At 64.2% G+C, this 55,301-nt stretch carries 55 protein-coding genes and 1 pseudogene (2 of these 56 only partly in view); 23 read left to right on the plus strand and 33 right to left on the minus strand.

Features of this window, described 5'->3' with window-relative positions; all coding sequences use genetic code 11:
* Positions 1 to 944 carry the 3' portion of a GntP family permease gene (locus tag DNK34_RS00500; protein ID WP_131176521.1) on the plus strand. It extends 433 nt beyond the left edge of the window, so 944 of the gene's 1,377 nt are visible here — the last part of the coding sequence; the start codon falls outside the window, past its left edge; it ends in the stop codon at positions 942 to 944.
* A gap of 70 nt (positions 945 to 1,014) precedes the next feature.
* On the opposite strand, the gene DNK34_RS00505 is transcribed toward DNK34_RS00500, so the two are convergent.
* The 3 genes from DNK34_RS00505 to DNK34_RS00515 are packed head-to-tail and all read right to left on the minus strand — an operon-like array spanning position 1,015 to position 5,169.
* Positions 1,015 to 2,346 (minus strand): OprD family porin, encoded by a 1,332-nt coding sequence (locus DNK34_RS00505; RefSeq protein ID WP_131176522.1) that lies wholly within the window; start codon positions 2,344 to 2,346, stop codon positions 1,015 to 1,017.
* Positions 2,347 to 2,402: 56 nt separating this feature from the next.
* Complete coding sequence (locus DNK34_RS00510; protein ID WP_131176523.1) at positions 2,403 to 3,950, minus strand: MFS transporter; 1,548 nt, start codon at positions 3,948 to 3,950, stop codon at positions 2,403 to 2,405.
* 10 nt (positions 3,951 to 3,960) lie between these two features.
* On the minus strand, positions 3,961 to 5,169 hold the full coding sequence (locus DNK34_RS00515; protein WP_131176524.1) for an aspartate transaminase: 1,209 nt from the start codon (positions 5,167 to 5,169) through the stop codon (positions 3,961 to 3,963).
* 288 nt (positions 5,170 to 5,457) lie between these two features.
* Between DNK34_RS00515 and nac the strand changes: the two genes are divergently transcribed.
* From nac to DNK34_RS00580, 14 genes are all read left to right on the plus strand, one after another.
* Entirely contained in the window at positions 5,458 to 6,384 is a 927-nt protein-coding gene (nac, locus tag DNK34_RS00520) for a nitrogen assimilation transcriptional regulator NAC (RefSeq protein ID WP_131176525.1), read from the plus strand.
* 96 nt (positions 6,385 to 6,480) lie between these two features.
* Positions 6,481 to 6,903, plus strand: a complete 423-nt coding sequence (locus DNK34_RS00525) for an acetyl-CoA carboxylase biotin carboxyl carrier protein (protein WP_131176526.1) — start codon at positions 6,481 to 6,483, stop codon at positions 6,901 to 6,903.
* Between the two features lie 19 nt (positions 6,904 to 6,922).
* Positions 6,923 to 7,048 carry a hypothetical protein gene (locus DNK34_RS25830; RefSeq protein ID WP_278248884.1) on the plus strand — a complete coding sequence of 42 codons (126 nt, stop codon included), beginning with the start codon at positions 6,923 to 6,925 and terminating at the stop codon, positions 7,046 to 7,048.
* Complete coding sequence (gene accC, locus DNK34_RS00530; protein WP_131176527.1) at positions 7,041 to 8,393, plus strand: acetyl-CoA carboxylase biotin carboxylase subunit; 1,353 nt, start codon at positions 7,041 to 7,043, stop codon at positions 8,391 to 8,393. The genes DNK34_RS25830 and accC overlap by 8 nt, the downstream gene beginning before the upstream one ends.
* Complete coding sequence (gene pxpB / locus DNK34_RS00535) at positions 8,390 to 9,040, plus strand: 5-oxoprolinase subunit PxpB (RefSeq protein WP_131176528.1); 651 nt, start codon at positions 8,390 to 8,392, stop codon at positions 9,038 to 9,040. Before accC ends, pxpB begins: the two co-directional genes overlap by 4 nt.
* Positions 9,037 to 9,993 (plus strand): 5-oxoprolinase subunit C family protein, encoded by a 957-nt coding sequence (locus DNK34_RS00540; protein WP_131176529.1) that lies wholly within the window; start codon positions 9,037 to 9,039, stop codon positions 9,991 to 9,993. Before pxpB ends, DNK34_RS00540 begins: the two co-directional genes overlap by 4 nt.
* Before the next feature lie 11 nt (positions 9,994 to 10,004).
* On the plus strand, positions 10,005 to 10,421 hold the full coding sequence (locus tag DNK34_RS00545) for an acetyl-CoA carboxylase biotin carboxyl carrier protein (protein WP_131176530.1): 417 nt from the start codon (positions 10,005 to 10,007) through the stop codon (positions 10,419 to 10,421).
* Positions 10,418 to 11,188, plus strand: coding sequence for a LamB/YcsF family protein (locus DNK34_RS00550; protein WP_131176531.1), 771 nt, complete (start codon positions 10,418 to 10,420; stop codon positions 11,186 to 11,188). Before DNK34_RS00545 ends, DNK34_RS00550 begins: the two co-directional genes overlap by 4 nt.
* Before the next feature lie 124 nt (positions 11,189 to 11,312).
* Complete coding sequence (locus tag DNK34_RS00555) at positions 11,313 to 12,059, plus strand: SDR family oxidoreductase (RefSeq protein ID WP_131176532.1); 747 nt, start codon at positions 11,313 to 11,315, stop codon at positions 12,057 to 12,059.
* Between the two features lie 114 nt (positions 12,060 to 12,173).
* The gene (locus DNK34_RS00560) at positions 12,174 to 12,875 is read left to right on the plus strand and encodes an amino acid ABC transporter permease (protein ID WP_131176533.1); all 702 of its coding nucleotides are present in this window, start codon (positions 12,174 to 12,176) and stop codon (positions 12,873 to 12,875) included.
* A 6-nt stretch (positions 12,876 to 12,881) separates the two neighbouring features.
* Entirely contained in the window at positions 12,882 to 13,613 is a 732-nt protein-coding gene (locus DNK34_RS00565; protein WP_131176534.1) for an amino acid ABC transporter permease, read from the plus strand.
* 19 nt (positions 13,614 to 13,632) lie between these two features.
* Positions 13,633 to 14,361, plus strand: a complete 729-nt coding sequence (locus DNK34_RS00570) for an amino acid ABC transporter ATP-binding protein (RefSeq protein ID WP_207401611.1) — start codon at positions 13,633 to 13,635, stop codon at positions 14,359 to 14,361.
* 47 nt (positions 14,362 to 14,408) lie between these two features.
* Positions 14,409 to 15,242 (plus strand): ABC transporter substrate-binding protein, encoded by an 834-nt coding sequence (locus DNK34_RS00575; protein WP_131176536.1) that lies wholly within the window; start codon positions 14,409 to 14,411, stop codon positions 15,240 to 15,242.
* A gap of 476 nt (positions 15,243 to 15,718) precedes the next feature.
* The gene (locus DNK34_RS00580) at positions 15,719 to 15,907 is read left to right on the plus strand and encodes a hypothetical protein (protein ID WP_131176537.1); all 189 of its coding nucleotides are present in this window, start codon (positions 15,719 to 15,721) and stop codon (positions 15,905 to 15,907) included.
* A gap of 51 nt (positions 15,908 to 15,958) precedes the next feature.
* On the opposite strand, the gene DNK34_RS00585 is transcribed toward DNK34_RS00580, so the two are convergent.
* The 5 genes from DNK34_RS00585 to DNK34_RS00605 form a co-directional block, all read right to left on the minus strand.
* Positions 15,959 to 16,519, minus strand: a complete 561-nt coding sequence (locus DNK34_RS00585) for a nucleotidyltransferase family protein (protein ID WP_242675352.1) — start codon at positions 16,517 to 16,519, stop codon at positions 15,959 to 15,961.
* A 22-nt stretch (positions 16,520 to 16,541) separates the two neighbouring features.
* The gene (locus tag DNK34_RS00590; RefSeq protein WP_131176539.1) at positions 16,542 to 17,519 is read right to left on the minus strand and encodes an XdhC family protein; all 978 of its coding nucleotides are present in this window, start codon (positions 17,517 to 17,519) and stop codon (positions 16,542 to 16,544) included.
* A gap of 76 nt (positions 17,520 to 17,595) precedes the next feature.
* On the minus strand, positions 17,596 to 19,812 hold the full coding sequence (locus tag DNK34_RS00595) for a xanthine dehydrogenase family protein molybdopterin-binding subunit (RefSeq protein WP_131176540.1): 2,217 nt from the start codon (positions 19,810 to 19,812) through the stop codon (positions 17,596 to 17,598).
* Between the two features lie 9 nt (positions 19,813 to 19,821).
* Complete coding sequence (locus DNK34_RS00600) at positions 19,822 to 20,805, minus strand: FAD binding domain-containing protein (RefSeq protein WP_131176541.1); 984 nt, start codon at positions 20,803 to 20,805, stop codon at positions 19,822 to 19,824.
* Positions 20,805 to 21,476, minus strand: a complete 672-nt coding sequence (locus DNK34_RS00605; protein WP_131176548.1) for a (2Fe-2S)-binding protein — start codon at positions 21,474 to 21,476, stop codon at positions 20,805 to 20,807. The genes DNK34_RS00600 and DNK34_RS00605 overlap by 1 nt, the downstream gene beginning before the upstream one ends.
* Before the next feature lie 965 nt (positions 21,477 to 22,441).
* Between DNK34_RS00605 and DNK34_RS00610 the strand changes: the two genes are divergently transcribed.
* A complete protein-coding gene (locus DNK34_RS00610) occupies positions 22,442 to 23,698 on the plus strand; it encodes an OprD family porin (protein ID WP_131176542.1) in 1,257 nt (418 codons plus the stop codon).
* A 60-nt stretch (positions 23,699 to 23,758) separates the two neighbouring features.
* On the opposite strand, the gene DNK34_RS00615 is transcribed toward DNK34_RS00610, so the two are convergent.
* From DNK34_RS00615 to DNK34_RS00630, 4 genes are read right to left on the minus strand one after another with little or no spacing between them, the layout of a single operon-like run.
* A complete protein-coding gene (locus DNK34_RS00615) occupies positions 23,759 to 24,076 on the minus strand; it encodes a DUF2149 domain-containing protein (protein ID WP_131176543.1) in 318 nt (105 codons plus the stop codon).
* Positions 24,076 to 24,552, minus strand: coding sequence for a MotA/TolQ/ExbB proton channel family protein (locus tag DNK34_RS00620; RefSeq protein ID WP_131176544.1), 477 nt, complete (start codon positions 24,550 to 24,552; stop codon positions 24,076 to 24,078). The genes DNK34_RS00615 and DNK34_RS00620 overlap by 1 nt, the downstream gene beginning before the upstream one ends.
* Complete coding sequence (gene cobN / locus DNK34_RS00625; RefSeq protein ID WP_131176545.1) at positions 24,549 to 28,430, minus strand: cobaltochelatase subunit CobN; 3,882 nt, start codon at positions 28,428 to 28,430, stop codon at positions 24,549 to 24,551. The genes DNK34_RS00620 and cobN overlap by 4 nt, the downstream gene beginning before the upstream one ends.
* 1 nt (position 28,431) lies before the next feature.
* The gene (locus DNK34_RS00630; protein WP_131199521.1) at positions 28,432 to 30,375 is read right to left on the minus strand and encodes a TonB-dependent receptor domain-containing protein; all 1,944 of its coding nucleotides are present in this window, start codon (positions 30,373 to 30,375) and stop codon (positions 28,432 to 28,434) included.
* A gap of 292 nt (positions 30,376 to 30,667) precedes the next feature.
* Between DNK34_RS00630 and DNK34_RS00635 the strand changes: the two are divergent.
* Positions 30,668 to 31,204, plus strand: a pseudogene (locus tag DNK34_RS00635) (helix-turn-helix domain-containing protein); the annotation flags it as partial.
* 74 nt (positions 31,205 to 31,278) lie between these two features.
* Here DNK34_RS00635 and galU read toward each other — a convergent pair.
* A complete protein-coding gene (gene galU / locus DNK34_RS00640) occupies positions 31,279 to 32,115 on the minus strand; it encodes a UTP--glucose-1-phosphate uridylyltransferase GalU (protein WP_131174262.1) in 837 nt (278 codons plus the stop codon).
* Between the two features lie 60 nt (positions 32,116 to 32,175).
* The gene (locus DNK34_RS00645) at positions 32,176 to 32,673 is read right to left on the minus strand and encodes a CinA family protein (protein WP_131174261.1); all 498 of its coding nucleotides are present in this window, start codon (positions 32,671 to 32,673) and stop codon (positions 32,176 to 32,178) included.
* 238 nt (positions 32,674 to 32,911) lie between these two features.
* Between DNK34_RS00645 and DNK34_RS00650 the strand changes: the two genes are divergently transcribed.
* Together DNK34_RS00650 and ubiM are read left to right on the plus strand one after the other, a co-directional pair.
* Complete coding sequence (locus DNK34_RS00650) at positions 32,912 to 33,340, plus strand: hypothetical protein (RefSeq protein ID WP_131174260.1); 429 nt, start codon at positions 32,912 to 32,914, stop codon at positions 33,338 to 33,340.
* A 303-nt stretch (positions 33,341 to 33,643) separates the two neighbouring features.
* Positions 33,644 to 34,822 (plus strand): 5-demethoxyubiquinol-8 5-hydroxylase UbiM, encoded by a 1,179-nt coding sequence (gene ubiM, locus DNK34_RS00655; RefSeq protein ID WP_131174259.1) that lies wholly within the window; start codon positions 33,644 to 33,646, stop codon positions 34,820 to 34,822.
* Here ubiM and cysW read toward each other — a convergent pair whose 3' ends face one another.
* From cysW to cysP, 3 genes are all read right to left on the minus strand, one after another.
* Positions 34,823 to 35,653 carry a sulfate ABC transporter permease subunit CysW gene (cysW, locus tag DNK34_RS00660; RefSeq protein WP_131174258.1) on the minus strand — a complete coding sequence of 277 codons (831 nt, stop codon included), beginning with the start codon at positions 35,651 to 35,653 and terminating at the stop codon, positions 34,823 to 34,825.
* The gene (gene cysT / locus DNK34_RS00665) at positions 35,650 to 36,498 is read right to left on the minus strand and encodes a sulfate ABC transporter permease subunit CysT (RefSeq protein WP_131174257.1); all 849 of its coding nucleotides are present in this window, start codon (positions 36,496 to 36,498) and stop codon (positions 35,650 to 35,652) included. The genes cysW and cysT overlap by 4 nt, the downstream gene beginning before the upstream one ends.
* Before the next feature lie 122 nt (positions 36,499 to 36,620).
* A complete protein-coding gene (gene cysP, locus DNK34_RS00670) occupies positions 36,621 to 37,634 on the minus strand; it encodes a thiosulfate ABC transporter substrate-binding protein CysP (RefSeq protein WP_131174256.1) in 1,014 nt (337 codons plus the stop codon).
* A gap of 266 nt (positions 37,635 to 37,900) precedes the next feature.
* On the opposite strand from cysP, the gene DNK34_RS25350 reads away from it, so the two are divergent.
* Positions 37,901 to 38,059: a hypothetical protein gene (locus tag DNK34_RS25350; RefSeq protein WP_165496861.1), complete on the plus strand. Its 159-nt coding sequence runs from the start codon at positions 37,901 to 37,903 to the stop codon at positions 38,057 to 38,059.
* Between the two features lie 6 nt (positions 38,060 to 38,065).
* A complete protein-coding gene (locus DNK34_RS00675) occupies positions 38,066 to 38,698 on the plus strand; it encodes a helix-turn-helix domain-containing protein (protein ID WP_131174255.1) in 633 nt (210 codons plus the stop codon).
* 217 nt (positions 38,699 to 38,915) lie between these two features.
* Here the strand turns inward: DNK34_RS00675 and DNK34_RS00680 are convergent, their stop codons facing one another.
* From DNK34_RS00680 to DNK34_RS00755, 15 genes are all read right to left on the minus strand, one after another.
* The gene (locus tag DNK34_RS00680) at positions 38,916 to 39,416 is read right to left on the minus strand and encodes a hypothetical protein (protein ID WP_131174254.1); all 501 of its coding nucleotides are present in this window, start codon (positions 39,414 to 39,416) and stop codon (positions 38,916 to 38,918) included.
* Between the two features lie 308 nt (positions 39,417 to 39,724).
* On the minus strand, positions 39,725 to 40,624 hold the full coding sequence (locus DNK34_RS00685) for a transporter substrate-binding domain-containing protein (protein WP_131174253.1): 900 nt from the start codon (positions 40,622 to 40,624) through the stop codon (positions 39,725 to 39,727).
* Positions 40,621 to 41,382, minus strand: a complete 762-nt coding sequence (locus DNK34_RS00690; protein WP_131174252.1) for an amino acid ABC transporter ATP-binding protein — start codon at positions 41,380 to 41,382, stop codon at positions 40,621 to 40,623. The genes DNK34_RS00685 and DNK34_RS00690 overlap by 4 nt, the downstream gene beginning before the upstream one ends.
* Entirely contained in the window at positions 41,379 to 42,038 is a 660-nt protein-coding gene (locus tag DNK34_RS00695) for an amino acid ABC transporter permease (RefSeq protein WP_131174251.1), read from the minus strand. The genes DNK34_RS00690 and DNK34_RS00695 overlap by 4 nt, the downstream gene beginning before the upstream one ends.
* Positions 42,019 to 42,684 (minus strand): amino acid ABC transporter permease, encoded by a 666-nt coding sequence (locus DNK34_RS00700; RefSeq protein WP_131174250.1) that lies wholly within the window; start codon positions 42,682 to 42,684, stop codon positions 42,019 to 42,021. The genes DNK34_RS00695 and DNK34_RS00700 overlap by 20 nt, the downstream gene beginning before the upstream one ends.
* 175 nt (positions 42,685 to 42,859) lie before the next feature.
* On the minus strand, positions 42,860 to 43,876 hold the full coding sequence (locus DNK34_RS00705) for an ABC transporter substrate-binding protein (protein WP_131174268.1): 1,017 nt from the start codon (positions 43,874 to 43,876) through the stop codon (positions 42,860 to 42,862).
* Positions 43,877 to 43,981: 105 nt separating this feature from the next.
* On the minus strand, positions 43,982 to 44,848 hold the full coding sequence (locus DNK34_RS00710; RefSeq protein WP_131174249.1) for an ABC transporter permease: 867 nt from the start codon (positions 44,846 to 44,848) through the stop codon (positions 43,982 to 43,984).
* Between the two features lie 36 nt (positions 44,849 to 44,884).
* On the minus strand, positions 44,885 to 45,748 hold the full coding sequence (locus DNK34_RS00715) for an ABC transporter ATP-binding protein (protein WP_131174248.1): 864 nt from the start codon (positions 45,746 to 45,748) through the stop codon (positions 44,885 to 44,887).
* 4 nt (positions 45,749 to 45,752) lie between these two features.
* A complete protein-coding gene (locus DNK34_RS00720) occupies positions 45,753 to 46,790 on the minus strand; it encodes an ABC transporter substrate-binding protein (protein ID WP_131174247.1) in 1,038 nt (345 codons plus the stop codon).
* Between the two features lie 45 nt (positions 46,791 to 46,835).
* Positions 46,836 to 47,729 carry a TauD/TfdA dioxygenase family protein gene (locus DNK34_RS00725; RefSeq protein WP_131174246.1) on the minus strand — a complete coding sequence of 298 codons (894 nt, stop codon included), beginning with the start codon at positions 47,727 to 47,729 and terminating at the stop codon, positions 46,836 to 46,838.
* Between the two features lie 187 nt (positions 47,730 to 47,916).
* Positions 47,917 to 48,672, minus strand: a complete 756-nt coding sequence (locus DNK34_RS00730; RefSeq protein ID WP_131174245.1) for an ABC transporter permease — start codon at positions 48,670 to 48,672, stop codon at positions 47,917 to 47,919.
* Positions 48,669 to 49,868 (minus strand): ABC transporter substrate-binding protein, encoded by a 1,200-nt coding sequence (locus DNK34_RS00735; RefSeq protein ID WP_131174244.1) that lies wholly within the window; start codon positions 49,866 to 49,868, stop codon positions 48,669 to 48,671. The genes DNK34_RS00730 and DNK34_RS00735 overlap by 4 nt, the downstream gene beginning before the upstream one ends.
* Positions 49,834 to 50,664, minus strand: coding sequence for an ABC transporter ATP-binding protein (locus DNK34_RS00740; RefSeq protein WP_131174243.1), 831 nt, complete (start codon positions 50,662 to 50,664; stop codon positions 49,834 to 49,836). The genes DNK34_RS00735 and DNK34_RS00740 overlap by 35 nt, the downstream gene beginning before the upstream one ends.
* Positions 50,661 to 51,725, minus strand: a complete 1,065-nt coding sequence (locus DNK34_RS00745) for an acyl-CoA dehydrogenase family protein (protein ID WP_131174242.1) — start codon at positions 51,723 to 51,725, stop codon at positions 50,661 to 50,663. The genes DNK34_RS00740 and DNK34_RS00745 overlap by 4 nt, the downstream gene beginning before the upstream one ends.
* 162 nt (positions 51,726 to 51,887) lie before the next feature.
* Positions 51,888 to 52,448, minus strand: a complete 561-nt coding sequence (locus DNK34_RS00755; protein ID WP_131174241.1) for a carboxymuconolactone decarboxylase family protein — start codon at positions 52,446 to 52,448, stop codon at positions 51,888 to 51,890.
* A gap of 105 nt (positions 52,449 to 52,553) precedes the next feature.
* On the opposite strand from DNK34_RS00755, the gene DNK34_RS00760 reads away from it, so the two are divergent.
* The gene (locus tag DNK34_RS00760; protein ID WP_131174240.1) at positions 52,554 to 53,453 is read left to right on the plus strand and encodes an AraC family transcriptional regulator; all 900 of its coding nucleotides are present in this window, start codon (positions 52,554 to 52,556) and stop codon (positions 53,451 to 53,453) included.
* A gap of 105 nt (positions 53,454 to 53,558) precedes the next feature.
* Here DNK34_RS00760 and DNK34_RS00765 read toward each other — a convergent pair whose 3' ends face one another.
* Positions 53,559 to 54,341 carry a MetQ/NlpA family ABC transporter substrate-binding protein gene (locus tag DNK34_RS00765; protein ID WP_131174239.1) on the minus strand — a complete coding sequence of 261 codons (783 nt, stop codon included), beginning with the start codon at positions 54,339 to 54,341 and terminating at the stop codon, positions 53,559 to 53,561.
* A gap of 228 nt (positions 54,342 to 54,569) precedes the next feature.
* Here DNK34_RS00765 and DNK34_RS00770 point away from each other — a divergent pair, with 228 nt between their 5' ends.
* A protein-coding gene (locus DNK34_RS00770; protein ID WP_131174238.1) for a D-cysteine desulfhydrase crosses the window boundary here: on the plus strand, positions 54,570 to 55,301 show its 5' portion. It continues 270 nt past the right edge of the window; only the first 732 of its 1,002 coding nucleotides appear in the window; the start codon lies at positions 54,570 to 54,572; its stop codon lies off the right edge, out of view.

Consider the following 55,301-nt stretch of genomic DNA (forward strand, 5'->3'; position numbering starts at 1 on the left):
GCTCGACGCTGACCTACGCGCTGCCGGCTGCCGGTGCATTCGCCGCCATGCACGCGCTGGTACCGCCGCATCCCGGCCCCGTGGCCGCCGCCGAGCTGCTGGGGGCGAACATCGGCCTGCTGGTGATCGTGGGTACCGTCATCGCGCTGCCGACCTGGTACTTCGGCAGCTATCTGTTCGGGCTCTGGGCCGGCAAGAAATTCCATATCAACCTGCCGCCCAGCTTCCTGACCGACGTGGCGCGCGACACCAGCGTGGCGCCGCCGCGTTTCTCCCTGGTGCTGACCATTCTGCTGATGCCCCTGGCCCTGATCTTTCTCGATACCGGGCTCAATACCCTGAGCGTCATGGGCGTGGTCAATGGCGGGAGCGATTGGGTGCAGTTCCTGCGCATGATCGGCAAAACGCCCGTGGCCTTGCTGATCACCGTACTGTTCGCTCTGGTCGCATTCAGCGGTCGCTACAGCGGCAGGCACCTGGAAAAGGTCTGCGAAGGCGCGCTGGGGCCGATCTGTTCGATCATTCTGGTCACCGGCGCGGGCGGCATGTTCGGCGGTGTACTGCGCAGCAGCGGTATCGGTGACGCGCTCTCCGCCACCCTGTCGGACACCGGGATGCCGGTCATCGTCGCGGCATTCGTCATCTCTGCGGCCTTGCGCGTGGCCCAGGGCTCGGCGACGGTGGCGCTGACCACGGCGGCCGCATTGATCGCCCCGACCGTGGCGGCAACCGAGGGGCTCAGCCAGTTCGACCTGTGCTTCGTGGTGGTGGCGATCGCCGGTGGCGCTACCGTTCTGTCCCATGTCAACGACTCCGGGTTCTGGCTGGTCGGGCGTTTCCTGGACATGGACGAGAAAACCACGCTCAAGACCTGGACCGTGATGGAAACCCTGCTGGGCAGCATCGCGTTTCTGCTCGCGCTGATCGGCAGCCTGCTGCTGTAAGGCTCCCGAAGCATTTACGGCTCATGCACGAAACCCGGTAGACGTCTTGTGGCGTCTACCGGGGGCCGGCTCAGAGCAGGTCGATCGGATAGTTGACCAGGATGCGGTGCTCGTCCGCATCGCGCTGATTGCCCACGGTCGAGCGCAATTGCGCATGGCGAAGCTGGATGTTCAGGTTCTTCGCCGGGCCCGATTGCACGGTGTAGGCGAGGGTGACGTTGCGCTCCCACTCCTTCTTGTCGCCATCGGCGGCCTTGATGTGCGAACCGCTTTCGTACATGCCGACGAAGGTCAGGCCGGGTATGCCGATAGTGCCGAAGTCGTAGCCATAGCGTACCTGCCAGGTGCGCTCACCGGCGCGCTGGAACTTGCCGATCATCGACTCCGTCATGAAGTAGGCCGAAGAACCGTCACCCTGGTTCAGCCACACGGCATCGCTATCGCCGCTGACCACCTGGTAACCGGCGGCGAAGGTGTGGCCATCGATCAGGTAGGAGAACAGCGCGCTGGACAGGCGGCTGTCGACCTTGCCTCTGGTGACGCCGTTGCCGTAGTAGCCCAGGGTGTAATAGTCGGGATCCTTGCCGTTGGCGCCATCGGAGCGGTTGTCGAAGTGGCGCAGGTCGGTACGCAGGGTGCCGGCACCCAGCTTCATGTCGTGGAGCAGGCCGAGGAAGTGCTGCTTGTAGAAGTCCTCGAGGTTGCCGTAGTAGTACTGCAGGGTGAGGTCGTCGCTCGGTTTGTAGTCAACGCCGGCATAGTAGAAGGTGTTGACGAACTTGCCGGTCAGCGGGTTGTTCGCGCCGGGGATCGACATGCCCATCTGGTTGCTCGAGCCACGGCCCATGACGTGCTCGAGTTGGCCGGCGGTGAAGGTGAAACCGTCCAGATCCCGGGATTGAACCTGGCCGCCGCGGAAGGTCTGCTGCAGCATGCGGTCGGTGGAGATCAGCACCGGCAGTTTCGGGATCAGGGTGCCGTAGCGCAGCTCGGTTTCGGCGAAGCGTGCCTTGAGCGTGCCGCCCAGACTGGAGAACTCGTCGACCGCACGGCCGTCGCTATCGGTGGGGAAGACGTTGCCGTTGAAACTGACGCTCTGCGGGTTGTAGTGGCGGCCCTTGCCCGAGTCCAGACGGATGCCCCACTGGCCGAAGAGATCCACGCCGAAGCCGAGCGTGCCTTCGGTGAACCCCGAGCGCACATCGAGCATGAAACCCTGGCCCCATTCTTGGGTGTAGCTGGGGTCGGCGCTGCCACTGCGGTTGTCCGCATTACTGAAGAAGTTGCGGGCCAGTACGCTGGCCTTGGTGTCTTCCACGAATCCCGCAGCATGGCCCTGTTGCGCGATCATCAGGCCGCAAAGGCCCGTTGCTAGCATGGGGGCGCGATTGAAACGCTCCATCGTGTTCATCCTCTGGCTGTAGTTGAGTGTTGTGAGAGGCAGTGCAAGGGCGGCAGTCAAGGTTGTTGTTTTTCAGGAGCAACGGCAGGCCGAACGCGCGGCAGAACAACCGGCGGCAAGCGGTACAGGACGAACAGCGCCAGCACGCCGAGGCCGGCGCAGATCAGCAGGCCGACGCCGATCGACTGCGCCAGCGCGGCGCGGGCCAGCAGAAACAGCGGGCTCTGCGCATCGCCAGGGGTGTGTTGCAACAACACCTGGGGATCGGCAAAGCGCGCCAGCGCGTCGCCTTCGCCCGCGGCGATCAGGCTGCGCTGCAGGGTGCTGGCATAGAGCAGCTTGACCAGGACCGCCATCATGGCGGTGCCCAGCAGGCCGCCGACCAGGCGCAGGGACTGGGTGAGGGCGGTGGCGATGCCGAGGAAACGGTGCTCTGCCAGGGTCTGGGTGAACACCGTGAGGTTGAGCAGGATGAAACCCAGCCCCAGCCCGGCCAGCAGGATCAACCCGAGCAGCGCATTGAAGCTGGCCGACAGGCCGACCCAGGCCAGGCCCAGGCAAGCCACCAGCAATGCGCAGAAACCGGCCACCGGCAACAGGTTGGGATTGGCCAGGCGGGTGACGATGCGACCGTTGATGATCGCCCCCAGGGTGATGCTCAACGCCAGCGGCGTGATCAGCAGGCCGGCGTCCTGCGGCGAGTAGCCATAGCTGCCCTGCAGCAGCAGCGGCAGGTAGTACAGCAGGGTGAACAGGATCGCGCCGGCCAGCAGCGACAGGACGAACAGCAACCTGATGCTCCGCTCGGCGAACAACGGCAGGGGCAGCAGGGCGAAGCGACAGCGCCGTTCCCAGCGCCACAGGGCGAACGCGGCGCTGCAGAACAGCGCGCCGAGCAGCGAGCACAGCAGCAGGTCGGCCTGTTCCAGACGCTCGACGAACAGCTGCAGGCTGCCCAGCACCAGCACGATCAGCAGCGCACCGACCCAGTCGAGGTTCATCGCCCCGGCAGACTGCGGGCGATACCAGGGCAGGAAGCGCCAGGCGAAGAACAGCGCCAGTGCGCCCAGGGGAATGTTCAGCCAGAACACCGAGCGCCAGCCGAACTCGCCGGTAAGGTAGCCGCCCAGACCCGGCCCGATGGCGTTGACCACACTGAACATGGCGCTGAGCAGGATCTGCCAGCGCAGGCGCTGGCGGGTGTCGGGGAACAGTTCGGGCACGCAGGCGAAGGCCGTGCCGATCAGCATGCCGCCGCCGATGCCCTGCAGGATGCGACCGATGACCAGTACCCGCATGCTGTCGGTCAGGGCGCAGAGCAGCGAGGCCAGGGTGAAGATCAGGGTGGCGGCGAGGATGAAGGGCTTGCGCCCGTAGTAATCGCCCAGGCGGCCGAAGATCGGGATGGTGACGATGGAGGCGAGCAGGTAGCCGGTGGCGACCCAGGCATAGAGGTCGAAGCCCTGCAGCTCGTTGACGATGCTTGGCAGCGCGTTACCGATCACGGTCTGATCGAGCGCCGACAGCATCAGCACCAGCGAGACACCGAGCATCGCCAGCAGCGCCTGCTTGAAGGTCATCGAAGGCTGGCTCGACATCGTCATGGCGCTGCGCTCAGCGCAACTCGGCCACGGCCGCCGCGATCCGCGCGCAGCCGGTTTCCAGGGTTTCGATGGCGGTGGCGGTGGACATGCGGAAGAACGGCGCCAGGCCGTAGGCGGTACCGGCGACCACGGCGACGCCCTGGCTTTCCAGCAGGTACAGCACCACGTCGGTGTCGGCCTCCAGCACCTTGCCATCGGGCGTGCGCTTGCCGAGCAGGGCGCCGCAGTTGACGTAGAGGTAGAAGGCGCCCTCCGGCTCGATGCAGCTCAGGCCGTCGATGGCGTTGATCAATTCCAGGCAGCGATCGCGGCGTTGCCGGTAGACCTTCACGCTTTCAGCGACGAAGCCCTGGTCGCCTTGCAGCGCGGCCACGGCGGCGGCCTGGCTGACCGAACAGGCATTGCTGGTGGACTGCGACTGCAGGGTCGCCATGGCACTGATGATGTCGGCCGGGCCGGCGGCGTAGCCGATGCGCCAGCCGGTCATGGCGTAGGTCTTGGAGACGCCGTTGATGATCAGCACGCGCTCGCGCAAGGCCGGTTCGACCGTCAGCAGATGGCTGATGGGGCGCTCGTCGTAGCGGATGTGCTCGTAGATGTCGTCGGTCATCACCAGCACGTCGGGGTAGTCCAGCAGTACGTCGGCCAGCGCACGGTATTGCTCGGCACTGTAGGTGGCGCCGGTCGGGTTGCTCGGCGAGTTGAGCAGCAACCAGCGGGTGCGTGGGGTGATCGCGCCGCGCAATTGCGCGGCGCTGAGCTTGAACTGGTTTTCTTCCGGGCAGGGCAGGGTCACCGGACGGCCGTCGCAGGCCAGCACCATGTCGGGATAGGAGACCCAGTACGGTGCCGGGATCAGCACCTCGTCATCGACGCCCAGGGTCGCGGCCAGGGCGTTGAAGATCGCCGCCTTGGCGCCGCTGGTCACCAGCACCTGGCTGGCCGGGTAGCTCAGGCCGTTCTCGCGCTGCAGCTTGGCGACGATGGCCTCGCGCAGGGCCGTGGTGCCGGCATTGAGGGTGTAGCGCGTCTCGCCGTTGTCGATGGCCTGGCAGGCGGCCTGGCGAATGTGTGCCGGTGTGTCGAAATCCGGCTCGCCGACCACCAGGTTGATGATGGATTTGCCCGCACGGCGCAGCTCGTTGGCGCGGTCGGCGGCAGCGCTGCTGGGGGACGGTTTGATACGGAGCACGCGGGCAGCGATGCGGGATGCGGTCACGGGAAGAAGTCCTCGGGTATGCCTTGACGAGGGCTACGTTACGGCGCGACCGCAGGGGCGCCATAAGATGAGTTCGTTCTGGTTTGATAGGAAGTGCTTATGGCTGAGCTGGGTCGTGTTTCGCACTATATCGGTGCGCCATTGCCAGCCTGGGCTTCAGGTGGGGGGCAGGTATGGAACTGGCAATGGCCATACGTGTTGCTTATGGATGGCGCCGGACGGGCTCTGCTGTCTTGGCCCGCGTATTGCTGAGCAGGGGGCGGACCCATCTGCACAGAGCGCCACGCCGTGAACCTTCGCCGCCTCAAATATTTCGTCAAGATCGTCGATATCGGCAGCCTGACCCAAGCCGCCGATGTATTGCATATCGCCCAGCCTGCGTTGAGCCAGCAACTCAGCACTTTGGAGTCCGAACTGCAGCAGCAACTGCTGATTCGCACCAAGCGCGGGGTGACGCCGACCGAGGCCGGCAAGGTGCTGTATGGCCACGCTCAGGTGATCCTGCGCCAGTGCGAGCAGGCGCAGAGCGACGTCAACGCCAGTGGCCTCGCGCTGTCCGGGCCGGTGTCGGTGGGGCTGGCGCCGGGCACCGCGGCGTCGACCCTGTCGTTGCCGTTGCTCAAGCGGGTGCGCGAGAAGCATCCGGGCATCCTGCTGTACCTCAACGAGAATTTCGGCACCACCCTCAGCGAGTTGATCATGAACGGCCGCATGGACATGGCGGTGCTCTACGGTGGGCGCGAAGTGCATGGCCTGAGCTTTATCCAACTGATGCGCGAGCCGCTCTACCTGGTCAGCGCCGAACCGGCATTGCAGGGGCGCGAACGGATTGCCCTGAGCGAAGTGGCGGCGTACGGGCTGTTGTTGCCGCGCACCTACAACGTCATGCGTCGCCTGGTCGACGAGGCCTTTCTGCGTATCGAGATGAGCGCTCAGGTGGTCGCAGAAATCGAGTCGTCCACGACCCTGGCCGCCGCCGTTGTCGATCACTTCGGCTCGACGATTCTCCCGGAGTCGGCTGCCCGGGTGTTGGCGGATGCCCATGGCCTGCACCTGAGTCGCATCGTCGAGCCGGATATCGAAGCGCCGCTGGCGCTGTGCCTGTCCGGCCACCTGCCGCTGTCGGTGCCAGCGCAAGCGGTCAAGGCGATTCTGCTGGAGCTGGTCGCCGAGATGCGCGCGGGCCGTTCCGCGCCACAGGGGCAGGGGTCATAAGGACGCCTTATTACCCCACAGCCAAACCGTCTTGGCCGCTCCAGGATGGCCTCGATACATTGCCCTCAGCCAATTTTTCATCGGCAGGGGCCGTAGATGAAACCCGAACGCATAAAAGCATTGATCGAGCTGATGGTCGACTCCGACCTGAGCGAGCTGAGCCTGAGCGAGGAGGGCACGCAGTTGCGTCTGCTGCGCGAGCATGGATCGGTGGCCGGCTCGCCGGTTACCGCATCCGCAGCGGCCGCGCCAGCGATTCCCTGCAATCCACCTGAAACGGCGGGCGGTTACCAGGCCAAGGCCCCGCTGCACGGCATCGTGCACTTCACCCCGGCGCCGGATCAGCCGCCGTTCATCGAAGTCGGCTCTCAGGTTAGCGTCGGGCAGACCCTGGCGGTGCTCGAGGCGATGAAGATGTTCCACCCGCTCAAGGCCCAGGCCGATGGTGTGGTCGAGGCGATTCTGGTGGCGGGCGGTAGCGAAGTCGAAGCGGGCCAGGTGCTGGTGCGCATCGCGTAAGCAAGGGCGGAAAATTCTGATGTTCGACAAAGTTCTGATCGTCAACCGTGGTGACCAGCCGCAACGCGGCGCAGCGGCGCAGCCAAAGTGCCCGGCGGGCGTAGCCCGTGTGGGCGATCTCGCCACGGAGAAGCACGATGTTTGACAAGGTATTGATCGCCAACCGTGGTGAGATCGCCCTGCGTATCCAGCGCGCCTGCAAGGGCCTGGGGCTGAAGACCGTCGCGGTCTATTCCGAGGCCGATCGCGATACCCGTTATGTGCAGCTGGCCGATGACGCGCTGTGCATCGGCCCGGCGGCGCCCGGGCAGAGCTACCTGAATCAGCTGGCCCTGCTGGATGCCGCGCGGGTGAGCGGAGCCCAGGCCATTCATCCCGGCTATGGCTTTCTCTCCGAGAACGCGACCTTCGCCGAGCGTATCGAGAATGCCGGGATGACCTTTATCGGCCCCAGCGCCGAATGCATTCGCAGCATGGGCGACAAGGTCGCGGCCAAGCGCGCCATGCGCCTGGCCGGGGTGCCCTGTGTGCCGGGGCCGGACTCCAGCCTGCCGGCCGAGCCATCGGCGATTCTGGCGATTGCCGAGGAAATCGGCTACCCGGTGATCGTCAAGGCCGCCGGCGGCGGTGGCGGTCGCGGCATGCGTGTGGTGCAGGAGGCCTCGCAGTTGCTCGATGCCGTCGCGGTAACGGGCGAGGAAGCACGGCGGGCGTTCGGCAACCCCGAGCTGTACATCGAGAAGTTCCTCGGCAAGCCGCGCCATGTGGAAATCCAGGTGCTCTGCGATGCCTACGGCAACGCCCTGTGGCTGGGTTCGCGGGACTGCTCGATGCAGCGCCGCCACCAGAAGGTACTCGAGGAGGCGCCAGCCCCCGGCATCGACCCGGCGTTGATCGCCCAGGTCGGCGAACGCTGCGCCGAGGCCTGCCGGCAGATCGGCTATCGTGGGGTCGGCACCTTCGAGTTTCTGTTCGAGAACGACGCCTTCTACTTCATCGAGATGAACACGCGGCTGCAGGTCGAGCACCCGGTGACGGAAGTGACCACCGGTATCGACATCGTCCAGCAACAGATTCGCATGGCCCTGGGCGAGCGCCTGAGTCTGACCCAGGCGGACATTCGCACGCTCGGCCATTCGCTGGAATGCCGCATCAACGCGGAAGATCCGCAGACCTTCATGCCCACGCCGGGCCTGGTCAGCGAGTGGCTATTGCCCGGTGGCATTGGCGTGCGCGTCGACTCCCACGTCAGCCAGGGCTATCGGGTGCCGCCGTACTACGACTCGATGATCGCCAAGGTCATCACCCAGGGCGCGACCCGCGACGAAGCGCTGGCGCGCATGCGCCTGGCCCTCAGCGAGATGGCCATCGGCGGCATCTCCAGCAACCTCGCGCTGCACCGCGAGATTCTCCAGGATCCGGCGTTCTGCGCCGGCGCGGTGGACATTCACCATCTCGAACGCTGGTTGCAGCAGAGGGCTTCGTCATGACCGCGCATATCAGTCTGCTGGGCACCACGGCCCTGCTGTTCGAAGCGCCCGGCGATCTGCAACTGGTCACCCAGCAGCGCATCTGGGCCCTGGCCCGGCTGGCGCAGCAGTGGCCGGCGGTAGACGAAGCGGTACCGGGCATGAATAACCTGATGCTGACCTTCAAAACGCCGCCGCGCGATATCGCCGGGTTGCGCAGGCAATTGCTCGAAGGCTGGGAGCAGTGCCAGCCGTTGCCGATCGAGGGGCGCATCGTCGAGCTGCCGGTGGTCTACGGCGGCGAAGACGGCCCGCACATGGCCGATGTCATCGCCCATACCGGCCTGGATATCGAGACCATCGCCAACCTGCATTGCGAACCGCTGTACCCGGTCTACGCCCTGGGCAGCCATCCGGGCTACTGCTACCTCGGCGGCATGGATCCGCGCCTGGCCACGCCACGGCGCCAGGTGCCGGTGCTCAGCATCGGCGCCGGCGCGGTGTCCATCGGTGGCGTGCAGACCGGCATTTCCGCATCGGCCGGCCCCAGTGGCTGGAACACCATCGGCCGTACCTCGATGGTGTTCTTCGATGCCCAACGAAACCCGCCGGCGATCCTGCAGCCGGGCGATCGACTGCGTCTGCGTATCGAGAGGATCATCCGATGATCGAGATCATCAGCGCCACGGCGCTGGCCACCGTGCAGGATCTCGGCCGCCATGGCAGCCTGGGTTACGGCGTCGGCACCGCCGGGGCGATGGACGCGCTGTCCCTGCAGCTCGGTAACCTGCTGCTGGGCAACGACCTCGATGCGGCGGCCATCGAGATCCCGTTGTTCCCCTTAGAGGCGCGCTTCGTCGAGGACTGCACCTTCGCCATCGCCGGCGCCGCCTGCGCCGCGCGCCTCGATGGCCAGCGCCTGCCGCCCAACTGGGTGGCCCACGGGCGCAAGGGCCAGGTGCTGACGCTGACGTATCCGAGCTCGGGCAGCCGTGCCTACCTGTGCCTGGCCGGCGGCGTCGACGTACCCGAGGTGCTGGGCTCGCGCAGCACCCAGTTGCGCGGCGAGTTCGGCGGCTGGCAGGGCCGCGCCCTGCAACGCGGCGACCGCATTCCCGCAGCGCGTCCCGGTCTCGGCCAGCCCGCCGACTTCGGCGTCGAGTCGCCCCTGGCCGCCCTGCCGCTGACGCTGGAGGGCCGCCCGGCGATACGGGTGCTGCCGGCGGCGGAGTTCGAGTGTTTCAGCGCCGAGGCGCGGGACGCGTTCTTCGCCGGCGAGTGGAAGATCACCCCGCAGAGCAACCGCTACGGTTATCGCCTGGAGGGTACGCCGCTGTTGCCGGAACGGCCACTGGAAGTCCGCTCCCACGGCATCGTGCCGGGCGTGATCCAGGTGCCCCACGGCGGCCAGCCGATCGTGCAGATGCGCGATGCGCAACCCAGTGGCGGCTATCCGAAGTTCGCCACGGTGATCGAGGCGGATATCTGGCGGCTGGGCCAGGCTGCCATCGGCAGCAAGGTGCGCTTCGTCGCCTGCAGCTATGACCAGGCCCTGGATGCGCTCGAGGCCAACCAGGCATTTATCGAACGCACCCGCCAGCAACTGGCGCTGCGCAGTTGAGGAACCCCCTGATGAAGATTGACGAGATTCGCCAGTTGGCGGTCTGGCTTGGCGAGGCCGGGTTGACCGCCATCGAGTTGAAACGGGGCGACGAGAGCGTACTGCTGCGGCGTACGGCGCGAATCAGTCCGAGCGCTTCGCTATCGGCCAGCGTAACGCCTGCGCGCGGCAGAGAACGTCTCGCATGTGCGGTGAAGGCCAGCGGCCCTGGTGTGTTCTTCGCCACCCACCCGGACGAAACGGCGGCCTACGTGCAAGGCGGTGACGTGATCAGCCTGGGTCAACTGGTTGGCGTACTGCGGGTCGGCGCACTGTTTCTGCCGGTGCGCGCCGCGGTGGCAGGGCGCGTGCGCCAGGTTTCGGTGGCAGATGGACAAATCGTCGGCTATGGCCAGACATTGATCGAACTCGAGGAGCTGGCATCGTGAAGATCGACCTGAACGCCGACCTGGGAGAGGGCTTCGGCCCCTGGAAAATGGGCGAGGACGAAGCGCTGATGGCGCTGATTTCCTCGGCCAACGTGGCCTGTGGTTTCCATGCCGGCGACCCGCTGATCATGGATGCCACGGTGCGCCGGGCCAAGGCCCTGGGCATCGACCTCGGCGCCCATGTCGGCTTCCCCGACCTGCAGGGCTTCGGCCGGCGGCGGATGAATATCGAGATCAAGGAGCTGTGCTGCATGGTGATCTACCAGCTTGGCGCCCTCAGTGGCATCGCCAGGGCAGCCGGTCACCGGGTCAGCCATATGAGCTTCCATGGCGCCCTGGGCAATATGGCCGCGGCCGATGCCGAACTGGCCGGGCCGCTGGTGCGGGCGGTGGCCAGCTTCGACCCGGGCATCATCATCAGCTCGTCGACTAGCCAGGCCATCGAACGTGCGGCGGACAAATGCGGCCTGCGCGTGGCCACCACCTTCCTCGCCGACCGTGCCTACGACGACGATTGCCTGCTGGTGCCGCGCGGCACGCCCGGCGCGGTAGTCAGCGATCACCGGCAGGTGATGGCGCGCATCGGCCAACTGCTCGAGGACGGCACGCTGACCACCATCAGCGGCAAGCGGGTGGCGGTGAAAGCGCACTCGATCCTGCTGCACGGCGACACGCCGGGCGCCGTCGATTTCGCCCGCGGCATCCGCGACAGCATCGAGCGGCAGGGTGGGGCGATCACCCCGATATCCCAGCTGCTGGCGTCATAAGCGAAGCTTATTGCCACACAACCATTGCGTCTTGGTCGCCCCGAACGGCACTGGTTACAGTCCAGTGACAGGCAATCTTCGCCGGCTGCGGCGGGCGAGTGAAGTTGAATCAGAGGAATACGTCATGCCCTTTTCCGATTACCAAACCGCGCTAGTCACCGGCGCCTCGTCCGGGATCGGCGCCGCCGTCGTCGAGCGCCTCTGCGCCGAAGGCCTGCAGGTTCACGCCCTGGCCCGCAGCGCCGACAAACTGGCCGAACTGGCCGAGCGCACCGGTTGCATCGCCCATGCCATCGACGTGACCGACCTGGCGGGGCTGAGCGAACTGTTCCGCTCGCAAACGTTCGATGTGGTGATCAACAACGCCGGGGTCGACCGTCCCGGCTCGCTGCTCAAGGCCGACGCCGAAGGCATCGACCTGCTGGTCGACGTCAACCTGCGCGCGGTGTTGCACATCGCCCGCCTGGCCTTGCCGGGCATGGTCGAGCGCGACCGTGGGCACATCGTCAATATCAGCTCCATTGCCGCCGCCTACAACTTCGGCGGCAACGCGACCTACCACGCCACCAAGGCCGCGGTGAGCATGCTGTCCAAGCAACTGCGCGTGGATGCCTTCGGCAAGCGCGTACGGGTCACCGAAATCTGCCCGGGGCGTGTCGCCACCGACATCTTCGCCCACGTGCACGGCGACTCCGAAGAAGTGCGCAAGCGCTTCCTGGAAGGCTTCGAATTGCCTGAGGCGAAGGACATCGCCGCTGCCATCGCCTTCGCCATCGCCGCCCCCGTCGCGGTGAACATCGGCCATATGGAAATCACCCCGACCCTGCAAGTACCCGGCGGACTTTCCACCGCGCGCCCCGGCGAAATTTGAGGCTGAAACACCGTCAGGCTCCCCAATAGAACGGCTCAAGCCGTCGTGCATCACCTGCGCCAGCCCACCTGGCGCCTTGCTCCTGCCCCAAGCTGAAGTCACTGGAACCTGACCATGACGACTGATTTCGATCTTTCCGCGATCCTGCAGGGCGAGTACGCCGAGCTGATCCTGAAGGGCATCGGCATGACACTGCAGCTGGCCTTCTTCGCCTGGTGTCTGGCCATGGCGCTGGCCCTGGTGCTGGTGTCGATCCGCCTGACCGGCAACCGCTATGCCGAAGGCGCGGTCGCCGCCTACGTGTCTTATCACCGTAACGTACCGACCCTGGTGCAGTTGATGCTCTGGTACTTCGGCATCCCGACCCTGCTGTCGGAATCCACGCAGATCTGGCTGGCTAATTACAGTACCGAATTCATCTTCTCACTGATCGCCCTGGGCCTGTGCCAGGCCGCCTATTTCAGCGAAGACATCCGTGGCGGCCTGCGCGCCATTCCCATGGGGCAGACCGAGGCCGCGCGGGCCATGGGCCTGGGCTATATCCGCTCGATGCGCTATGTGATCCTGCCGCAAGGCATCCGTAACAGCCTGCCATCGCTGATCAACCACACGGTGCTGTTGTTCAAGAACACCAGCCTGGTCATGGCCATTGGCGTAGTGGAGCTGACCTACGTCACGCGGGAAGTGGAGAACTACACCTTCCGTACTTTCGAGGCCTACCTGGTCGCGACCCTGGTGTACCTGGGCTTCTCCCTGGGGCTCATGGGCCTCGGCGCGCTGCTGGCTCGTCATTTCAACAAAGCCATGGCGAGGTAGGCGGCGATGTTCGATATCTTCACGATCCTGCGTGACAACTGGACGCTGTTCCTGGTCGGGCAGTATCCCCATGGCGCCCTGGGCGGCCTCGCCACCACGCTGATTCTCGCCAGCCTGGCACTGCTCCTGGCATTCCCCCTGGGGCTGCTGATGTCGCTGGCACGGGTCTCCCCATGGCGCTGGCTGCGCTATCCGGCCACCGTCTGGGTCTATGTGATGCGCGGTATCCCACTGCTGATGGTGATCTTCTGGACCTACTTCCTGGTGCCGCTGATCATCGGTCACAACATCACCGGCTTCACCACCATGCTCTGCACCCTGGTGCTGTACCAGAGTGCCTACCTGTGCGAAATCATCCGTGGCGGCATTCAGGCGCTGCCGCCGGGGCAGTACGAAGCGTCGCGGGCGCTGGGCATGGGGTATCTGCGTACCACCCTCTGGGTGATCCTGCCGCAGGCGCTGTACAACTCGCTGCCGAGCCTGATCAGCCAGTTCATCTCGATCATCAAGGAAACTTCCCTGGGCTACGTGATCAACGTCCAGGAAATCACCTTCGCCGCCAACCAGGTCAATAACCAGCTGCTGACCAAACCCTTCCAGGTGTTCTTCATCCTGGCGATCACCTACTACGTGCTGTGCTACGGCCTGACGCAACTGGCCAACGCGCTCGAGCGCCGTATCGCCCGCAAGCGTCTGGGCAGCGCGGAGCCCATGCCCGTACCGACTACCGACAATTGAGGGCGCGCCCATGCATCCAATGATCATGTTTTCCCAGGTCAACAAGTGGTATGGCGATTACCAGGCGCTGACCAACATCACGGCCGACGTGAAACGGGGAGAGGTCGTCGTGCTGTGCGGGCCTTCCGGCTCCGGCAAGTCCACCCTGATCCGCACGGTCAACCGCCTGGAGGATATCCAGAAAGGCCAGATCCTGTTCGACGGCCACGACGTCAACGGCACCGATGCCAACGTCAACCGCCTGCGCAGCCGGGTGGGCTTCGTGTTCCAGAGCTTCAACCTGTTCCCGCATCTGTCGGCACTGGACAACATCATCCTGACGCCGACCAAGGTGCGCGGCTTGAAGAGCGCGGAGGCCAAGGCCCGGGCCATGCAATTGCTCGACCGCGTCGGCCTGGCGCACAAGGCCGGCGCCTATCCCGCGCAACTGTCCGGTGGCCAGCAGCAGCGCGTGGCGATCGCCCGGGCCCTGGCGATGGAGCCGCCGGTGATGCTGTTCGACGAGCCGACCAGCGCCCTCGACCCGGAAATGGTCGGCGAGGTGCTCAGCGTCATGAAGGGCCTGGCGAAGGAGGGCATGACCATGATGTGCGTGACCCACGAAATGAACTTCGCCCGCGAGGTGGCCGACACCATCTGGTTCATGGATGCCGGGCAGATCCTGGAGAAGTCCGCGCCCGAGGCGTTCTTCCGGCAACCGGAGCACCCGCGCGCCCAGCGTTTCATTGCCGACCTGCGCAGCCACTGAGGCTGCTCGTGGTCATCGTTTTCCACCACCCGTCCAGGAGTAATCCCATGAACTTGAAGCGTTTGTTGGCTGTGTTCGCGCTGTCCCCAGTGGCGATTTCGCTGGCCCAGGCCGATCAACTGAGCGATGTGCTGAGCAAGAAAAGCCTGAGTTGCGGCGTGTACGCCGACGTACCGCCGTTCTCGGCGCCGGATCCCAAGACCCGCGAGCTGGTGGGCATGGATGTCGATCTCTGCACCGCCCTGGCCAAGCACCTGGATGTGGCGCTGGAGCTCAAGCCGCTGTCCGTCGAGGCGCGCATTCCCGAAGTGCGGATGGGGCGTGTCGACGTGATCTTCGCCAACCTGGCGTACACCAAGAGCCGTGCCGAGCAGATCCAGTTCAGCGACCCGTACTACATCGCCAAGGAAACCCTGGTGGTGCGCGCCGCCAATGCCGACCAGCCCAAGGACTTCTTCAAGGGCAAGCGCATCAGCTCGACCAAGGGCTCCACGTCCGAGCAGTCCATTCGCCTGGCCGGCGCCACGCCGGTGACCTTCCAGGACACCGGGTCGGCCTACATGGCCCTGCAGCAGAACAAGGTGATCGGCCTGGTCACCAACACCATGACCGCCATCAAACTGGTCGGGCAGGCCAAGGCCAGCGGCGTCGAGCTCGCTATCGCCAAGGAGCCCATGGCCCTGGAACCCGTCGGCGCAGGTATGCGCAAGGGCGAACCGGCCTTCCTCGCCAAGGTCAACGAGACCCTCTACGCGATGGAAGCGGCAGGTGAAATCGACGCCATCTGGGAGCGCTGGATCGGCCCGAACACCGAGTACAAGATGGTACGTGAAGACAAGGTACAGAGCCTGAGCGAGCTCGACTTCGAGCCGCTTCCCTGAGCCCCGGAGCCCAGGCAAAGCGGTTCCAATTGCCTGGGTTGGCCACTGTCCACCCCCCGCCAGCCCTGGGCGAAGAACGGCGGGATTGGGCGGGGGAGAGGCCTGGAAGGAGTAGGGCCTATGCCCGCCCGGGCATTTTCTGAAAGATTGTCACGAGTTCGCTGCGCAAATGGCGAACGGAATGCCGCCCTGGCCGACCGTCTGGCGCCATAAATCTGGCAAAACCACCCAATTTCAGTGGGTTATCGCAAGCACTGCATGGCAGACAAACACTTCGTCTGATTTTTGACCCTTGTCACTCGGATATTGCTGACCTGAAGAACCTCAAGGTGCTTCAATGGCAGCATCTTGCTGTTACCGGTCATCCCACAAAGAAAACCTGCGCCCGTGCCAAGCTGTGTCCGTCGTCTTGATCCGAGGCAGGCCAGCAGTAGCAGGTGTCGGTTACCAAGAACAATCCCTGATGAGGCATAACCATGTACGTGGCCAACAACGATCAGAGCAGCAACCCGCACGCAGTGAGCACGACGGTGATCCATGAGCGCTACCTGGAGGCACTCAAGAACCAGCGCCGCGAGGCGCTCATCCTCGGTGTTGGCTACGGCGTTTCGATTACCAGTTTCTGTTGGTATTTCGGCCTGCAGCTGCACACGCTCTTATCCTGATACTTCGCATAATGTATATTATGTTAAATCAGGTATAAAACCCGCCCCTTGCTAAGGAAAGCCTCGCGACAGCATGAGGCTTTCAACATCCGCAAGATCGTCCAGGGTATCCACATCCATCACGACGCCACGGTCGTCCAGCGCCAGATCCAGCACTTCGCCTTTGCCGCGATGCGCGCGCACGATGGAGGCTGCGCCAGACTCCCCACTCAATTGCAGCAATGCATTCAGGCATTCGCTCCTGAAACCGACAGGATGGCCTTGCCTGCCCAGCCAGTGAGGCACGACCACCGGATGCGAAGCCAGGGAGGCAGCGACCAGACGCACACTGTGCGCTGTCACCAGTGGCAGATCCCCCGGCAGGATCAACCAGCCGCAGGCGCCCGCCATGGCACGGACGCCTGCGGCTATCGAGTCGCCCATTCCACCGCCTGCGGCACTGCGCACGACATGCCACTCGAGGCCCGAAGACGCCACGGCATTCACTACGTGCTGCAGAACCGGTACGCCAAGCAACGGCGCGTCAAGCTTGCTCAGAGTCCCGCCCGAGGCCTGGAAGCGTCTGCCCCGGCCGGCGGCCAAAACGATAACCACGGGTTTCTCGCTCGTCACTCCGGGCTCCGCGATCGAACCCTCACAGCTCATGGCGGTTGCGCCCGTTGGCGACCCTCAGGACATCCGCCATAACGGCAATCGCAATCTCCGCTGGCGATTTGCTGCCGAGCTGCAGGCCAATGGGCGCGTGGATTCGCTGCAATTGCTGGGCACCGAGGCCACCAATGCGTGACAGGCGCTCGAGGCGATTGTCACTGGTACGTCGCGAGCCCATGGCGCCGATGTAGAAGGCATTGCTCCTGACCGCTTCCAGCAGCGTCAGATCGTCCAGGCGAGGATCGTGAGTCAGCGCCAGGACCGCGGTAGCGCTGTGCCCTCCTCCTTCGGCGATGAATCTGGCCGGCAAGACCTCTCGGACATCGACCCCGGGCAATGCCAGGCTGGCGATCGCTTCCGGCCGGGGGTCGCAGAGGATCACCTCGTATCCGAGAGCCAGCGCGAAACTGGCGCAAAACTCCGCGACGGGTGACCAGCCGGCCAGGATGACGCGCAGAATCGCCCCGACTCGTATGGATACCTTGTCGTCTGCCTGCTGTATGCGTGGGTCATCCATGGCGCCGGGGCGACAACGCCTTTGGCTGCTGCCGAGATAGACATCGCGGATCAACAGCTCGCCGCCGTTCAGGGCACGTTCCACCCACGCCAACTGCTCATCGGCTTCATCGGCTTCATCGGCGGGTTCGATGTATTCGACCAGGATGTCGAGCACGCCACCGCACGGGAGCGCGAGCGTAGGCGCCAGGCCTCCCGCGCCGTAACGCACCACCTGGTTCCGTTCGAGGAAAGAACGACTGCTCACGCGCTCGAGGAAATCCTCTTCGACGCAACCGCCGGACAGCGAGCCGCAGAACGCCCCGTCGCACCGGGCCACCAGCATCGCCCCAGGCCCCCTGGGCGCCGAGCCGAAGGTCGAGATCACGGTACAAAGCCAGACAGGCTCCCCCCTGGCAAGCCAGGTACGGGCCTGTTGGATAACCTGCAAGTCAAGCTGCTTCATCGTCGCGAATCCCGTACGACAGGCCGAGGCACGGGAACGAGCATTCCGCGGCGGCCTGGATAAACCAACACCCGGCCTATACGGCCATGATTTTTTCCTTGGTGATGGGCAGGTTGCGGATGCGCCTTCCAGTCGCGTGATACACGGCATTGGCGACCGCCGCCGCCAGCCCCGTGATGCCGATCTCGCCGATCCCGCGTGCCCCGAACTCACTGAGCCGATAGTCCGGGTAGTCCAGCAATATGACATCGATGTCGGGCTGATCGGCATGCACGGGAACGAGATACTCGGCGTAGTTGTTGTTCACCGGTATGCCATTCCGGGGGTCGTATTCGGCCGCCTCGAACAAGGCCATGCCAATGCCCATGACGATGGCCCCCTCGACCTGATTGCGCGCCGCCAGTGGGTTGACCACCTTGCCGACATCGATGGCGCTGACCACCCGTGACACCCGCAGGCGAGAGATGCCCGGGTCCCAGCGCACCTCGACGAAATGCGCGCCAAAAGAACGAAAGGAATACTTGTCACTCTGCGCCGGGTCGCTGTGATAGCTGCCTTCGGCGCCGGACAGGCGCTGGCGATCTAGGACCTCGGCGAAGCTGGCACGCGCGCCCTCCTTCACCAGTGCTCCGTTGTCGATGGCGAGCGTTTCGGGCTCCTGCCCCTTGAAGGCAGCGCCACTCATCACGGCATACTGGCGCAACTTCGCCAAGGCTTGCCGGGTGGCACCTGCGACAGCAGGCATGACGCTTGCCGTGACCCAGGAACCACCAGAGACGGCACCAGGCGGGAATGCGGAGCTACCCAGCTCCACGTCGATGCGGTCGAACGGCAGCCCGGTCAGCTCGCTGACGGTCTGCGCCACGATGGTAGAGGTACCCGTGCCGATATCCTGCAGGCCGCATTGGACCAGCGCACGGCCGCTTGCGCGCAGGATCACCCGCGCTTGCGTGGGCACCTGAAAGGCCTCCCAGTTGCATGCGGCGAGGCCGTAGCCGATGATTTCATCGCCCTCGCGCATGGAACCCACGGCGGGATTGCGACGGTTCCAGCCAAAGCGCTCGGCCGCCTGCTGCATGGCCTCTGGCAGGTGATTGCTCGACCACGGCAGGCCGGTGCTCTCATCTTCGTCAGCGAGGTTGAGCTGACGAAACGCCAGGGGATCCATGTCATTGGCGCGCGCCATCTCATCGATGGCCGATTCCAGGGCGAACAAGCCCGGCGCCGCGCCAGGTGCGCGCATCGAGGTCGGCGTGCCCCGGTTCACCTGGCTGATCCTGTGGCTGACCAGGACATTGGGGCAGGCATACAAACTCTTGGTCACCCCGCCGCAATTCTCGGTATAGGCGTCCACGGTCGAGGTGCTGTTATAGGACTCATGGCGGATCGACAGCAGCTTGCCATGCGGGTCCGTGGCCAGCCGCAGGCGCTGTCGGGTCTCGGGGCGATGGCCCACGGTGGTGAACATCTGCGCTCTCGGCACCACCAGTTGCACCGGGCGATCGGTCACCCTGGCGGCGGCACAGGCAGCCACCGAGTGCGGCCAAGGCCAGAGTTTGCTGCCGAAACCGGAGCCGATGAACGGTGCCCTCACCTCGACCCGGTCCGCGGGCAGGTCGAACACGTTGGCCAGCATATTGCGATGGTTGACCACGCCCTGGCTACTTTCATAGACATACAGCCGCCCCTCGCGCCAATGCGCGGTGGTGGCATGCATCTCCATGGGGTTGTGGGTTTCCACCGGCGTGCTGTAGGTCGCGTCCAGCTGCCGCGCGGCGCCCTGGTAAGCCTGCTCGGGATCGCCCCGCTCGTGTCCCGCGCCACCGTCGCGGGCGCCACGGCTGCGCAGGCCTTGCTGCAGGCTGTTGATCGATGCCGTCGCCTGGTACTCGACGCGGACCCGGTAGGCCGCCGCCCTTGCCTGCTCGAAACTCTCGGCCACCACCAGCGCGACGAATTGCCCGGGGTAATGGACCCGGTCATCCTCGAACGGCAGTCGATGCTCGTCCACCTTGCTGGCGACCAGCATGTCCTTCATGAGGTTGACCGGCCCGCTGGGCGTGCGATGCAGGCGCGGGGAGTTGCCATGATGCAGCACCTCGACGACCCCGGGCATCGCCCGTGCCTGATCGTCGTGGATCGCGACGATCCTGCCATTGGCGATGGTGCTGTACACGCCATAGGCATACAGCAGTCGCTCGAGCCCGTGATCGGCGGCATAAAGGGCCGCGCCGCTGACCTTCTGCCGACCTTCTACACGCCGTTGGGAGGTTCCGATGATTTTATCGCTCATGAACAACTCCTAGGCGCTCAGGTCTCGAAGGTTGCGCAGCACCACCTGTTGCCCAAGTGGAATCTTGAAGGCGTTGTGCTCGTAGGCGCGGGCGCCCTGCATGGCCAGCTCGGCGACTTGGCTGAAGATAGCCAGGCTCGCCCTCTGCCCGATCAGTGCCCGTTCGGCCTCGGCAGCGCGCCAGGGTTTGCTCGCGACACCGCCCAAGGCGATGCGGGCATCGGTAATACGTTGCCCGTGCATGACCAGGATGATCGCACTGGAGGCCAGTGCGAACTGGTAGGAGGCCCGATCGCGCAGCTTGAGATAAGCCGAGCGGCTGTCCTGCAGCGCAGCGTCCAGGGTGATGTGGGTGATCAGCTCATCGGCCTGCAGCGCATGCTCCTGCCAAGGCGTTTCGCCTGGCAGCAGGTGGAAGTCGGCAAAGTCGATCTGCCGCTCGCCCCCGGGGCCCCGCACCGTGATCTGCGCGCCAATGGCCGCCATCGCCACGCACATATCCGAGGGATGCGCGGCGATGCACTGCTCGCTGGTTCCCAGAACCGCGTGCACGCTGCGATTCAAGCCGCCAATCGCCGCACAGCCGGAACCCGGTTCGCGCTTGTTGCAGGGTGAGACGCCATCGCGGAAGTAGTTGCAGCGCACGCGCTGCATGAGGTTGCCGGCAGTGGTCGCCTTGTTGCGCAGTTGCGTCGAGGCGCCGGAGAGGATGGCCTGGGACAGCAGCGGGTAATGCTCCCGAACCAGCGGGTGATTGGCCAGCTCGGTATTGCTCAGCAACGCCCCGATGCGCAGGCGTCCATCTGCCAGGCGCTCGACCTTCTTCAAGTCCAGTCGGTTGATGTCCACCAGCCGCTCGGGCTGCATGACGTCCAGCTTGACCAGATCCAGCAGCGTCGTGCCGCCGGCCAGGAAAAAATGCGGCGCCTGGCCCTTCGCGGCATCGATGGCCTGGGCGGAAGACTCGGCACGGACGTAGTCGAAAGTGCGCATCAGACCGTCCCTCCCATTTTCGAGCGGGCGGACTGAACGGCCGCCAGGATGTTCTTGTAGGCACCGCAGCGGCATATGTTGCCGCTCATGGCCTCCCTGACGCTGGCGTCGTCCGCCGCTATGTTCGGGTCCTGGAGAATCGCCACGGCGCTCATGATCTGACCGGCGGTGCAGTAGCCGCACTGATAGGCATCGTGTTCCCAGAAGGCTTCCTGCAACGGATGCAGTTCGCCATCCTGGGCCAAGCCTTCGATGGTGGTGATGCGGTCGCCATCATGCTGCACGGCAATGGACAGACACGAATTGATCGCCACGCCGTTCACCAGCAATGTGCAGGCGCCGCACTGGCCGTAGTCGCAGCCCTTCTTCGTGCCGCTCAGGTGCAGGCGATCTCTCAGCACGTCGAGCAATACGGCGTTGGCCGGGACATTGAGTGTGTGCAGCTGGCCATTGACCTCAAGCTTTATGCGTTGCTCGCCGACACCCGGCGTATCCCTGTCCTCAACCGCGGGCGCTAGGCCTGCCGCGCTTTGCGGTATCCAGCTGGACAGTGTTGCCGCGGCGATGCCGGATGCGCCGAACTTGAGAAAATTTCGTCGTGACGGGGTCACCGCCGATGCGAGAGGTGTTACCTCGACCACTGGATCATGCAGCGTTTTCTGCTCTTTCATCACGGTCACCTTGCAGTCGCTTGCGTTAGCGGAGGCTTGAAAAGCGAAGACCGCTACGGAGCTTTTCGTTTTATGGATCGCCATGCGCTCTATTCTTGGTCGCCCGCCCCCTCCCTCCAGTTCACTGTTTTGCCGCCCCGGCCTTGGAAATCGCGCCATGCCCAGCGCCAGTGCTCAAGCAGCCCCCGAGCCTGATTAAAGTCCCGGTAATAACTTTCGTGGGGGCAAGAGCAACTTGGCGGCGCTCAGCGGGCCTGCTCTTTTTACAAGAGCCTATGGAGTAAGTGCGACAGGTTCTTTCATTGGAAAGTTGCGCGACAAACAGAAAGAGACAGGAGTAACAGGCTCAGGCTCTCCATTTATTCATTGTCAAATAAATATGGAGCGTCCCGAATGTCAGAGGTAGTCGATTACTGCAGCATTATTGCCCGATCCTGCAAGTGTATCGCTACGCTGGTGTGGCAATGGCGATAAGCGGGAACATGCTTCGATACAGGATGCAAACCAGCTGGGCGTTCCCTCTCGCCAGGCCGTGCCCATGATTCGCTATCGATAGTGGGGCGTGGAGCATGACGCCGCCTGCGAAGGCCCGCAGGATGGCCGCCAGGAATGGCAGGCAAAAAAAACCGCCTCGGGCGAGGCGGTAAACTTAACCAAAGGAAATGATGAATGGGAGAGACTACCGATTGCGTTCGAGAACGAACCTGTAGCTGGTATTCATCGCGGCCAGACTACTACCGTCACAGTCGTTCCACCTCATCAATCCCGTCGATAGTAATAATCGACATCGGTAGCTGGCCGGTATCGAAGTCACGATGCTAACTATTAAGCGACTGCGCGCCATGAGCCAGTTCGCATCGATGCCATGCGCACGTATAAGACTTACTGCGCGGTCACACTTATAAGTCTCTACAAAAGAGGCAAGTCATTCCAACTCAACACCTGCCAACAAACTAGGAGCATCCATGTTCAATCCCAAGAGCATCGCGCTGGCCTGCGCCTGTGCAGCAGCAGGACTTCCCCTCGCCCAGGCAAGCCAACAAGCGGAATCCAACGGCTTCATCGCAGACAGCAGCCTGAATATTCTCCTGCGCAACGCCTACTACAATCGTGACTTCAAGAACAACGCCGCCGATGCGAAGGTATGGGGACAAGGCTTCATCGGCACCTTCGAGTCGGGATTCACTCAAGGCACCGTCGGCTTTGGCGTCGATGCGTTCGGCTTGCTGGGGGTGAAGCTCGATAGTGGCCGGGGCCGCAACTACAGTGCGTTCTTCGATACCGACAGTCAGGGGCGTCCGGTCGATGACCTGTCGCAAGCCGGGGCGGCGGTGAAGTTGCGTTTCTCCAACACCGTGATCCGATACGGCAACCAGTTCCCTTCCCTGCCCGTTCTGGCCTATGACGACAGCCGCCTGTTGCCGCAATCCTTCACCGGCACCCTGGTCACCAGTAACGAAATCGAAGGGCTGGAGCTCAACGCGGGCCGCTTCACCGCGGACAGCCCAATGGGCGATCCTGCCCGTGATCCCAATCGCCTGAAAAACATCGACGTCGTGGGCGGCAGCTATCTCTTCAGCGACAACCTGAGCGCCGCGCTGTACCACTCGGACGTCGAGGACGTGTACGAGAAGTACTACGCCAACCTCACTTACAACCTGCCCCTGACAGCCACTCAGGCCCTGAACTTCGATTTCAACCTGTATCGCACCGACTACGACGACAACGCCGAAGCCGCCCTGGACCTCGGTGGCGACGGCCGTAACGACCGCAACACCATCTGGAGCCTGGCGGCCAAGTACAGCCTCGGCGCCCATGCGTTCATCCTCGCCCACCAACGCAACAGCGGAGATGCCGGCTTCGCTTATGACTACGGCGACGGCGGTAGCAGCATCTACCTCGCCAACTCCTACTACTCCGACTTCAACCTCAAGGACGAACGCTCCTGGCAGGCCAGCTACGAGCTGGACTTCACGGATTACGGCATGCCTGGCCTGCGCTACAAGTTCGCCTACGTGCGCGGCGACAACATCGACACGGGCGCGGACAGCGACGGCAGCGAGCGGGAGATCTTCAACCAGGTCAGCTACGTGGTGCAGAACGGCCCGGCGAAGGATCTGTCCCTGCGCCTGCGTAATTCGATCTATCGCTCCAGCAATGAGGTGGGCCCGGATCTCAACGAGATTCGCGCCTTTGTCGAATACCCGCTGAGCATTCTCTAATGCCAACGGCCGCACCGGGTTCCTTCCCCCGGTGCGGCTTTTCCCGGCTATCGGGATGAGCTAGTGCTCCGCCCCCTCGGGCACGTAGATCATCCGCCCGTCGTCGAGGCGATAGGTCACGCCGGCCCTGGCCCCCTGCCCCTCGCCGATCTCGCCAGTGGCTTGGTACTGCTTGAGCTCCTGGCCATCCTTGACCAGCATGCGCATGTTCGCCTCGCCGGGGTTTTCGATGACGATGACCTTGTCCTGGGTGAACGGATTGAGCGGGTTGTTGACGATGACGATCAGCAGAATCCCGATGATCACCAGGAACAGATCGATGAGATTGACCATGGAAAGGATCGGATCGTCGGCGTCATCGTGCTCGAGAAAACGCATCAGCGATGCTCCAGCGAACGCTCGACGGCGCGCAGTTCCTGCAGCAGCCAGCGGCGGCGAATGGTCAGGATGAAGAAGGTGATGCTGGCGGCGACCAGGGCGAGTATCACCGCCGAGAAGGCGACCACCAGATTGTCCGCGATCCCTTGCGCGTCATTCTGGGTCAGGGCCAGCAGCGCCGGCCCCATGGGGATCATCGTCGCCACCAGGCCGAGCATCGGCGCGCTGCGCGAGGTGATGCGCAACCACTCCAGACGGGCCATGATCCACAGTTCCAGATCGTCGCTACTGCCGCCATGGGCCAGTTGATAGCGCGTGAGTACGGGTTGATAGCGCCCATGGCGCCGCTGCAGGGCTTCGACCAGGAAAGCGCCCAGGGCCACGAAGGCATAAGCCAGCGCTGCCAGGATCAGCAGCAACACCGGGGCGAGAAAGAGGCGCGTGAGGTCATAAAGACCGGATTCGAATGCGTTCATGCTGATTCCTGAATCAAGGGGTTGCGAATCGGTCGTGCCCGGGCGGCAAGCGCCTGCCTGACGGCACCCAGCACGGTGCAGGCGAGCAATGCGAGACTGCCCAGCCACATGGTCCAGGGCGTCGAGGGCGCCTCGGAGGGCGGCACTTCCTGCATGACTCGCCCCTGTACGGTCTCCCCGGCGGCCTGCGCGGCGGGCGTAGTGGCGGCGGGATTCGCCAGGCCGAAGCCGCTGCCCATTTGCTGAAGATAATCGGTGGTGATCTGCGTCCCGGCATCGGCGCCGTGCTGCTCGATCAACTGCGTCCAGCGCTGTGCCAGCTCGCGGCGCGTCGACTCTGGCGCCTCCCAATAGCCCTTGCGGATGGCTTCGGCCAGGCGTTCGATGAGCTGGGCCTGGGCGCTGGGATTGTGCTGCTCGAACCATTGCCCGAGCTGCAGGTCGCGTTTGTCCATGACATAGGTGTCATGCAGCGCCTGCCATTGGTCCGCACGCACGACGGCGGGATCGGCCGCCTGCCAGCCGAACAGGTTGTTGCTGACATCGAGCAGCTCCAGCGTACCGGCGTAGCCCTCCGCCTTCATCGCCTCGATCCAGTGCGGATTCAGGTAGCGGCTGCGTAGCTCGCTGGCGAGAAACCCGGCAGCGCCGCGGGTGCGTGGCCGCGCCTGGCGCAGGTCGGCGATGTAGAGCGCCGGGCTGGCGCCATCCAGATGGCGTACAGCGGCTGAAAGCCCACCGAGAAACTCGAACGGATGGTCGCTGGAGAGCACCCCGTTGAGTTCGCTGGAGCGGGCCATGATGGCGGCCTGTACGCCCTTGAGCTGCTCGGCGAACAGGTTGTGGCCGTCGAGCTTCTCGCCCCAGCCCGTCGCGCTGTAGCCATATTGCAGGCGCGACAGGAATTGCTCGGCAATGGCCGAATCACCCTGCCATCGGGTCGAGTCCAACGCCAGTCGAGACACGCCGGTGCCGTAATCACCGGCTTGATTGCCGAACACCCGTACCCGCGACAAGCGTTGCGCGCGCTCAGGCTCGATGCCCTCGCCGCGCAAGCGCTCGGCCACGGCCTGGCTGTTGGCGAATACCGCGTTGTCCGGCTCGTCCAGTTGCGCGAGCCGTTCGAGGGCATCGGCCAGCAGGCGCATGAAACCCTCGAACTGGTCACGGTAGACACTGGTCACCTGGATCACCGCGTCGATGCGCGGGCGGCCCAGCTGTTTGGCGGGAATGATCTCCAGGCGCGTCACCCGGCCACCGCTGTCCCAGACCGGGCGCAAGCCGAGGGCATGCAGCACCTGACTCTCGAGAACGCCCAGGTGACGCATCGCTTCCGACGACCAGAGGCTGAACGCGAGCTTGCTCGGGTAATGTCCGTCGTGCTCGTCCCGATAGCTAGCGAGCAGTTGCTCGAGCGCCACCTCGCCGATTGCGTAGGCGGCAACGGTCGGCAGCTTGTCGGCCTCGAAGGCGTACAGGTTGCGGCCACTGGGCACATCGGGATTGCGTATGGGGTCGCCTCCGGGCCCCGGGGCGACGAAGCCCCCTGCGAGCCCGCTCAGCAAGGCTTCGGTTTCACCGGGCTGGGCCAGATGCCGATCCAGGGCCCGGGCCCGCTCGATCTGCTCGCGCAACGGCGCCTCTGCGATTGCCGAAACATCGGCTGGCTGTCCCAGGTAGCGCTCCAGCGTGCGGTACGGCTGGCTGGCCTGTAACGCCGCGAAGTCCTCGGCCAGCGGCTCGTGGTCATCCAGGCCGAGCGCCTGCAGGTAGGGTTCGCCCAGCTGCTGCAATACGGTCGTCAGACGATGCGGCGGCGACGCGGCCATGCCGAAGGTATGCAATCCCAGCGGCATATTGGCCTGGGCCAGTTCGTGCAGGTGGTCATGCAGCACGTTCAGAAAGCCCGGGAAGTCCGCTCGCGCCCGCGCCTCGTCCCAGCCGATATCGCGCGCCATGTCGCTGTGCAGCGCGAGCTGGCGTATGCGTTCGGCCGTGGCATCGCGCACGGCGCCTTCGTCGAGTTGCTGGTACTCGTGGAGCATTTCATGCAGATCGCGCAGTTCGTCATACAGCCCCGCCGGGGCGAAGGGTGGCGTCTGATGGCTGACGATCACCGCCCGGCCCCGGCGCCTGGCCTGCATCGCCTCGCCTATGTTGTCCTGGATATAGGGGTAGAAAACCGGTAGATCCCCGAGCGCCAGGAACGGGTAGTCAGTGACCGCCAGCCCGCGATCCTTGCCCGGCAGCCATTCCTGGGTGCCGTGGGTGCCGAAGTGGATCAGCGCATCGGCAGCGAAGCCTTGGCGCAGGTACAGGTAGGCGGCCAGGTACAGGTGATCGGGCGGCACCTTGGCGTCGTGGTAGGCCTCGCCGGGGCGCCCCGCCCGAGGCGGCTGCGGCATGAGCAACACCTTGCCCTGGCGCAGCGCGGGAAGGACGAAGCGCGGCTCGCCCTCGATCTCGCGCAATGCCCAGTGCGCGGACGGTTCGCCCCAGCGCTCACGCAACGCGTTGCGCCGGTCCTCGGGCAACTGGCTCAGCCAGGCCTGGTAGGAGGACAGCGGCAGGGTCACCGCCAGGCCGTCCTCGTACAGTTGCTGCAGACGTTCGGGATGGTAGTAGCCGCCGAGCAGGCGCCTGGCCGCCTCGATCAGCCGTGCCTCGGCAGCGGGCGGCGCGTCGTAGCCGGCATCGCCCAGGTCATCCAGCAGACGCTCCAGGCTCTTGGGCACATTGAGGTTCGAGGCGGCGATGTTGCGCTCGCCATCGGGGTGGTTCCAGAACATCAGGGCCAGGCGTTTATCCGCGGCCGGCGTATGACGCAGGCGCGCCAGGCCGTCGACCTTGGCCAGCAACGCATCGACCTGCTCCTCCAGCGGCAGCGGTTCGCCCTCCTCCACGGCAGCGATGACCAGCGGATCGCTCATGCCCCAGCTTTCCGGAACGCTCAACAGCGTCGCCGCGCTGCGCGGCGAGATGCCGCTGCTCGCCTGCCGCCAGTGCGCGCGATCCCCTTCTCGCGAGACCAGGGTGGAGATGACCGGTATTCCCAGTGCCAGCAGTTCGGCCTTTCTGGCCGGCGCGTTCTGCATATGCTGCAGGTTGACCAGCGCATCGGCCTTCCAGGGCTCGAGGATCTTCTGCAGGGCCCGGGAATCACTGTCGTCGAACCAGAACACCATAGGCGCCTGGCCACGGCGTTCGCTGCGCAGGACCAGCTCGTCGATCAGCCGCAGTTGCGCATCGACGATCGCGCCGCGGTGAATGGCGAATGCCACGCGCGGCGCATCCCCGGCCCAGCGGCTGCGTCCCCAGGCCTGGTAATCCTCCAGGCGCTCGAACACGCCGGGTGCCTGCGGATGGTAGATCCCGGCCTTGGCCAATGGCTCGGGGGGTGGTATTCCGGCCAGGTCCTCGCCCACCTGATAGGCCCGCAGGTAGCTGAAGAAATGCCGCAGATTGCGCTCGCCGCCATTGCCATAGTAGGCCGCCAAGCGCATCGCCACCGGTTCGGGCAGATTGCCGAAGGCCGGCGGGCCGGCGCCGACCCGTAGCCAGGGCGTCGAGGTCAGGGCCAGGCCGTCGCCGAGGATCTGTTGCACCGCGGCCAGGTCGTTGGGGCGTGGGGTGTCGAGAAGCAGCAGGCGGGTAGCCGTCAGCCACTCATCGACTGCTGCCGAGGCAGGCGAGACATGCGTCGACTGCAAGGCAACCCCCGCCTCGCTCGCCCATCTGTCGAGCCGGTCGAGCTTGCCCTGCAAGACGAAATCAGCGGCCAGTATCCGCACTGACGGCTCAGCGCCGGCAGCGCGGGACTCGGGCGGCATGAGCAGGGCAATCGCCGAGACGACGCCCGCAAGGAGGTAACGGCGCATCTCAGAAGCTCAGGCTCAAGCCGACATGGTAGGTACGACCAGGCTCGGCAAAGGTGAAATCGTCGTCGGCCTGGCTGAAGTCCCTGTCGGTCAGGTTCTCGATGCCGCCACGCAGGCTCAGGTTGTCGCTCAGCGTTTTGCTCAGCTCGACATGCCAGAGGCTGTAGGCCGGCATCACATAGGCGCTGTTGCCCGAGTAGCTCAACTGGCTGCCGACATATTCGCCGCGCACCTGGGCACTGAAACCGGCGCCCGGATTCCACTGCAGCGTGGTATTGGCCAGGTGCCTGGCGCGATCGCCAAGACGCCGGCCGGCACTGCGGTCGATGGCGTCGAGGTAGGTGTAGTTGAGATCCCAGCGCAGGGCCTCCGGCAAGTCCAGCCCGGCGCCCAGCTCCAGCCCGCGGATACGCGCCTTGTCGACGTTCTCGTAGTGGCGGATCTCCAGCCGGCGGATGCCGCAGGAGGCGATGCACTCGGTCTGGATCAGGCCATGTACGTTGTTCTGGAACAGACCGGCATTGGCCGACCATCCCTGCCCCTGGTAATCGGCGCTGAACTCGTAGCTGGTGTTGATCTCCGGGTCCAGATCCGGGTTGCCATGGATGGTGAACTGCCCGCCGCCGCCCACGGCGGAGTAGCCCGGAGACAACTGCTTCAAGGTCGGCGCCTTGAAGCCCCGGCCCACCCCGCCCTTCAGGGTCAGTGCCTCGCTGACGTGGTGCAGCAGATAGACCCGCGGGCTCTTCTGCCAGCCGTACTGCTCGTGCTTGTCGAAGCGGCTGCCGAGCACCAGCGACCAGTCGGGATTGAACGCGATCTCGTCCTGCAGAAAGAGCGCGCGGTGGATGGTCTGCGCATCACCGCCCACGAAACCGCCATCCTGCAGGCGTTCCTTGCGCCACTCGGCACCCGCCGTGAGCAGATGGAGATCGGCCAGCGGCACACTGAAACTGCCATCGACGATAGCGTCGGTCAGCCGCTGGTGCGGCGAACTCGGCACGACGCCGTTGGTATAGCGATTGCGGCGTTCGAGCTCGCTGCGGTACGCCCGCAACGAACTGCTCCCCCAGCTCCAGTCGCCCGTATGACTGAGCGAATAATGCTCACGTTCGATTCGATCGCTGGACTCGTAATCGACCGGCGCCGTCCCCGCACTACGGGTATTGCGCCAGCGATCCTCCAGGCCGTTGCCATAGCCGAAGTCGATACGCTGGGCCTGGTCGGGCGTCCAGCTGAGCGTGGCGCTGCCATGGTGGGCCGCGCGGCCTTCGATTTCCGACAGGGCCGCATCGCCATGCAGCGGCGTATCCTGGCGACGGCGCGTCTCGCCATTCAATGACAGGCCCAGCAAGCCGGGCACCAGCGGACCGCCCAGGTAGGCGCCCAGTTGCTGAGTCTGGCCACCACGTCGGTCTTCACGCACAGCGCCATCGAGCAAGGCGCTTCCCCGCCATTCGTCGGTAGCCTTGCGGGTAATGACGTTGATCACCCCGCCCAGGGCCTCCGAACCGTAGAGCGACGACATCGGCCCGCGAACGACTTCGATACGCTCGATCGCTTCCACGGGCACCCAGCCCAGGTCGAAGTCGGCATGGGCGATCGCCCCGGCTGCCGTATTGATGCGCTGCCCATTCAGCAGAACCAGGGTGTGCCCGCTATCCATACCGCGGATGCTGACACCGCGCCGCGTCATTCCCACACCGGTGAATTGCAGGCCAGGGGTGCCGCGCAGCGCATCTTCGAGATCCTGCACGGGGCGCTTGCGCAATTGCTCGCGGGTGATCACCGAGATACTGGCCGGAGCATCCTTCAGTTGTCGCTCGGTCGACGTGGCCGTGACCACGACCTCTTGCAGATCGATTGGCGCGGTGGCGGCTGAGGCCATCAGAGGCAGTGCCGAGACCAGCGTCAGCAGGGGTATGCGTGTAGAGCCCTTGAACATGGAGGTATTCCCTTCTGAACGGCATACGCCACGTGGCGTGGCGTAAATCGAGAATCGTCGTGTTGCCTGGAAATATTTGGATCGTTATATCGTTTCTTTATCTGGCATGAACCTTGGCTGGCATTGGATCGACACAGCGTCTGGGCTGGTTCCAGGCCGTCAATGAGTCCCAAGGCCAAATGCAATGTTAATATATAACATAACTATACAGGTTTTATTGCACCAGATTGCAATGGACGCTCTTCAGCGCCGGGCCGCGCAATCCAGCAAACGGCTGGTCGGGCCCATGGCGGATTACCGCGCCGCGCTGTCGGAGATCGCCAAGACCTCCTACGTCACCAGCGAACCTACGTGGTGGACCGTGACCGGCTGACGGCCTCGAGCCCCAATGGCGCCTTCTACATGACGCTGAACTGGATAGAGACGCGCCATGATCGACGGCATCCTCGATATCCTCGCGTTCGAATCCTCACGCTACCGCCGTCTCGATCCCTCGCCACAGACCAACGTCAGCGCGCCGATCCGCGAGATCATCAGGCTGATGGAGAGCAATCTGGAAGAGCCTCTGGAGCTGGATCAACTGGCGGGTTATGTCGAGCTTTCACGCCGGCAGATCGAGCGGCTGTTCAAGGAGCAACTGGGCACCACGCCGCAACGCTATTACCTGGAGCTGCGCATTACCGAAGCGCGGCGCCTGCTGCAGCACTCGGAGCTGTCGCTGATGGAAGTGATCCTGGCCTGCGGTTTCGTCTCGTCCTGCCATTTCAGCAGGTGCTATAGCGCCTATTTCGGCTATCGGCCTTCCCGGGAAACCCGCCTGCTCACATGAGCGCGGGCGGCTTCAAGCAAGCCAATGAAAACGGGCGCTGAAAGCGCCCGTCGTCCGTTTCTCGAATCGGCCAATCAGCCATGGCCCGGCTTGTACAGGTTCTCGAAGCAGAAGTTGGTGGCTTCGATATAGCCTTCGGCGCCACCGCAGTCGAAACGACGACCCTTGAACTTGTAGGCCAGCACGCAACCTTCCTGGGCCTGCTTCATCAGCGCGTCGGTGATCTGGATCTCGCCGCCCTTGCCCGGCTGGGTGTCCTTGATCAGGTCGAAGATATCCGGCGTGAGGATGTAGCGGCCGATGATCGCCAGGTTCGACGGCGCATCTTCGGCCTTCGGTTTCTCGACCATGTGGCTGACGCGGAAAATGTCGTCGCGGATCATCTCGCCGGCGATCACGCCGTACTTGTGGATCTCTTCCATCGGGACTTCCTGAACCGCGACGATCGAGCAGCGGAACTGGTTGTACAGCTTGACCATCTGCGTCAGCACGCCGTCGCCCTCGACGTTGATACACAGGTCATCGGCCAGCACCACGGCGAACGGCTCGTCGCCGATCAGCGGGCGACCGCTGAGAATGGCGTGGCCCAGGCCCTTCATTTCCACCTGACGGGTGTAGGAAAAGGTGCAGTTGTCGATCAGGCGGCGGATGCCGACCAGGTACTTTTCCTTTTCGGTATCGCGGATCTGGTGTTCCAGCTCGTAGCTGATATCGAAGTGATCTTCCAGGGAACGCTTGCCGCGGCCGGTGACCATGGCGATCTCGGTCAGGCCGGCGTCCAGGGCTTCTTCCACGCCATACTGGATCAGCGGAGTGTTGACCACCGGCAGCATTTCCTTGGGCATGGCCTTGGTTGCCGGGAGAAAGCGAGTGCCGTAACCGGCTGCTGGGAACAAGCATTTCTTGATCATGGGTTTTCCTTGGATGGTCAATAGCTAATAGCGGTAGTCGGTTCGCCGCAGCCCTGGCACTCAGGTCTGGCGTAGCCGCTCGTAGTAATACGGCAGTTGCAGTAACGCATGACGCACGGCGGCGTGACGTCTGTCGTTGTCGTCACCGGTGAAACTGACGGTTTCGCTGGTCACGCCGCGGTGTTCGTCCAGGCGCGTGGCGCAGGCGAAGCACATCGTACCTTCCAGGGACTGCTCGCTGGCCTGTTCGTCCGCGCTGTTCGCGCCGGTAATGGCGAGGATGATGTCCGCACTGCTGGCCACCAGAACCCCAAGCGCCATTTCCCGGGCGACTTCTTCACTGTTCATGCCGAAGCTCTCGATGGTACGCAGGTCGACCCCCAGGCAGGCGTGCATGGCGCGCTTCGAATACACCACGAAACCGCTTTCCAGCACGCCATCGCAGCCCGGCACCGCCGCCACCGTCGAGGCCAGCAGCCCCGCGGTGCTGGACTCGGCCGTACTGAGCACGAGGTTGTACTTTTCGAGAAAATGAACCGCCTGCTCGACGCTGTGCATGCTGGCGAAAGTCTCCGGCCCATACGTTACTGTGTGTGTATGGCAGTATCCGGTGCCCACAAGTTCCGATGCATTACGCAGATAAGCACTGAGCAGCCTGCCGGGGCTGGCAGCGACCGCCCATCGTGGCGACTGAACTCCTGGCGATATCGCCACTTCGGAAGAGAACGGAGCAACGAAGAGCGCAATGATCCGCGCCAGACCGACCGCTTAGCGTCGCAATCCGAGGAGAACCGTCATGAACACCCAGCGCAAAATGCCTGACGAGGACGCCATGACCGACCCGAGTCCACGTGAGGCCTTCGTTCAAGCCTTGAGCGAACGCGCCCGGCCCTTGTTCGAGGACGCCGCCAGCCATGCGCGCAATCACGATCTCGATGTGGTGGTCGAACTGGTGCTCGAAGACGACAAGCCTCGGCTGATCCTCGCGGCCAGCCGGCCTGACGCCGGCCTGGTGAGCAGTTACAGCCTGATCGGCAACCTGGCCACGCAACGCGTGCTGCATGAGGAGTATTACGCCGAGAGCGGCGACATTCACCGGCAGGAAGCGCGCCTGGCCTCGGTCAACGAGAAAGTGATCGACACCCGCCTGGCCAATTTCTTCCGCAAGGCCTTCGGCCTTTCCCTGGACTACATCGCGCAGCGCCACCCCATCGGTTTCTGGTAAGCAGGGCCTGTGGGCGCTCCAGCGCACAGCCCCTCGTAGGAGCCGCGCCCCCGCGGCGATTTGCGGCCATGACACGCTTTGTGCGATGGCCACCCTCGCATCGCGCCGAGGGCGACGCTCCTGCAGAGGCAGCGGTTTGCCGCTCTTCTGCAGGCGCCCCTCTGTTCCTGGCAACACCTATCCGATCGGCATTCCCCTCCTCCTCCCTTTACAGCGCCATCTTCACGTTCGATGATCCGGAGCAATACCGACGCCAGCCCCTCGTCATAGAGTCGCGGCTCAGCGTTTCACTGGAGCGAGCCCATGAATGCGGATGTCGTCATCGTCGGAGCCGGGCCGGTCGGCCTGTGCCTGGCGCGTTCCCTGTCCGGACAAGGCCTGTCCATCGTGATGATCGAGCGGCAGCGGCTCGAGGATCTGGCCGCCCCGCCCTTCGACGGGCGCGAGATCGCCCTCACCCATGCTTCGCGCCACGAGCTGGAAAGCCTTGGCATCTGGTCGCATATCGCCGGCGAAGACATCGCCACGCTGCGTGATGCCCAGGTGCTCAATGGCGACTCGCCCTATGCGCTGCGCATCGCCGCCGCTGCGGTGCGACAGGAACGCCTGGGTTGCCTGGTGCCCAATCACGCCATTCGCCGGGCCGCCTATGCGGCGGTGCTCGAGTGCGCCGACGTGCAACTGCTGACGCAAGCCAGTCTCAACGATGTCCGTTGCGACGCCCGGGGCGTGACCCTGCAACTCGATGATGGCAAACGCCTCGATGCCCGGCTGATCGTGGCTGCGGACAGTCGCTTTTCCGAAACCCGCCGGCGCCTGGGCATCGGCGCACGCAGCGAGGATTTCGGCAAGCACATGCTGGTCTGCCGCATGGCCCACGAGCATGACCATGAACAGGTCGCCTGGGAATGGTTCGGCTATGGCCAGACCCTGGCCCTGCTGCCGTTGAACGGCAAGTGCGCCTCGGTGGTGCTGACCCTGCCGCCGCGGGAAATGGAGGATGTGCTGAAGCTCGACGAGGAGGCTTTCGCCCGCGACATGGAACGCCGTTTCGACCGGCGCCTGGGGCGTATGCAGCTGCTTGGCAGTCGCCACAGCTATCCCCTGGTGGGCGTCTACGCCGAGCGTTTCGCCGGTCAGCGCTGCGCCCTGGTCGGCGATACCGCCGTGGGCATGCACCCGGTGACCGCCCATGGTTTCAACTTCGGCCTGCAAAGCCAGCGGCGCCTGGCCGAAGCGCTGCTGGAGGGGTTGCGCCAGGGGCGCGATATCGGCGACGACAAGGCCCTGCAGCGCTATGCGCGGGCTCATCAGCGCGCCAGCTGGCCGCTGTACCAGGCCACCAGCATGCTGGTGCGCCTGTACACCGATGACCGGGCGCCGACCCGCCTGCTGCGCAATGCCGGCCTGCGCCTGGCGCAGAACCTGCCCCCCTTCAAATGGGCCCTGGCTCGCCACCTGACCCAGGTGTCGAACGGCTGATCAGCTGTCCGCGGCGCGTTGCAGGTTGACGCGCTGGCGCCACTCCATGAAGGTCTTGAGGAACAGGGTGAGCAACGCCATGCACGCCAGCAGGCCGGCCGCGGTAAAGGCGGCGACCGGTTTGTAGTCGTTGTTCAACTGATCGACCAGCAGCGGCAGGGTCAGGGTCTGGTTGAGGATGGTGCCGGAGACCACCGACACCGCGCCGAACTCGCCCACTGCCCGGGCATTGGTCACCACCACGCCGTACAGCAGCGCCCACTTGATGTTGGGCAGGGTGATGTGGCGGAAGATCTGCCAGCCATTGGCGCCCAGGCACAGGGCCGAGGTTTCCTCGTCGCTGCCCTGGGACTGCATGACCGGGATCAGAATGCGCGCCACGTAGGGCGCGGTGACGAACACCGTGACCATGACGATGCCCGGCCAGGCGAACATCAGTTGCATGTCGCGCTCGTAGAACCAGCGCCCCAGGCTGCTTTCCAGCCCGTAGACCACCAGGTAGCAGAGACCGGCGACCACCGGCGAGACGGCGTAGGGAATGTCCACCAGGGTGGTCAGCAGCTTGCGCCCGCGGAAATCGTAATGGGTCACGCACCAGGCCAGCAGGATGCCGAAACACAGGTTCAGCGGCACGGTCAGCGCTGCCACCAGCAGGGTCAGGCCGATGGCGTGCTGCATGTAGTCCTGCGACAGGTTCTCCAGCAGCAGGCTCCAGCCACCGCTGAGCGCCTTGGTGAAGATCAGGGCCAGCGGCACCAGCAGCATCAGCGCCACTGCGCCCAGGCCGAGAACGATGAGTAGCCATTGATGCCAGTGTTGAGGTTTTTTCATCTGCTTTGCCGCTGCCATTTGAACAGACGCCCCTGCACCACCTGCAAGGCGAAGAGCAGGAACAGTGACGCCAGCAGGATCACCGAGGCGATCGCCGCCGCCGCCGGGTAGTTGAACTCCTGCAGGCGCACGAAAATCATCAGCGACGACACTTCGGTCTTGAACGGGATGTTGCCGGCGATCATGATCACCGCGCCGAACTCGCCCAGGCTGCGCACGAAGGACTGCGACGCCCCGGTGATCAGCGCCGGTACCAGGCTCGGCAGCACCACATAGGCGAACGACTGCCACTTGTTGGCGCCCAGGGTGCTGGCCGCCTCCTCGTACTCGGTCCCCAGGCTCTGCAACACCGGCTGCACCGTGCGCACCACGAACGGCAGGCTGGTGAAGACCATGGCGATGAGAATGCCGGGGTAGGCATAGGCGATCTTGATGCCGGCGGCGTCGAACCACTGGCCGAGCCAGCCGCCGGGAACCAGCAGCGCGGCCAGGGTCAGGCCGGCCACCGAGGTCGGCAAGGCGAACGGCAGATCCACCAGTGCATCGACCAGGCGCCGTCCGGGGAATTCATAACGGGTGATGATCCAGGCGATCAGCAAGCCGATCAGCAACGCGGCGATGGTGGAATAGAAGGCGCCGCTGATGGTGACCTTGTAGCTCTGCACCACGCGTGGATCGCTGATCGCCTGCCAGTACTGCGCCCAGCTCATGTCGCTGACGTACAGCAGCAGTGCGGACAACGGGAACAGGATCACCAACGACAGGTAGAAGACGCTGAAACCGAAGCTCAGGCCGAAGCCCGGCAGCAACGGGTTCTGCAGAAAGAATACGGGGGTCTTGCTCACTCGGAAGTCCTTCAATGCACAAACCGCCGGAGGGTCGGCGGTTTGTGGGTCACACGTGACGGCTCGAGCGACTGAGGCTCATCGTCTATCGAGCAGGGAGGCTATGCCCCCTGCCCTGGCGATCAGCGCCCCTCGGCCAGAAGCTGGTCAAGGATAGCATTGCCATCGAAGTGCTTGGCAGTGATCTCGTCCCAGCTGCCGAGGACTTCGGTCGGGTTGATCAGGCGCAGGTCCTGGAACTGTGCGGCGGTCGCGGCCGCCACTTCCTTGTCCTGCACGCGGTAGTGGTACTGGGTCAGCAGTTGCTGGATGTCCTTGCTGTACTGGAATTGCAGATAGGCGGTGGCCACGTCGCGGGTGCCCTTCTCGTCGACGACCTTGTCGACCACGGCGACCGGGAATTCGGCAAGCACGCTTACCGGCGGTACGACGACTTCGAATTCGCTCGACTTGAATTCCTCGCCCTTGGCGATATTGACCACTTCCGATTCGAAGCTCAGCAGCACGTCGCCCTGGCCGTTCTGGGCGAAGGCCACGGTGGCGCCACGCCCGCCAGTGGGGAAGTTCTCGACGTTGTGGAGAATCTTGCCGACGAACGCCTTGATCTTGGCTTCATCGCCCTGGAACGCCTCGTTGGCGTAGAGCCAGGCGCCCAGGTAGCTGTAACGCGCGTTACCCGAGGTCTTCGGATTCGGGAACACCAGCTTGACGTCCGCGCGCGCCAGATCGTCCCAGTTCTTGATGTTCTTCGGGTTGCCCTTGCGCACCAGGAAGGCGGTGGTGCTGTAGTACGGCGAGCTGCTGTTGGGGAACTGCTCGGCCCAGTCCTTGCGCACCAGGCCACGCTTGGCCAGGATGTCGACGTCGGTGACCTGGTTGAAGGTCACGGTGTCGACCTTCTTGCCCTGGATGATGTCCTGGGCCTGGCGCGAGGTGCCGGCGAACGACTGGTCGATCTTCAGGTCCTTGCCGGTCTCGCTCTTCCAGTGGGCCTGGAACCTGGGGTTGATCTCGGCGAACAGCTCGCGCGCGACGTCATAGGACGCGTTCAGAATCGGCTTGTCCGCCGCCAACGCCGCCGCACTACCGAGCAAGGATGTGCTGATGACGGAGGCCAGAAGTAGTCGTTTGAGCATGATCCGGGTTTCCTTACGGGTGAAGTGGGGCGATGAATGCTGGCAGTGTGCTAGAGCCTGTTATTCCTTAAAAGAATTTATTAATCATAATGATATTCTTCTAAGAGATAAAAAAGGCCTTCATTGTGTCTAAAGAGCCCCTCGGGATGCAAACTCGGTGGTTGCACGCCTCAAATACTCAAAAAGAATTACTACATGAATATTTAGTATTTATGGCTCTAAAAGGATATCGGTAGAGTCGGCTCACGTCTCGAAGAGAATCCATCATGAATCGAACCACCAATGTCGTCGACCTCTCCCTCTTCCGCAAACGCCGCCAGGCGCGGCTGATGGCCGAAGCGATGTGGGCGATGTATGCAGCCCGGGCCGGCTACGTTGGCGTTCAGATGCAGATGCTGCAAGTGGACAAGACGTGCCAGGGCTGAACCGTCATGACCGTGAGCAGTCCGCTACAGGTGAATCGCGAGGCCGCTGCCGGTTCCTGTGAACACGAGCAGGACGACCTGATCGGCCAGCGCGTGGCCCACAACCTGCAGCGCTTGCGTTGCAAGCGCAACCTGTCCCTGGATGCCCTGGCCCGGCAGTGTGGCGTGAGCCGGGCGATGCTGGCGCAGATCGAATCCGGGCGCAGCGTGCCCTCGATCAAGGTGCTGTGCAAGATCGCCAAGGGACTCAAGGTCTCGGTGGCGGCGTTTCTGGAAAACCGTGCCTTCGAGGGTGTGGCGCTGCTGACGGCGCAGTCGAGCAAGCGCCTGGTCAGTGCCGGCGGTACATTCGTCAGTCGTGCCCTGTTCCCGTTCGATACGGCCCGGCAGACGGAGTTCTATGAACTGCGGCTGGCGCCGCTGGGGGAAGAGGAAGCCGAGGGCCATGCGCCCGGCACCCAGGAAAACCTGGTGGTTGCCCAGGGCGTGCTGGAAGTCAGCGTGAACGAGGAGCGTTACCTGCTATCGACCGGCGATGCCATCCTGTTCTACGCCGACCAGCCCCACCGCTACCGCAACCCGGCAGACAGCGAAGCGCTCTGCTACCTGGTGATGAGCTACCCGGAACGCCTGGACTGACCGGGCCGGCGCCCCGAGGTGAACGGGGGTTGTTGCAGCGTTGCATACCCTGGGTTCGATACGACGAAACCCGGAGCCGAGCCCGGGCTTCGGTAGGATGGGGGTACCCCATCGGCACGGCGCTGATGGGTTGGCACCCATCCTACGAACCGGATTAGGGCAGCAAGAACGAAAAAGCCCGGGAAATTCCCGGGCCTTGTCGTTGCAGGCTGGCTGATCAGCAGGTGCAGCACATCATCGGCATGCCGTTGCAGCTCATCATCATCGGCATGCCGCACTCCATCATCTTCATCATCAGTTCGCAGCAGCTCTTGAACATCGCCATGTCCATGCCCTGCATGGGCATCATCTTGCACATCATCATGCCTTCGGCAGTCATGCTGCAGGACATCATGCACTTCATGGAGGGCATCGGGATACCCATGCCCATCATCGGCATGGCCATCATGTTCATCGGCATTTTCGCCATGGCGTCCTGGGACATGGCCATCATCGACATGTTGCCGCAGTGCATCATCATCGGCATGCCGCAGTCCATCATCATGCCCATCATCTCGGCGCTGTTCTTGAACATCGCCTTGTCCATGCCCGCCGCCGGCATCATGGTGCACATCATGCAGTCGGACTGCATCTCGCAGGACATGGTGGCCATCATCATCGGCATGCCCATCATCATCGGCATGTTGGCATTCATCGGCATTTGCATTGCATTCATCATGGTGTAACCCCTGAATCGTCTGGATGGGTGAATAACCGTCGTTGGCGACAATTCTAGAGGGTGCTGGAGAGCGGACAAGGTGCGAGGAAAACAGCAGGGATCGCTGTGCTGGCGACCGATTGGGATGTTTTACACTTCGACTTGATGCGATGACGCTTAAATGGTCGTTATAGCGATGAAATAAGGCGTGAAAGAAGGGAAATCTTCGCTATGGATATTCTTTTATTGCCTATACAAATAACTGAAGTGAATAATCGATCTAAACCATTTGCAATACTGCCGGGCACACTGGTGCCCGGCGGCCTCCATCACTCCTGCCACTTCCCGCCTTCGACGATGATGGCTTCGGGGTCGGTGCCCTCGGCCAGTTCGGGGCGTACGTACTGGTCATAGAGCCCCAGCAGGAATTTCTCCTCGCCCAGCGCGGCCAGCTCCTGGTTGACCCAGTCGCGCAGCTCGATGTTGCCTTTCTTCACCGCCGGGGCGATCGGCGCTTCATCGCCCAGGGTTTCGGGAAGAACGCGATAGCCCGGATTCTGCTTGGCCCAGCTGAACAGCACCAGGTTGTCCTGGGCATAGGCATCGCCGCGACCGTTGGCCAGGGCCTGCAGCGACTCGGAGTTCTTCTCGAACTTGAGCAGTTTCCACTCCGGGTGATTCCTGGTCAGCCAGATATCGGCCGTGGTGCCGGTGGTGACGATGGTGGTCTTGTCGGCCAGGTCATCGAGCTTCTGCACCTCGCTGTCCTCGGCGACCAGGGCCTGTACCGCGACGCGCAGGTTGGGGTTGGTGAAGTCCACCGCCTCGGCCCGTTCCGGGGTGACGGTCATGTTGGCGAGGATCAGGTCGACCTTGTCGCTCTGCAGGAACGGAATGCGGCTGGCCGGCTCGACCACCACGAACTCGACTTTCTTCTCGTCGCCGAGCAGGTCCTTGGCGAAGCGCTTGGCGATATCGGTGTCGAAGCCAACGTACTCACCCTGCTCGTTGACGAAGCCGAACGGCGGCTTGTCGCTGAAGACCCCGACGATCAGCTTGTCGCGGGCCTTGATTTTCTCCAGGTAGCTGTCGCTCGGCGCCGCGGCGGCGGCAGGTGGCGTCGCCGTCGCGGGCTCGGCCGCGGCCTGCTTGGGTTGTTCGGACTGGCCACAGCCGATCAGCAGGCTGGCGGCGAGCAAGGGGAATGTCAGGGCAGATTTGAAGGTCATTGCGCTTTCCTTTTGGGCATGTTTTCCACGTAGGAGAACTTCTCCAGAAACTGCTGCGCGCGTGCGGTTTGCGGGTTGCTGAAAAAAGTTTCAGGGTCGTTCTGTTCGGCGATCACGCCGCCGTCCATGAACAGGATTCGGTCGGCCACCGCCCGGGCGAAGGCCATTTCGTGGGTGACGATGAGCATGGTCATGCCGCCTTCGGCGAGGCCGAGGATCACCTCCAGCACCTCCTTGACCATTTCCGGGTCGAGGGCGGCGGTCACCTCGTCGAACAACATCACCTGCGGGTTCATGCACAGCGCCCGGACGATGGCGATGCGCTGCTGCTGGCCGCCAGACAACTCACGCGGGTAGGCATTGCGTTTGTCCAGCAGGCCGACCCGCTCCAGCAGCGCCTCGGCCTGGGCCAAGGCCTCACCGAAGGCGCGTCTCTGCACCTTGAGCGGACCGAGCAGGATGTTTTCCAGCACCGTCTTGTTGGGGAACAGGTGGTAGCTCTGGAAGACCATGCCGATTTCCTGGCGTACGGCGCGCCAGTCGGTCTTGCCACCCAGCTCGCGCCCGGCGAAACGCAGGCTGCCGCCCTGCCCCTGCTCCAGGCCATTGAGGCAGCGCAGCAGGGTGCTCTTGCCGCAACCGCTGGGGCCGAGGATCACCACCACCTCGCCGCGCTCGACACGCAGGTCGACCTTGCGCAGCACTGGCGTGGCGCCGAAGCTCTTGCTGAATGAAGCGAGTTCGATCAAGGCGCTCATGCATGGCTCCAGCGACGCTCCAGCACGCGCGAGGCGGCCGACAGCGGATAACAGAGGACGAAGAAGAAGAGGAACAGGAAGCCGTAGATCAGCACCGACTCATAGGTGCGCTCGATGATCTGCTGGCCGACCTTGATCACATCCACCACGCCGATCAGCACCGCCAGCGAGCTGGTCTTGATCAGCCGTGTGTAGACGTTGATGGTCGGCGGCGTGATGCGCTTGAGCGCCTGGGGCAGCAGCACCTCGCCATACAGCTGCCAGGTGTTCAGGCCGATGGCCAGACCGGCCTCGCGCTGGCCGCGGGGCAGCGAACGCAAGCCGCCGCGCACCACCTCGCCCACTTCGCTGGCGCCCCACAACGACAACACCAGCACCGCGCACCAGAAGCTCGGCACGCTGACACCAGCGAAGATCGGCAGACCGAAGAAGAACAGGTACAGCCAGACCAGCACCGGGATCGCCCGGAACAGTTCCAGGTAGACCCGTAGCAGTCCATCGAGCCAGGCCGAACCCAGGCTGCGCAACACCCCGTAGAGCACGCCGCCCAGGGTGCTGAAGGCGATGGCCGAGGCGGAGATGCTCAGGGTTTCCCAGGCGCCGCGGGCCAGCTGCGGCGCCGACACCCAGAGCAGCTCAAGACCCGAACTGGCCATGTTGCAGCCTCCTTTCCAGTACACCCAGGAGCAGCGACAGCGTCAGGAACAGCAGCACGCACAGGGCGGTCATCACCGCGAGCATCTCGTAGGTCTTGTAGTACAGGGCGATGTAGCTCTTGGTGGTGTAGAGGATCTCCGGCACCGCCACCGCCGAGACCACGGTGGTTTCCTTGAGCAGGAAGATGAAGTTGGCGAACAGCGCCGGCAGGCTGAGCAAACCGGCCTGGGGCAGGATCACGTGGCGCAGCAGCTGCCAGCGCGACAGGCCGATGGACAGTCCCGACTCGATCTGCGCCCTGGGCACCGCTTCCACGCCGGCGCGCAGCACCTCGGTCAGGTAGGCGCCACCTAGAAAGGTCATGGCGATGATCGCCGCGGCGAACCCGGACAGGCGGATGCCGATCACCGGCAAGGCGAAGTAGATGAAGAACAGCTGGATCAGCAAGGGGGTGTTGCGCGCCACTTCGACATACAGGCCGACCAGGCGCCGCAAGAACGGCACACGCCAGACCAGAATCGCCGAGTTGAGCAACGCCACCAGCAGGGAACAGGCGATGGCGATGGCGCCGACCTGCAGGGTGACGCCAACCGCCTTGAGGAAGGCCGGCAGCGTCGACACAACGAATGGCCAATCGAAGCTCATCGCAGCGCCCCGCCGTCATCCATAACGCACGAACGGGTCTGCGCCTGCAGCCCGACTTCCACCAACGAACGCATCATCAACACCAAAAATCGACTGCCGCCTCGTGCGCGGCAGTGCCTGGCCAGGAGCATGCGGGCAATGGGTGAGCGCCCGCACGCCGGTTTCTACCGCCCCATCAGCTGCCCGGGTTGGCGTAGGCTTCTTCGAAGAAGTAATCCTTCCAGGAGTCGGCCTTGTTCTTCAGCACGCCCAGTTCATGCAGCTTCTCGGCATAGATGAAGGTGCGCTCCGGCGACACGGTGAAGTCGATCTCCGGATCGATGACGATCTTCTTCACGAACTCCAGCGGCAACCTGGAGTTCTCCACCTTGATGTAGGTCTGCGCCGCCGCGGCCTTGTCCGCCTTGATGATCTGCGAAGCCTCGACCAGGGCGTCGTAGAAGGCCTTGTAGGTCTTCGGATTCTGGTCGTGGAATTTCTCGGTGGCATACAGCACGTTGAAGGTGGCCTGGCCGCCGAGGATGTCGTAGGAGCTGATCAGCTTGTGCACATTGGGGTTTTCCAGCGCCTGGTACTGGAACGGCGGGCTGGAGAAATGCGCGGTGATTTCCGAGCCGCCCTTGGTCAGCGCCACGGTGGCGTCCGGGTGCGGCAGGCTCACGGAGATCTTGTCGAAGCGCTGGAAGTCGGCATTGCCGTACAGCTTGGCGGTTTCGATCTGCAGGGTGCGCGACTGGAAGCCGACGCCGGCCGCCGGCACGGCGATGCGATCCTTGTCGCCGAGATCCTGCAGGGTCTTGACCTCGGCCCGGTTGCTCAGCAGGTAGTTGGGCATGGAACCCAGGGACGCGACGGCCTTGACGTTCTGCCGACCGTGGGTACGGTCCCACACGGTGAGCATCGGCGGCACACCGGCCGAGACCACGTCGATGGCCCCGGCCAGCAGCGCTTCGTTCATCGCCGTGGCGCCGGAGATGGTGCGCCACTCGACGTCGATCTTGTCCAGGCCCTGGGCCTTGGCGTGCTTCTCGATCAGTTGCTGGTCCTTGACCACATGCAGCACCAGATAACCGATGCCGAACTGCTGGGCGATGCTGATCTTGCCTTCCGCGTGGGCGGCCAGCGGGGTTGCCAGGGCGCCGAGCAGACCCAGGGCGGTAGCCAGGCGGCCGAGTTTGAACGTGTTGGTCATCATCTCTTCTTCTCGTTGTAGATAATCGGTAGCCCGGGTCGAGCGCAGCGACACCCGGGGAAAGCGACCTGGGTATCGCGATGCTCAACCCAGGCTACGGTTGGGTTAACGCTGCATCCCCCAGCGCTTGACGGTGACGCGCTCCAGGGTGGCGAACACCAGGTTCTCCACCAGCAGGCCGATCAGGATCACCGCGGCCAGGCCGGCGAACACCTTGTCGGTGTACAGCTCGTTGCGGTTCTGGAAGATGTACCAGCCCAGGCCGCCCTTGCCGCTGGAGGCGCCGAACACCAGCTCGGCGGCGATCAGCGTGCGCCAGGCGAAGGCCCAGCCGATCTTCAGACCGGCGAGGATCGACGGCAGCGCCGCGGGAATCAGGATGAACAGCACGAAGCGCAGGCCCTTGAGGCCGTAATTGCGCCCGGCCATGCGCTGGGTCTCCGAGACGCCGAGAAACCCCGCGTAGGTGTTCAGCGCCAGGGCCCAGAGCACCGAGTGCACCAGGACGAAGATCAGGCTGTTCTCGCCCAGGCCGAACCACAGCAGCGCCAGCGGCAACAGGGCGATGGCCGGCAGCGGGTTGAACATCGAGGTCAGAGTCGAGAGCAGATCGCGGCCCAGTTGCGTCGACACCGCCAGGGTGGTCAGCAGAAAGGCCATGACGATGCCGATCAGGTAACCCTTGACCAGTACCGACAGGGAAATACCGACTTTCTCCAGCAATTCCCCGGTGCCCACGCCCTCTATGAAGGCGCGGGCGGTCTGCAGGAAACTGGGCAGCAGCAGGTCGTTGCCCTGGTAGCGCGCGGCCAGTTCCCAGATCAGTGCCAGGCCCAGCAGGATCAGCGATTTGCGCAGCCAGCCCTGCTGCCACAGGCGTGTGGCCAGCGGCAGCTCGCGCTCCACGGGCTGGTCGCCCAGGGGCGCCAGTTCGATTTCGTATTCTTCACGGCGCAAGGTGGTGTTGCTCATGATGGTCGTCTCGCGGAATTCGGTGAAAACAACGCCTCAGTAGGCAATGCGCACATCGTGGAAACCCAGATCGCGGGTCTCGGGGGTATCGCCCGGCTGGTCGAACAGCAGGCGATGGATACGCTGTGCGGTCTGCTGGAAACCCACGCCGCCGAGGCTGTGCAGGTCGTACTGATGGCTGTTGATCTCCGCCCTGACCCGGCCCGGATGCGGCGACAGCAAGAGAATGCGGTTGCCGACGATCAGCGCTTCCTCGATCGAGTGGGTGACGAACAACAGGGTGAAGCGCACCTCCTCCCACAGCTCCAGCAGCTCTTCCTGCATCTTGCGCCGGGTCAGGGCATCGAGGGCGGCGAACGGCTCGTCCATCAACAGGATCTTCGGCTGCATGGCCAGCGCCCGGGCGATGGCCACGCGGGCCTTCATGCCGCCGGACAGGGTGTGCGGATAGGCATCGGCGAAAGCCGCCAGGCCGACCTTCTCCAGGTAATGCAGGGCGCGCTCCTCGGCTTCGCGGCGGCCCAGGGTGCGCGAGGCCAGCAGCGGGAACATGACGTTCTGCTTGACCGTCTTCCAGGGCGGCAACTGGTCGAACTCCTGGAACACCACGATCCGGTCCGGGCCCGGTTCGCGCACCTGGACGCCATCCAGACGAATGTTGCCGGCGACCGGTTCGATGAACCCGGCCACGGCCTTGAGCAGGGTGGATTTACCGCAACCGGAGGGGCCGAGCAGCACGAAACGATCGGCGCGATCCACCTCGAAGCTGACTTCGTGGGTGGCGCGCACGACGCGCTGTGGGGTGCGGTATTCGAGGCTGACCTTCTCCACCTGCAGCAGGGTGTCGAAAGCGCCAAGATTGACAGTGCTGGCCGTGTGGCCTTGCAGAGGGGCGTTCATGGATTCAGCTTCCCTGACCGATGGCGGCGTCTTCGAAGAAGTAGTCCTGCCAGGTGGCCGGTTTGTTTTTGATGGCACCGACCCGCTGCAGGAAGTCCGCCAGCGGGTAGGTGTTGGTGGGGGTGACGGTGAACTGGTACTGCTCGTTGTCGATGATCTTCAGCAACTCTTCGCGGCTGATCTTGGCGCCGGTGACGCGGATGTAGGTGTCCGCCGCGGCGCCCTTGTCGTTCTGGGCGAACGCGGCCGCCTCGGCCAGCGCGGCGACGAAGGCCTTGTAGGTCTTGGGGTTGTCGTTGCGGAATTTCTCGGTGGCATACAGCACCGTCGGCGAGTTCGGGCCGAGCAGCTCGTAGGTGTCGAGCACCACGTGTACGTTGGGGTTCTCCAGCGCCTGGTTCTGGAACGGCGGGTTGGAGAAATGCCCGGTCAGCTCGGTACCGCCCGATTTCAGCGCGGCGGTGGCATCCGGATGCGGCAGCGCCAGGGTGTACTTGTCCAGGCGGTTGTACTGGTCGTCGCCCCACTGCTTGGCGGCCGCGTACTGCAGGAAGCGCGACTGTACCGACACCCCCACCGCCGGCACGGCGATGCGATCCTTCTCGGTGAAGTCGGCGATGGTCTTGACCTTGGGATTGTTGCTCACCAGGTAATAGGGGAAGTTGCCCAGCGAGGCCACGCCCTTGACGTTCTGCCGGCCGTGGGTGCGGTCCCAGACCGTGAGCAGCGGGCCGATGCCGGCGCCGGCGATATCGATGGCACCGGACAACAGCGCGTCGTTGACCGCCGAGCCACCGGACAGCTGCTGCCAGTCGACCTTGATATCCAGGCCCTCGGCCTTGCCGTGCTTCTCGATCAACTGTTGGTCACGCACCACGTTGAGCAGCAGGTAGACGATGCCGAACTGCTCGGCGATGCGGATCTGCCCTTCGGCGTGGGCGCTCGCTGGCACGGCCAGGCTGCCAGCCAGCAGGCCCAGGCCGATGCCGCCGAGCAGGCGGCCGAAGCGCGGAATGAAAGGAAAGCCTTTGCCTGACGACATGGCGTTGCTCCGTGAAAAAAGGTTCGCGAATGAAGGGCGGACGGCTCAGAACGGCACGTCGCCCTGGATGGTCGTGCGGTGCATGCGTCGGCGCAGGTGGCTTGGGCAGCCTGTAGCCAGGTGGATCAGTGCGCGGTTGTCCCAGAACACCATGTCGTTCGCTTGCCACTGGTGGCGGTAGATGAACTCGGGCTTCGCGCTGTGGGCGTAGAGCTCGGCGAGGATCTGGCGGCTCTCGTCCTCGGGGATGTCGAGGATGTGGGTGGTGAAGTTCTCGTTGACGAACAGCCCCTTGCGCCCGGTTTCCGGGTGGGTGCGCACCACCGGATGGACCACCGCCTTGACCTCGGCCAGTTGCGCCTCGGTCAGCGTCGGCCGGCGAATGCCCTTGAACACTTCATCGGCGTAGCGGGCGGTATAGGAATGCGCGGCGCGCTTGCCATCGATGGCCTGGCGCAGTTCCGCCGACAGGGTTTCATAGGCCAGTTGCTGGCTGGCGAACAGCGTATCGCCGCCCTCCTCCGGCAGTTCCTGGGCCAGCAGCATGGAGCCCAGGCTGGGGAATTCCTTGTAGGACAGGTCGGAGTGCCAGAACTTGCCGGCATCGCCCAGGCCGATCGGCTGACCGTTCTCCTTGATGTTGGAGATGATGAAGATTTCCGGGTGATCGGCCAGCAGGAACTGCTTGAGCACGTGGATCTGCAACGGACCGAAGCGGCGGCTGAAATCGATCTGCTGTTGCGGGGTGATGCGCTGATCGCGGAATACCAGCAGGCCGTGGTCAAGGTGGGCGCGATGGACACGGGCGAAATCCGCGTCGTTCAGCGGCCGACTGAGATCCAGGCCGACGATCTCGGCACCGACGGCCGCATCAAACGGGCGTACGTCGAAATCCTGAGTTGGCTGGCTGGGGGCGGGGTTCAGGGACACGGCAGACATGGGCGTAGCTCCACACGTAAGCGCCACGCGGGCGCTGCTCGTTCAAAGGCAGGTGTTCGCACCTGTATTCGTTCGTGCGGCGTGCCGGTTGGCCGGCAGGTACGCATGTGGCTAACTTTATAAGCATAAGAACTTATATTTAAATACCCTTTAAGAATAAACTTATGGCATTTCGACAGCCCCGCCTTCAGTGCCTTGCCCAGCAGGCATGCAGCCAGCGCGCCGCGGCATCCAGGGCGAAGCCGAGTACGCCGATCAGCAGCACCATGGCCATCAGTTCCGAATAGGCCAGGCGGTCGCGGGTATCGAGGATGTAGTAGCCGAGGCCGGCGCTGACGCCGAGCATTTCGCAGGGCACCAGGACGATCCAGAGGATGCCGATGGCCAGGCGTACGCCGGTCAGGACATGGCCGACGATGCCCGGCAGGATCACCCGCAGCAGGGTTTCGCGGCGGGTGGCGCTGAGGCTGCGCGCCAGTTGCAGCCAGCGCGTGTCGAGCTGCTTCACCCCGGCCGCGGTGTTGAGCAGGATCGGCCAGACCGCGGCGAACGCCAGCAGGAAATAGATGGGCTGGTCGCCCACCCCCATGACCATGACCGCGATGGGCATCCACGACAGTGGCGAGATCATGCGCAGGAACTGGAACGCCGGCGTGGTCGCCCACTCCAGGCGACGCCAGCTGCCGACCAGCAACCCCAGCGGCACGCCGACCAGCAGCGCCAGACCAAGGCCGACCAGCACCCGACGCAGGCTGACCCAACTGTGTTCGTACAGTTCGCCGCGGGTCAGCAGCTCGGCGAGGCTGACCAGGGTCGCCTGGGGCGAGAACAGCGCGCTCAGCCCCTGGCCGCTGCCGAACACGGCCAGCAGCAGCCACCACAGGACGAACACCGCCAGCAACCCGGCGATGCCCAGACCCCATGCCTGCAATCGATTGCTCAAACGCTCAACTCCTCGCTGCGCTGATAACCGCCACCGATACCGAACGCCTGCAGCCCGCCAACAGCCTCCAGGCTGTGCCGGACGAAGCGCTCATCGACCAGATCCCGGGCGGTCTCGAGCGGGTCCAGGGCGGCGAGGAAGGCGTTGTTGCCTTCGATCAGGGTGTCCTTCAGGCGCCGTACCAGTTCCTCGGTGTAGCTGGGGAACGGATAAGGCTGAAAATCGATGCGCTGCTCGTCCCAGTCGCCATGGCGGATGGCACCGCTGTCCAGGTAGCCCTGGCGTTCACTAGCGGCGGGCGACAACACCCGGGACAGCACTTCCGGGGCGTGGGGCGTGTAGCGGTTGGCGCCCTCCTTGGACAGCAACTGGGCGGCCTCGGCGCGATGGTCGCGCGTCCACAGTTGCGCCTTGACGATGGCGTTGACCACCTTCTGCGACCACTCGGGGCGGTTGTTCAGATCGTGTTCGTGCATGAACACCACGCAACAGGCGTGGTTGCGCCACACATCGCCGGTGAAGCGCTGGATGCGCCCGACCTGCAGGTTCTCCGCCAGGGCGTTGAAGGGCTCGGCGACGATGTAAGCGGCGATGCGCTTGCTGGCCAGGGCTGGCGGCATATCCGAAGGCGCCAGGACGACCAGGCTCACCTCGTTGGCGGCGATGGCGCCATCCACGCCCTTGCTCACCGGCGTCAGGCCGCTGTCGCGCAGCAACTGCTGCACCACCACGTTATGGATCGAATACCAGAACGGGATGGCCACGGCCTTGCCGCCCAGCTGTTTCACATCGGTGATATCCGGCGCCACGGTCAGGCCCGAGCCGCCGACATGGTTCCAGGCCACCACCTTGGCCGGCACCCGGCTGCCATAGCGCGCCCAGACGGTCATCGGCGACAGCAGGTGGATGACGTTGACCTGCCCGGAGAGGAAGGCTTCGATGACCTGCGCCCAGCTGCGCAGCAGCACCGGACGTTCGGACTTGATGCCCTCGGCCTCGAACAGGCCATTGTTGTGCGCCACCAGCAGCGGCGTGGCGTCGGTGATCGGCAGGTAGCCGATGCGCACCGGCGCGTCGGGCTCGCTGGCGGCCCGCGCCTGCAAGCTGCTGAGCAAAGGCAATGCGCCGGCTGCGGTCAGCAGCGTGGCGAGTTTGAGAATGTCACGTCGGGAATGGGTGGGATCGTCCAGGCACATGCTGTGGCTCCTGCGAGGGTGAGGGGGCGTGATCGCGGCTCGCCCGCCGTAGGGTTTTGAGGATGTCGACGCGCAGGGCGCCAAGCTCGTCGACCAGATCCGCACGGGGGTGCGGCAGGTCGATGTGCCACTCGCCCAACGTGCGCGCCGGGGTGTCGCCCAGTAGCAGAATACGTTCGGAGAGCAGCAGCGCTTCATCGATGTCGTGGGTGATCAGCACGGCTGCGGTGCGCTGCTCACGGATGATCTTCAGCAGCAACTGCTGCATCTGCGTCCGGGTCACTTCGTCCAGGGCGCCAAAGGGTTCGTCGAGCAACAGCACATGGGGCTCGCGGGCCAGGCAACGGGCCAGCGCGGTACGCTGCGCCATGCCGCCGGACAACTCCGCCGGGTAGCGGCCGCAGGCCTGGCTCAGGCCCACCGCGGCGATGGCGCGGCCGATCAGCGCCTCGCGCTGTGCCGCATCACGACGGGGCTGCCGGCTGAAATCGAGGCCGAAGGCGACGTTCTTTTCCAGCGTCAGCCAGGGCAGCAGCGACGGATCCTGAAAGGCGACCGCCACTCGGGGATGAGGCCCGCGCAGGGTTTCGTCGAACAACGCCACCCTGCCCTGCTGGGGCTGCTGCAGCCCGGCCAGTACCCGCAGCAGGCTGGACTTGCCCACGCCGCTGGGGCCGAGAATGCTCACCACCTCGCCGGCCTGCAGGTCGAGCTGAAAATCCTCGAGCACCTGCTGCCAGCCCTTGCCCTGCGGGTAAGCGAGGCCGATGTCCCGCGCTTGCAACACCGTGCTCACGCCGACACCTGCGCCGCGTTCTTCTGCAGCTCGGCGCGCAGTTGCACCAGGCTGGGGGTGACCACCGGCACGAAGGCCGATTCCCGCCAGCGTCTGGCGAAACCGTCGCCATGGGGTTGCAGATAGGCGCGCCCACCGCTGGCCTGCAGTTCCAGTTGCAGTGCCTCGGCGACGCGCTCGGCCAGGCCGATGCGCAGGGCGAACAGCGCCGATGGCTGGGCGAGGAAGGTGCCGTCATGCAGCCCTTGCTCCAGGCGCAGGCGTTCGAGGCTCAGGGTGCTCGCCAGTTGCTCGTATTCGTCATGCAGGATCGAACGCTGCGCCAGCGCACCGCGCACTTCGGCCAGCGCGCGCTGTGCCAGGCCGATCGACAGCCCGCACTGCAGGCCGAGAAAGGCCGGACGTACCTGCGGCAGAAAGCGCCGCGCATCGGCGGCGATCAGCCATTCACGCTGCAGATGCGCCTGCTGCAAGTGCAACGCGGCGGTGTTGCTGGACTGCAGGCCGAGCAGTTGCAGGTCCGCACTGCGCTCGACCCCGGCCAGGTCACCCGGGAACGCCGCCACGAACGGCTGGGCACCCGGCAGATCGATGGCGGCGGCCACCACGAAACCGCTCTTGCGCAGATTGGTGACCCAGGGCAGTCGTCCATTCAGGGTCCAGCCGTCGCTGCCGGGTGTGGCGCTGACGCCCAGTTCCTCGATGCCCGACAGATACTTCATGGCGTTCGACAGCCCGGTGGCGCCGGCCTGTTCGCCATCGAGCAGCGCCGGTAGCAGGCGCTCGCTCAGCGCCGGGTTGTCGCCCTGCAGCAGGTACTCGATGAAGGCGCGCTGGCCCCAGAACACGAAGGCGGCCGTCAATGAATGGCTGGCCACATCGGCCACCGCGCGCAAGGCATCGACCACATGGCCGCCCTCGCCGCCCAGCGCTTTCGGCACGCCAAGGCGCAGCACGCCGGCAGCCGCCAGTTGCGGCAGCACGGCCTGCGCATCGCACTGGCCGCAGTCCAGCGCCCCGGCCTGTTCGTCGAGCCAGCGGCTCAGGTTGGCATCCAGCATGGTGAAATCTCCTCTGCCGCTAATGGGCACCTCTAAAAGCGTTGACGAGGCAGTCAGCGCAAGGCAAAACAGGCGAAAAAGCGCAGTTTACGAGTTGTAAATGAGCATTTTGAGCGTGTTTTTAACGCAGCGATGACAACGTAGGTAGTTTTTAGAGGGGCCTCAGGCGCCGGCCTGATCCCAGCGGTATTGCTCCAGTTCCGGGTTCAGCGGCGTGTGGGCGAAACTGTTGGCGAAGTTGCACAGGGTGGCCAGGCTCACCCCGAGAATCACCTCCAGGGCCTGGCTCTCGCTGAAGCCGGCCTCGAGAAATGCCTGGTAGGCCGCATCGCTGACATTGCCGCGGGTGGCGATGACGTCGCGGGTGAACTGGGCCAGCCTTTCGTAACGGGCATCCGGCAACTCGCCGCGGGCACGCAGCGCCTCGACCACCTCGGCAGGCAGCCTGGCCTTGTTGCGGGCGACCGCCGTGTGGCCGGCAACGCAGAAGGCACAGCCGTGCGTGGTTGCGGCGATCAGCTGGATCACCTCGCGTTCGGCGAGGCTCAGGCTGGCCTTGCCATTCAGCCCGGAGACGGTGACGTAGGTTTCCAGTGCGGCCGGCGCATTGGCCAGCACCGCCAGCAGGTTGGGAACGAATCCGGAAGCGGCCTGGGCGTTGCGCAGAAAGGGCTGGGCCTCTACGGGAGCGGTTTCCACGGTATGCAAGGTCACGCGAGACATGGGATAACTCCTGGGTTGAACGAATTGCCTGCCATTTTCTTGGTTATAAAAACGTCCAACAATATGAGAAAGTCGCTATCACTTGCTCTTGAGTCTTTTCATTAGATGAATTCGTCGACTGCCCCTTTTGAATGGTTATTAGAGAACCTCGAGCTGGACGCCAGCCTGTTCCATGTCGGCCGCTATTGCGGCAACTGGCAGGCCAGCACCCATGGCCTGGCTCGCGCCAGCTTTCACCTGCTGGTTCAGGGCGAGTGCTGGCTGCACTTCGACGATGGCAGCCAGCCGCTCGCCCTGCTGGGCGGCGACGCGGTGTTCCTGCTACGGGACATGGCCTATCGGCTGTCCAACGAGGCGCACGCCGAGGCTGCCCGTTGCAGCCCGCGTGGCAGCATGCAGCCATTGACGGAAACGCGTGATGGCGTCGCCCTGGTCTGCGGCTTCTTTCATTTCCGCCCCGGGCTGAGCAGTCTGGTCCTGCAGGCGCTGCCGAGCTTTCTGGTGCTGCGGGCCGGGGATCCTTCGCTGAGTGCGGCACGCCGCCTGTTCGAGCTGATCCTGGCCGAATGCGAGCGTGACGATGGCCCCTCGGGGGCCTTTCTCGAGCGCCTCAGCCACCTGCTGTTTCTCTATGTACTGCGCGAACAGGGCCAGGCCGAACACCTCGGCGGCCTGCTCGGTATCGCTCGCCACCCGCAGTTCAGCACGCTGCTCGAGCAACTGATCGCCCGCCCCGAGCACAACTGGTCGATGCAGGAGATGGCGGTGCACAGCGGGCTATCGCGTTCGGCATTCTGCAAGCGTTTCCAGGAACTGTCCGGTACTTCGCCCGGACAGATGCTGATCAGCCTGCGGGTTCGCCTGGCCTGCAGCCTGCTCAAGCAAGGGCTGGCGGTCGCCGACGTGGCCGAGGCCGTCGGCTACCAGTCGGTAGCCGCCTTCACCCGCGCCTTCGCCAAGGTCAGCGGCGTATTGCCGGGTGCCTACCGCAAGCAGTTCCTCTGAACGATCGGGCCTGAGACGGCAAAAAAATGCCGACACGAAGAACTCCGTGTCGGCAAGAACGGTATGAGCCATGCGTCGCTCGAACCGTCGTGGCGCGGTCGAATCTCAGAACGCCGGAACCACGGCGCCCGAGTATTTCTGTTCGATGAAGGCCTTGACCTCGGGGCTGGTCAGCGCGTCGGCGAGTTTCTTCAGGGCTTCGCTGTCCTGGTTGTCGGGGCGGGCCACCAGGTAGTTCACGTACGGCGAATCCTTGTCCTCGAGCACCAGGGCGTCTTCGGTCGGATTGAGTTTGGCTTCCAGCGCGTAGTTGGTGTTGATCAGCGCCAGGTCGACCTGATCCAGCACGCGCGGCAGCATGGCCGCTTCCAGCTCCCTGAACTTGAAGTTGTGCGGGTTGCTCGCCAGATCCTTCGGCGTGGCCTGTATGTTGCTCGGGTCCTTGAGGGTCAGCAGGCCAGCGTGTTGCAGCAGTTGCAGGGCGCGGCCGCTGTTGCTGGCTTCGTTGGGGATGGCGATGGTGGCGCCATCCGGCAGGTCCTTCAGGCTCTTGTACTTGCTGGAATAGCCGCCAAAGGGCTCGACATGCACGCCCTTGACGATCACCAGGTGGGTGCCGCGGCTTTCGTTGAAACCGTCCAGGTAAGGTTTGGTCTGGAAGTAGTTGGCGTCCAGCTGCTTCTGCTCGACCTGCAGGTTCGGTTGTACGTAGTCGGTGAACACGCGTATCTGCAGATCGACGCCCTGCTTGGCCAGTTGCGGTTTGATCAGTTCGAGGATTTCGGCGTGGGGCACCGGCGTGGCGGCGACGCTGAGCTTTTCGGCGGCCAGGGCCGTAGCGCTCGTCAGGACGGTGGCCAATGCGGCCAGCAGAAGCGTTTTCTTCATGATTGTTCTCATTCTGGGCGCGCCTGGATCAACAGGCGCACGTATCGATTGGAACCGATGCGGGTAGCTCGGCGAAGCTGACGATACGGAGAACTTTTATTCCAATAAAATACTTTTAAATTATTTTTATATTCTTTTATTGAATATAAACAGGTGCTCAAGAGGTTGTGTTTCAGGCTGCCCCCTCTACAGTGAACCCATACCTTCCCTGCCCCTCTGCGAATCCCCATGATCAGCGAAGCCCTGAGCCGCTTTCCCCGTCTCGACCTGGTTCCCCAACCAACCCCCTTGCAGCGCCTCGAGCGCCTCTCCCGGCACCTGGGTCGGGACGTGCATATCAAGCGCGATGACCTGACGCCCTTCGCCCTCGGTGGCAACAAGGCGCGCAAACTGGAATTCCTCGGCGCTGACGCCCTGGGCCGGCAAGCCGATACCCTGATCACCGCCGGCGCCATCCAGTCCAACCACGTGCGTCAGACCGCCGCCCTGGCCGCCCAGCTGGGGCTGGCCTGCCTGGCGCTGCTGGAAAACCCCATCGCCAGCGCAGACCCCAACTACCTGCATAACGGCAACCGCCTGCTGCTCGAGTTGTTCGCTACCCGGGTCGAGGCGGTCGCCAGCCTGGACGATGCCGATGGCTTGCTGGCGGCCAGGGCCGAACGCCTGCGCGCGACCGGCAAGCGCCCTTACGTGGTTCCCATCGGTGGCTCCAATGCTCTGGGCACGCTGGGCTACGTCAAGGCCGGGCTGGAGCTGGCCGAGCAGATCAGCGCCGCCGGGATGGCCGTCAGCGCTGTAGTGCTGGCCTCCGGCAGTGGCGCCACCCACGCCGGTGTGGCGTTGGCCCTGGCCCATGTCCTGCCGCAGGTGAAGGTGATCGGCGTCACGGTGTCGCGCAGTGCCGACGCCCAGCGCCTGAAAGTCGCCGGGCTGGTGCAGCGCAGCGCCGAACTGCTCGGC

The sequence above is a fragment of the Phytopseudomonas dryadis genome (genome assembly GCF_004327355.1).
GTDB lineage: Bacteria > Pseudomonadota > Gammaproteobacteria > Pseudomonadales > Pseudomonadaceae > Aquipseudomonas > Aquipseudomonas dryadis.

Excerpts from the sequence above, each read along its gene's own strand:
- DNK34_RS00510 (WP_131176523.1), bottom strand. The coding sequence starts at position 3,950 with ATGACGATGTCGAGCCAGCCTTCGATGACCTTCAAGCAGGCGCTGCTG.
- cysP (WP_131174256.1), bottom strand. The coding sequence starts at position 37,634 with ATGCTCAAACGACTACTTCTGGCCTCCGTCATCAGCACATCCTTGCTC.
- DNK34_RS00600 (WP_131176541.1), bottom strand. The coding sequence starts at position 20,805 with ATGCGCACTTTCGACTACGTCCGTGCCGAGTCTTCCGCCCAGGCCATC.
- DNK34_RS00580 (WP_131176537.1), top strand. The coding sequence starts at position 15,719 with ATGTACGTGGCCAACAACGATCAGAGCAGCAACCCGCACGCAGTGAGC.
- DNK34_RS00560 (WP_131176533.1), top strand. The coding sequence starts at position 12,174 with ATGACGACTGATTTCGATCTTTCCGCGATCCTGCAGGGCGAGTACGCC.
- DNK34_RS00615 (WP_131176543.1), bottom strand. The coding sequence starts at position 24,076 with ATGCGTTTTCTCGAGCACGATGACGCCGACGATCCGATCCTTTCCATG.
- DNK34_RS00555 (WP_131176532.1), top strand. The coding sequence starts at position 11,313 with ATGCCCTTTTCCGATTACCAAACCGCGCTAGTCACCGGCGCCTCGTCC.
- DNK34_RS00715 (WP_131174248.1), bottom strand. The coding sequence starts at position 45,748 with ATGAACGCCCCTCTGCAAGGCCACACGGCCAGCACTGTCAATCTTGGC.
- DNK34_RS00675 (WP_131174255.1), top strand. The coding sequence starts at position 38,066 with ATGACCGTGAGCAGTCCGCTACAGGTGAATCGCGAGGCCGCTGCCGGT.
- DNK34_RS00760 (WP_131174240.1), top strand. The coding sequence starts at position 52,554 with ATGAATTCGTCGACTGCCCCTTTTGAATGGTTATTAGAGAACCTCGAG.
- DNK34_RS00620 (WP_131176544.1), bottom strand. The coding sequence starts at position 24,552 with ATGAACGCATTCGAATCCGGTCTTTATGACCTCACGCGCCTCTTTCTC.
- DNK34_RS00755 (WP_131174241.1), bottom strand. The coding sequence starts at position 52,448 with ATGTCTCGCGTGACCTTGCATACCGTGGAAACCGCTCCCGTAGAGGCC.
- DNK34_RS25350 (WP_165496861.1), top strand. The coding sequence starts at position 37,901 with ATGAATCGAACCACCAATGTCGTCGACCTCTCCCTCTTCCGCAAACGC.
- galU (WP_131174262.1), bottom strand. The coding sequence starts at position 32,115 with ATGATCAAGAAATGCTTGTTCCCAGCAGCCGGTTACGGCACTCGCTTT.
- DNK34_RS00565 (WP_131176534.1), top strand. The coding sequence starts at position 12,882 with ATGTTCGATATCTTCACGATCCTGCGTGACAACTGGACGCTGTTCCTG.
- DNK34_RS00745 (WP_131174242.1), bottom strand. The coding sequence starts at position 51,725 with ATGCTGGATGCCAACCTGAGCCGCTGGCTCGACGAACAGGCCGGGGCG.
- DNK34_RS00545 (WP_131176530.1), top strand. The coding sequence starts at position 10,005 with ATGAAGATTGACGAGATTCGCCAGTTGGCGGTCTGGCTTGGCGAGGCC.
- DNK34_RS00630 (WP_131199521.1), bottom strand. The coding sequence starts at position 30,375 with ATGTTCAAGGGCTCTACACGCATACCCCTGCTGACGCTGGTCTCGGCA.
- DNK34_RS00525 (WP_131176526.1), top strand. The coding sequence starts at position 6,481 with ATGAAACCCGAACGCATAAAAGCATTGATCGAGCTGATGGTCGACTCC.
- DNK34_RS00685 (WP_131174253.1), bottom strand. The coding sequence starts at position 40,624 with ATGACCTTCAAATCTGCCCTGACATTCCCCTTGCTCGCCGCCAGCCTG.
- DNK34_RS00570 (WP_207401611.1), top strand. The coding sequence starts at position 13,633 with ATGATCATGTTTTCCCAGGTCAACAAGTGGTATGGCGATTACCAGGCG.
- DNK34_RS00590 (WP_131176539.1), bottom strand. The coding sequence starts at position 17,519 with ATGAAGCAGCTTGACTTGCAGGTTATCCAACAGGCCCGTACCTGGCTT.
- DNK34_RS00765 (WP_131174239.1), bottom strand. The coding sequence starts at position 54,341 with ATGAAGAAAACGCTTCTGCTGGCCGCATTGGCCACCGTCCTGACGAGC.
- DNK34_RS00605 (WP_131176548.1), bottom strand. The coding sequence starts at position 21,476 with ATGAAAGAGCAGAAAACGCTGCATGATCCAGTGGTCGAGGTAACACCT.
- pxpB (WP_131176528.1), top strand. The coding sequence starts at position 8,390 with ATGACCGCGCATATCAGTCTGCTGGGCACCACGGCCCTGCTGTTCGAA.
- DNK34_RS00695 (WP_131174251.1), bottom strand. The coding sequence starts at position 42,038 with ATGGCCAGTTCGGGTCTTGAGCTGCTCTGGGTGTCGGCGCCGCAGCTG.
- cysW (WP_131174258.1), bottom strand. The coding sequence starts at position 35,653 with ATGAAAAAACCTCAACACTGGCATCAATGGCTACTCATCGTTCTCGGC.
- DNK34_RS00595 (WP_131176540.1), bottom strand. The coding sequence starts at position 19,812 with ATGAGCGATAAAATCATCGGAACCTCCCAACGGCGTGTAGAAGGTCGG.
- DNK34_RS00540 (WP_131176529.1), top strand. The coding sequence starts at position 9,037 with ATGATCGAGATCATCAGCGCCACGGCGCTGGCCACCGTGCAGGATCTC.
- DNK34_RS00575 (WP_131176536.1), top strand. The coding sequence starts at position 14,409 with ATGAACTTGAAGCGTTTGTTGGCTGTGTTCGCGCTGTCCCCAGTGGCG.
- DNK34_RS00680 (WP_131174254.1), bottom strand. The coding sequence starts at position 39,416 with ATGATGAATGCAATGCAAATGCCGATGAATGCCAACATGCCGATGATG.
- ubiM (WP_131174259.1), top strand. The coding sequence starts at position 33,644 with ATGAATGCGGATGTCGTCATCGTCGGAGCCGGGCCGGTCGGCCTGTGC.
- DNK34_RS00610 (WP_131176542.1), top strand. The coding sequence starts at position 22,442 with ATGTTCAATCCCAAGAGCATCGCGCTGGCCTGCGCCTGTGCAGCAGCA.
- accC (WP_131176527.1), top strand. The coding sequence starts at position 7,041 with ATGTTTGACAAGGTATTGATCGCCAACCGTGGTGAGATCGCCCTGCGT.
- DNK34_RS25830 (WP_278248884.1), top strand. The coding sequence starts at position 6,923 with ATGTTCGACAAAGTTCTGATCGTCAACCGTGGTGACCAGCCGCAACGC.
- DNK34_RS00710 (WP_131174249.1), bottom strand. The coding sequence starts at position 44,848 with ATGAGCAACACCACCTTGCGCCGTGAAGAATACGAAATCGAACTGGCG.
- cobN (WP_131176545.1), bottom strand. The coding sequence starts at position 28,430 with ATGCGCCGTTACCTCCTTGCGGGCGTCGTCTCGGCGATTGCCCTGCTC.
- DNK34_RS00645 (WP_131174261.1), bottom strand. The coding sequence starts at position 32,673 with ATGCACAGCGTCGAGCAGGCGGTTCATTTTCTCGAAAAGTACAACCTC.
- DNK34_RS00505 (WP_131176522.1), bottom strand. The coding sequence starts at position 2,346 with ATGGAGCGTTTCAATCGCGCCCCCATGCTAGCAACGGGCCTTTGCGGC.
- DNK34_RS00725 (WP_131174246.1), bottom strand. The coding sequence starts at position 47,729 with ATGTCTGCCGTGTCCCTGAACCCCGCCCCCAGCCAGCCAACTCAGGAT.
- DNK34_RS00650 (WP_131174260.1), top strand. The coding sequence starts at position 32,912 with ATGAACACCCAGCGCAAAATGCCTGACGAGGACGCCATGACCGACCCG.
- DNK34_RS00690 (WP_131174252.1), bottom strand. The coding sequence starts at position 41,382 with ATGAGCGCCTTGATCGAACTCGCTTCATTCAGCAAGAGCTTCGGCGCC.
- DNK34_RS00700 (WP_131174250.1), bottom strand. The coding sequence starts at position 42,684 with ATGAGCTTCGATTGGCCATTCGTTGTGTCGACGCTGCCGGCCTTCCTC.
- DNK34_RS00735 (WP_131174244.1), bottom strand. The coding sequence starts at position 49,868 with ATGTGCCTGGACGATCCCACCCATTCCCGACGTGACATTCTCAAACTC.
- DNK34_RS00705 (WP_131174268.1), bottom strand. The coding sequence starts at position 43,876 with ATGACCAACACGTTCAAACTCGGCCGCCTGGCTACCGCCCTGGGTCTG.
- DNK34_RS00720 (WP_131174247.1), bottom strand. The coding sequence starts at position 46,790 with ATGTCGTCAGGCAAAGGCTTTCCTTTCATTCCGCGCTTCGGCCGCCTG.